Origin of the sequence: Nonomuraea sp. NPDC050310 (assembly GCF_040655795.1) — a bacterium.
Classification (GTDB): domain Bacteria; phylum Actinomycetota; class Actinomycetes; order Streptosporangiales; family Streptosporangiaceae; genus Nonomuraea.
Genome location: NZ_JBFAKP010000012.1, coordinates 108,455 through 164,254, shown reverse-complemented (window position 1 = coordinate 164,254; position 55,800 = coordinate 108,455). Strand labels below are relative to the sequence as shown.

The 55,800-nt window shown below is 72.5% G+C and carries 50 protein-coding genes, 6 tRNA genes and 1 riboswitch (2 of these 57 only partly in view); of the genes, 30 read left to right on the top strand and 26 right to left on the bottom strand.

What is annotated here, in order from left to right:
- A protein-coding gene (locus AB0I67_RS26365; protein ID WP_357928207.1) for an ABC transporter substrate-binding protein crosses the window boundary here: on the bottom strand, positions 1 to 656 show its 5' portion. 352 nt of this gene lie to the left of the window's left edge; the window shows 656 of its 1,008 coding nt (coding positions 1-656); its start codon is at positions 654 to 656; the stop codon falls past the left edge of the window.
- Between the two features lie 80 nt (positions 657 to 736).
- On the opposite strand from AB0I67_RS26365, the gene AB0I67_RS26360 reads away from it, so the two are divergent.
- The 5 genes from AB0I67_RS26360 (at position 737) to AB0I67_RS26340 (ending at position 6,142) form a co-directional block, all read left to right on the top strand.
- Positions 737 to 1,723 carry an iron chelate uptake ABC transporter family permease subunit gene (locus tag AB0I67_RS26360; protein ID WP_357928205.1) on the top strand — a complete coding sequence of 329 codons (987 nt, stop codon included), beginning with the start codon at positions 737 to 739 and terminating at the stop codon, positions 1,721 to 1,723.
- 1 nt (position 1,724) lies between these two features.
- Entirely contained in the window at positions 1,725 to 2,753 is a 1,029-nt protein-coding gene (locus AB0I67_RS26355; RefSeq protein ID WP_357928204.1) for an iron chelate uptake ABC transporter family permease subunit, read from the top strand.
- 127 nt (positions 2,754 to 2,880) lie between these two features.
- Positions 2,881 to 3,240 (top strand): DUF6596 domain-containing protein, encoded by a 360-nt coding sequence (locus AB0I67_RS26350; protein WP_357928369.1) that lies wholly within the window; start codon positions 2,881 to 2,883, stop codon positions 3,238 to 3,240.
- A 97-nt stretch (positions 3,241 to 3,337) separates the two neighbouring features.
- Complete coding sequence (locus AB0I67_RS26345) at positions 3,338 to 5,665, top strand: excinuclease ABC subunit UvrA (RefSeq protein WP_357928202.1); 2,328 nt, start codon at positions 3,338 to 3,340, stop codon at positions 5,663 to 5,665.
- Positions 5,666 to 5,722: 57 nt separating this feature from the next.
- Positions 5,723 to 6,142, top strand: coding sequence for an SgcJ/EcaC family oxidoreductase (locus AB0I67_RS26340; RefSeq protein WP_357928201.1), 420 nt, complete (start codon positions 5,723 to 5,725; stop codon positions 6,140 to 6,142).
- On the opposite strand, the gene AB0I67_RS26335 is transcribed toward AB0I67_RS26340, so the two are convergent.
- From AB0I67_RS26335 to AB0I67_RS26310, 6 genes are all read right to left on the bottom strand, one after another.
- Positions 6,123 to 7,154: a hypothetical protein gene (locus tag AB0I67_RS26335; protein ID WP_357928200.1), complete on the bottom strand. Its 1,032-nt coding sequence runs from the start codon at positions 7,152 to 7,154 to the stop codon at positions 6,123 to 6,125. The genes AB0I67_RS26340 and AB0I67_RS26335 overlap by 20 nt on opposite strands.
- A gap of 69 nt (positions 7,155 to 7,223) precedes the next feature.
- Positions 7,224 to 7,298: transfer RNA gene (locus AB0I67_RS26330), tRNA-Val, on the bottom strand.
- 39 nt (positions 7,299 to 7,337) lie between these two features.
- A tRNA-Gly gene (locus AB0I67_RS26325) sits at positions 7,338 to 7,409 on the bottom strand.
- Positions 7,410 to 7,460: 51 nt separating this feature from the next.
- Positions 7,461 to 7,531 (bottom strand) — tRNA-Cys (locus AB0I67_RS26320).
- A gap of 20 nt (positions 7,532 to 7,551) precedes the next feature.
- Positions 7,552 to 7,623: transfer RNA gene (locus AB0I67_RS26315), tRNA-Gly, on the bottom strand.
- A gap of 104 nt (positions 7,624 to 7,727) precedes the next feature.
- Positions 7,728 to 9,515 (bottom strand): N-acetylmuramoyl-L-alanine amidase, encoded by a 1,788-nt coding sequence (locus tag AB0I67_RS26310; protein WP_357928198.1) that lies wholly within the window; start codon positions 9,513 to 9,515, stop codon positions 7,728 to 7,730.
- Positions 9,516 to 9,699: 184 nt separating this feature from the next.
- On the opposite strand from AB0I67_RS26310, the gene AB0I67_RS26305 reads away from it, so the two are divergent.
- Positions 9,700 to 9,963 (top strand): hypothetical protein, encoded by a 264-nt coding sequence (locus AB0I67_RS26305; protein WP_357928197.1) that lies wholly within the window; start codon positions 9,700 to 9,702, stop codon positions 9,961 to 9,963.
- Positions 9,964 to 9,978: 15 nt separating this feature from the next.
- Positions 9,979 to 11,814 carry a glutamine--fructose-6-phosphate transaminase (isomerizing) gene (gene glmS / locus AB0I67_RS26300; protein ID WP_357928195.1) on the top strand — a complete coding sequence of 612 codons (1,836 nt, stop codon included), beginning with the start codon at positions 9,979 to 9,981 and terminating at the stop codon, positions 11,812 to 11,814.
- A gap of 33 nt (positions 11,815 to 11,847) precedes the next feature.
- On the opposite strand, the gene AB0I67_RS26295 is transcribed toward glmS, so the two are convergent.
- The gene (locus AB0I67_RS26295; RefSeq protein WP_357928193.1) at positions 11,848 to 12,999 is read right to left on the bottom strand and encodes an endonuclease/exonuclease/phosphatase family protein; all 1,152 of its coding nucleotides are present in this window, start codon (positions 12,997 to 12,999) and stop codon (positions 11,848 to 11,850) included.
- 70 nt (positions 13,000 to 13,069) lie between these two features.
- Positions 13,070 to 14,227, bottom strand: coding sequence for an ROK family transcriptional regulator (locus AB0I67_RS26290; RefSeq protein WP_357928192.1), 1,158 nt, complete (start codon positions 14,225 to 14,227; stop codon positions 13,070 to 13,072).
- A gap of 155 nt (positions 14,228 to 14,382) precedes the next feature.
- Between AB0I67_RS26290 and AB0I67_RS26285 the strand changes: the two genes are divergently transcribed.
- From AB0I67_RS26285 to AB0I67_RS26265, 5 genes are all read left to right on the top strand, one after another.
- Positions 14,383 to 15,774, top strand: coding sequence for an FG-GAP-like repeat-containing protein (locus AB0I67_RS26285; protein WP_357928190.1), 1,392 nt, complete (start codon positions 14,383 to 14,385; stop codon positions 15,772 to 15,774).
- An 84-nt stretch (positions 15,775 to 15,858) separates the two neighbouring features.
- Positions 15,859 to 16,821, top strand: a complete 963-nt coding sequence (locus AB0I67_RS26280) for a tripartite tricarboxylate transporter substrate-binding protein (RefSeq protein ID WP_357928188.1) — start codon at positions 15,859 to 15,861, stop codon at positions 16,819 to 16,821.
- Positions 16,822 to 16,844: 23 nt separating this feature from the next.
- Positions 16,845 to 17,046, top strand: a riboswitch (cobalamin riboswitch).
- Positions 17,047 to 17,134: 88 nt separating this feature from the next.
- Complete coding sequence (locus AB0I67_RS26275) at positions 17,135 to 19,285, top strand: ribonucleoside-diphosphate reductase subunit alpha (RefSeq protein ID WP_357928186.1); 2,151 nt, start codon at positions 17,135 to 17,137, stop codon at positions 19,283 to 19,285.
- Entirely contained in the window at positions 19,285 to 20,280 is a 996-nt protein-coding gene (locus tag AB0I67_RS26270) for a ribonucleotide-diphosphate reductase subunit beta (RefSeq protein WP_357928367.1), read from the top strand. The genes AB0I67_RS26275 and AB0I67_RS26270 overlap by 1 nt, the downstream gene beginning before the upstream one ends.
- A gap of 12 nt (positions 20,281 to 20,292) precedes the next feature.
- Positions 20,293 to 21,369 (top strand): mechanosensitive ion channel domain-containing protein, encoded by a 1,077-nt coding sequence (locus tag AB0I67_RS26265; protein WP_357928185.1) that lies wholly within the window; start codon positions 20,293 to 20,295, stop codon positions 21,367 to 21,369.
- Positions 21,370 to 21,372: 3 nt separating this feature from the next.
- Here AB0I67_RS26265 and AB0I67_RS26260 read toward each other — a convergent pair whose 3' ends face one another.
- The 4 genes from AB0I67_RS26260 to AB0I67_RS26245 form a co-directional block, all read right to left on the bottom strand.
- The gene (locus tag AB0I67_RS26260; protein ID WP_357928183.1) at positions 21,373 to 22,977 is read right to left on the bottom strand and encodes a hypothetical protein; all 1,605 of its coding nucleotides are present in this window, start codon (positions 22,975 to 22,977) and stop codon (positions 21,373 to 21,375) included.
- A 228-nt stretch (positions 22,978 to 23,205) separates the two neighbouring features.
- A complete protein-coding gene (locus AB0I67_RS26255) occupies positions 23,206 to 23,634 on the bottom strand; it encodes a protein-tyrosine phosphatase family protein (protein WP_357928181.1) in 429 nt (142 codons plus the stop codon).
- Between the two features lie 4 nt (positions 23,635 to 23,638).
- Entirely contained in the window at positions 23,639 to 24,706 is a 1,068-nt protein-coding gene (locus AB0I67_RS26250; RefSeq protein ID WP_357928180.1) for a GNAT family N-acetyltransferase, read from the bottom strand.
- Between the two features lie 53 nt (positions 24,707 to 24,759).
- Entirely contained in the window at positions 24,760 to 26,031 is a 1,272-nt protein-coding gene (locus AB0I67_RS26245; RefSeq protein ID WP_357928178.1) for a hypothetical protein, read from the bottom strand.
- A gap of 124 nt (positions 26,032 to 26,155) precedes the next feature.
- Here AB0I67_RS26245 and AB0I67_RS26240 point away from each other — a divergent pair, with 124 nt between their 5' ends.
- On the top strand, positions 26,156 to 27,100 hold the full coding sequence (locus AB0I67_RS26240) for a Gfo/Idh/MocA family oxidoreductase (protein WP_357928177.1): 945 nt from the start codon (positions 26,156 to 26,158) through the stop codon (positions 27,098 to 27,100).
- Positions 27,101 to 27,110: 10 nt separating this feature from the next.
- Here AB0I67_RS26240 and glgC read toward each other — a convergent pair whose 3' ends face one another.
- Positions 27,111 to 28,346, bottom strand: a complete 1,236-nt coding sequence (gene glgC / locus AB0I67_RS26235; RefSeq protein WP_357928176.1) for a glucose-1-phosphate adenylyltransferase — start codon at positions 28,344 to 28,346, stop codon at positions 27,111 to 27,113.
- 72 nt (positions 28,347 to 28,418) lie between these two features.
- Between glgC and glgA the strand changes: the two genes are divergently transcribed.
- The 6 genes from glgA (at position 28,419) to AB0I67_RS26205 (ending at position 34,614) form a co-directional block, all read left to right on the top strand.
- Complete coding sequence (gene glgA / locus AB0I67_RS26230) at positions 28,419 to 29,588, top strand: glycogen synthase (RefSeq protein ID WP_357928174.1); 1,170 nt, start codon at positions 28,419 to 28,421, stop codon at positions 29,586 to 29,588.
- Between the two features lie 58 nt (positions 29,589 to 29,646).
- Positions 29,647 to 31,125: an Nramp family divalent metal transporter gene (locus AB0I67_RS26225; RefSeq protein WP_357928172.1), complete on the top strand. Its 1,479-nt coding sequence runs from the start codon at positions 29,647 to 29,649 to the stop codon at positions 31,123 to 31,125.
- A 72-nt stretch (positions 31,126 to 31,197) separates the two neighbouring features.
- Positions 31,198 to 32,454, top strand: a complete 1,257-nt coding sequence (locus AB0I67_RS26220; RefSeq protein ID WP_357928171.1) for a sugar ABC transporter substrate-binding protein — start codon at positions 31,198 to 31,200, stop codon at positions 32,452 to 32,454.
- Positions 32,451 to 33,305: a sugar ABC transporter permease gene (locus AB0I67_RS26215; protein ID WP_357928169.1), complete on the top strand. Its 855-nt coding sequence runs from the start codon at positions 32,451 to 32,453 to the stop codon at positions 33,303 to 33,305. Before AB0I67_RS26220 ends, AB0I67_RS26215 begins: the two co-directional genes overlap by 4 nt.
- Entirely contained in the window at positions 33,302 to 34,117 is an 816-nt protein-coding gene (locus AB0I67_RS26210; protein ID WP_357928167.1) for a carbohydrate ABC transporter permease, read from the top strand. Before AB0I67_RS26215 ends, AB0I67_RS26210 begins: the two co-directional genes overlap by 4 nt.
- Positions 34,118 to 34,155: 38 nt before the next feature.
- Entirely contained in the window at positions 34,156 to 34,614 is a 459-nt protein-coding gene (locus AB0I67_RS26205) for a hypothetical protein (protein WP_357928165.1), read from the top strand.
- 632 nt (positions 34,615 to 35,246) lie between these two features.
- On the opposite strand, the gene AB0I67_RS26200 is transcribed toward AB0I67_RS26205, so the two are convergent.
- Together AB0I67_RS26200 and AB0I67_RS26195 are read right to left on the bottom strand one after the other, a co-directional pair.
- Positions 35,247 to 35,801, bottom strand: a complete 555-nt coding sequence (locus AB0I67_RS26200) for a GNAT family protein (RefSeq protein WP_357928163.1) — start codon at positions 35,799 to 35,801, stop codon at positions 35,247 to 35,249.
- 41 nt (positions 35,802 to 35,842) lie between these two features.
- Positions 35,843 to 36,610: a hypothetical protein gene (locus AB0I67_RS26195; protein ID WP_357928162.1), complete on the bottom strand. Its 768-nt coding sequence runs from the start codon at positions 36,608 to 36,610 to the stop codon at positions 35,843 to 35,845.
- A gap of 160 nt (positions 36,611 to 36,770) precedes the next feature.
- Here AB0I67_RS26195 and AB0I67_RS26190 point away from each other — a divergent pair, with 160 nt between their 5' ends.
- Positions 36,771 to 38,087 (top strand): MFS transporter, encoded by a 1,317-nt coding sequence (locus AB0I67_RS26190; RefSeq protein WP_357928161.1) that lies wholly within the window; start codon positions 36,771 to 36,773, stop codon positions 38,085 to 38,087.
- 63 nt (positions 38,088 to 38,150) lie between these two features.
- Here AB0I67_RS26190 and AB0I67_RS26185 read toward each other — a convergent pair whose 3' ends face one another.
- Positions 38,151 to 39,449: an MFS transporter gene (locus AB0I67_RS26185; protein WP_357928160.1), complete on the bottom strand. Its 1,299-nt coding sequence runs from the start codon at positions 39,447 to 39,449 to the stop codon at positions 38,151 to 38,153.
- A gap of 121 nt (positions 39,450 to 39,570) precedes the next feature.
- Between AB0I67_RS26185 and AB0I67_RS26180 the strand changes: the two genes are divergently transcribed.
- The 4 genes from AB0I67_RS26180 to AB0I67_RS26165 all read left to right on the top strand — a co-directional run bounded on the left by AB0I67_RS26180 (position 39,571) and on the right by AB0I67_RS26165 (position 42,778).
- Positions 39,571 to 40,230: a GntR family transcriptional regulator gene (locus AB0I67_RS26180; protein ID WP_357928158.1), complete on the top strand. Its 660-nt coding sequence runs from the start codon at positions 39,571 to 39,573 to the stop codon at positions 40,228 to 40,230.
- 77 nt (positions 40,231 to 40,307) lie between these two features.
- A complete protein-coding gene (locus AB0I67_RS26175; protein WP_357928156.1) occupies positions 40,308 to 41,294 on the top strand; it encodes a hypothetical protein in 987 nt (328 codons plus the stop codon).
- Positions 41,295 to 41,299: 5 nt separating this feature from the next.
- Complete coding sequence (locus AB0I67_RS26170) at positions 41,300 to 42,253, top strand: hypothetical protein (RefSeq protein ID WP_357928155.1); 954 nt, start codon at positions 41,300 to 41,302, stop codon at positions 42,251 to 42,253.
- Between the two features lie 9 nt (positions 42,254 to 42,262).
- On the top strand, positions 42,263 to 42,778 hold the full coding sequence (locus AB0I67_RS26165; RefSeq protein WP_357928153.1) for a CGNR zinc finger domain-containing protein: 516 nt from the start codon (positions 42,263 to 42,265) through the stop codon (positions 42,776 to 42,778).
- 7 nt (positions 42,779 to 42,785) lie between these two features.
- Here the strand turns inward: AB0I67_RS26165 and AB0I67_RS26160 are convergent, their stop codons facing one another.
- Positions 42,786 to 43,946 (bottom strand): MFS transporter, encoded by a 1,161-nt coding sequence (locus AB0I67_RS26160; protein ID WP_357928152.1) that lies wholly within the window; start codon positions 43,944 to 43,946, stop codon positions 42,786 to 42,788.
- Between the two features lie 56 nt (positions 43,947 to 44,002).
- On the opposite strand from AB0I67_RS26160, the gene AB0I67_RS26155 reads away from it, so the two are divergent.
- Positions 44,003 to 44,623, top strand: coding sequence for an alpha-ketoglutarate-dependent dioxygenase AlkB (locus AB0I67_RS26155; RefSeq protein WP_357928150.1), 621 nt, complete (start codon positions 44,003 to 44,005; stop codon positions 44,621 to 44,623).
- 52 nt (positions 44,624 to 44,675) lie between these two features.
- On the opposite strand, the gene AB0I67_RS26150 is transcribed toward AB0I67_RS26155, so the two are convergent.
- Positions 44,676 to 45,665 (bottom strand): hypothetical protein, encoded by a 990-nt coding sequence (locus AB0I67_RS26150; RefSeq protein WP_357928148.1) that lies wholly within the window; start codon positions 45,663 to 45,665, stop codon positions 44,676 to 44,678.
- A gap of 150 nt (positions 45,666 to 45,815) precedes the next feature.
- Here AB0I67_RS26150 and AB0I67_RS26145 point away from each other — a divergent pair, with 150 nt between their 5' ends.
- Positions 45,816 to 46,802, top strand: a complete 987-nt coding sequence (locus AB0I67_RS26145; protein WP_357928146.1) for an aldo/keto reductase — start codon at positions 45,816 to 45,818, stop codon at positions 46,800 to 46,802.
- 11 nt (positions 46,803 to 46,813) lie between these two features.
- Here AB0I67_RS26145 and AB0I67_RS26140 read toward each other — a convergent pair whose 3' ends face one another.
- Positions 46,814 to 49,600: a glycoside hydrolase family 2 TIM barrel-domain containing protein gene (locus AB0I67_RS26140; protein ID WP_357928144.1), complete on the bottom strand. Its 2,787-nt coding sequence runs from the start codon at positions 49,598 to 49,600 to the stop codon at positions 46,814 to 46,816.
- A gap of 203 nt (positions 49,601 to 49,803) precedes the next feature.
- On the opposite strand from AB0I67_RS26140, the gene AB0I67_RS26135 reads away from it, so the two are divergent.
- The gene (locus AB0I67_RS26135) at positions 49,804 to 50,802 is read left to right on the top strand and encodes an NADP-dependent oxidoreductase (RefSeq protein ID WP_357928142.1); all 999 of its coding nucleotides are present in this window, start codon (positions 49,804 to 49,806) and stop codon (positions 50,800 to 50,802) included.
- Between the two features lie 10 nt (positions 50,803 to 50,812).
- Here the strand turns inward: AB0I67_RS26135 and AB0I67_RS26130 are convergent, their stop codons facing one another.
- Positions 50,813 to 51,274, bottom strand: a complete 462-nt coding sequence (locus AB0I67_RS26130) for a pyridoxamine 5'-phosphate oxidase family protein (RefSeq protein WP_357928141.1) — start codon at positions 51,272 to 51,274, stop codon at positions 50,813 to 50,815.
- 48 nt (positions 51,275 to 51,322) lie between these two features.
- Positions 51,323 to 51,703 carry a hypothetical protein gene (locus tag AB0I67_RS26125; protein WP_357928139.1) on the bottom strand — a complete coding sequence of 127 codons (381 nt, stop codon included), beginning with the start codon at positions 51,701 to 51,703 and terminating at the stop codon, positions 51,323 to 51,325.
- Between the two features lie 117 nt (positions 51,704 to 51,820).
- Between AB0I67_RS26125 and AB0I67_RS26120 the strand changes: the two genes are divergently transcribed.
- On the top strand, positions 51,821 to 52,390 hold the full coding sequence (locus tag AB0I67_RS26120; RefSeq protein WP_357928137.1) for a GNAT family N-acetyltransferase: 570 nt from the start codon (positions 51,821 to 51,823) through the stop codon (positions 52,388 to 52,390).
- Positions 52,391 to 52,460: 70 nt separating this feature from the next.
- Here AB0I67_RS26120 and sigJ read toward each other — a convergent pair whose 3' ends face one another.
- The 4 genes from sigJ to AB0I67_RS26100 all read right to left on the bottom strand — a co-directional run bounded on the left by sigJ (position 52,461) and on the right by AB0I67_RS26100 (position 54,448).
- Positions 52,461 to 53,420 carry an RNA polymerase sigma factor SigJ gene (gene sigJ / locus AB0I67_RS26115; protein ID WP_357928136.1) on the bottom strand — a complete coding sequence of 320 codons (960 nt, stop codon included), beginning with the start codon at positions 53,418 to 53,420 and terminating at the stop codon, positions 52,461 to 52,463.
- Positions 53,421 to 53,569: 149 nt separating this feature from the next.
- Positions 53,570 to 53,641, bottom strand: a tRNA-Val gene (locus tag AB0I67_RS26110).
- Between the two features lie 37 nt (positions 53,642 to 53,678).
- A tRNA-Gly gene (locus tag AB0I67_RS26105) sits at positions 53,679 to 53,750 on the bottom strand.
- A gap of 65 nt (positions 53,751 to 53,815) precedes the next feature.
- Positions 53,816 to 54,448, bottom strand: a complete 633-nt coding sequence (locus tag AB0I67_RS26100; RefSeq protein ID WP_357928135.1) for an ACT domain-containing protein — start codon at positions 54,446 to 54,448, stop codon at positions 53,816 to 53,818.
- Between the two features lie 59 nt (positions 54,449 to 54,507).
- On the opposite strand from AB0I67_RS26100, the gene dusB reads away from it, so the two are divergent.
- Together dusB and AB0I67_RS26090 are read left to right on the top strand one after the other, a co-directional pair.
- Complete coding sequence (gene dusB, locus AB0I67_RS26095; protein WP_357928133.1) at positions 54,508 to 55,611, top strand: tRNA dihydrouridine synthase DusB; 1,104 nt, start codon at positions 54,508 to 54,510, stop codon at positions 55,609 to 55,611.
- 49 nt (positions 55,612 to 55,660) lie between these two features.
- Positions 55,661 to 55,800, top strand: partial view of a phytanoyl-CoA dioxygenase family protein gene (locus AB0I67_RS26090; RefSeq protein ID WP_357928132.1) — the 5' portion only. 679 nt of this gene lie beyond the right edge of the window; 140 of the gene's 819 nt are visible here — the first part of the coding sequence; the start codon lies at positions 55,661 to 55,663; the stop codon falls past the right edge of the window.

Below are 55,800 nucleotides of genomic sequence, written 5' to 3'. Positions count from 1 at the left end.
CCGGCCTTGAAGCTGTCGGCGGCCACCGCGCTCAGCCCCGCCCACTGCGGGTTGGCCTCGCGGGCGGCGGCGAACTTCGCGCCGATCCCGGCGATCAGCTCCTTGGCCTTGGCCTCCTCGCCGAGCGCGCGACCGGCCAGCAGCGTGTACTCCTGCCACGGCGCGGCGTAGGGGTCGAAGCCCTTCGGCTGGGCCACCACCGGCGCGATCTTGGAGAGCTGGTCGTAGGTCTCCTTCTGGACGCCGGAGTACATGGCGAAGATCAGGTCGGGCTTGAGCGCGACCACCTTCTCCATCTTCACGCCGTCCTCACGCAGGCCCAGCACCTCGGGCTGGGCGCCGCCCCAGGCGTCCTTGGCCCACGGCCAGTCGGTGAAGGGGCTGCGCTGGAACCAGTCCACCACGCCCACCGGCTTGTAACCGAGGGCCAGCACGGGCTCGTGGTCGCTGAGGCCGATCGTGACGATGCGCTCGGGCCGCTTCTTGATCTCGGTCGTGCCGTACAGGTGCTCGACCTTCGCCGAGAAGGCGGGTGCCGGGCTGCCCGAGGCGGATCCGGCGGAGGGGGCGGGGGCCGGGCCGCCCCCGCAGGCGGCGGCCGACAGCAGCGCCGGCACGACCAGGGCGGCGGTGAGCGCCGTCTTCAAGCGAACCATCGATCCTCATCAATTAGGTGAGCCTTACCTAAAGGGAGCATATAGGTAAGGCAAGGCTGACCTAAAGCTAGGATCTCCCCGTGCGAACCAAACTGGCCGCCGCCCTGGTGGTCCTGGCCGGGCTGTGCCTGCTCTCACTGGCCGTGGGCAGCCGCGCCATCCCGCTCGGCGAGGTGGTCGCCGCCCTGACCGACCCGTCGAGCGTGGACCCGCAGACCGCGGCCATCGTCGGCGGCACCCGGCTGATCCGCACCCTCGTCGCGGTGCTGACCGGCGCCGCGCTCGGCCTGGCCGGCGCGGTCATGCAGGGACTCACCCGCAACCCGCTGGCCGACCCCGGCCTGCTCGGCGTCAGCGCCGGAGCCGCCTTCGGCACCGTGCTCGCCGCCGGGGTGCTCGGGCTGACCGGGCTGCTCACCTCGATCTGGTTCGCCTTCGCCGGGGCCGCCCTGGCGGCGGTCGCGGTCTACCTGCTCGGCGGGCGCGGCCGCAACGCCTCGCCGGTGAAGCTGGCCGTCGCCGGCATCGCGCTCACCTTCCTGCTCGACTCGCTGACCAACGGGATCGCGCTCAGCGACCCCGAGGCCCTCGACCGCTACCGCTACTGGTCGGCCGGCACCCTCACCGGGCACTCCTTCGCCACCGTGCTCCAGGTCGCCCCGTTCCTGCTGATCGGCTTCGGCCTCGCGCTGGGCACCGCCTCCGCCCTCAACAGCCTGGCCCTCGGCGAGGACGTGGCCGTGGCGATCGGCCGCCGCCCCGGCCGGGTACGGCTGCGCGCCGCGCTGGCGATCACCCTGCTGACCGGGGCGGCCGTGGCGGTCACCGGGCCGATCGTCTTCGTCGGCCTGGTCGTGCCGCACGTCGTCAGGACGGTCACCGGGCCCGACCACCGGTGGCTGCTGCCCGGCTCCATGATCCTGGCGCCGATCGTGCTGCTGGCCGCCGACATCCTGGGCCGCGTCGTGCTCCGCCCGCAGGAACTCGACGTCAGCCTGGTCGCGGCCTTCCTGGGCGCGCCGTTCTTCATCGCGCTGGTGCGGCGCCGGCGTCTGGCGGAGGTGTGAGATGAAGAGCTCCGCTCTCGTGCTCCGACCGGGCCGGCGGGGGCTGTCGGCTCGCCTGCCGTACCGGCTGGTGCTCACCTGTCTGGCGGCGATGGCCCTGGCCGCCGCGGCCTTCGCCCTGACCGTGGCGGCCGGCTCCGGCGACTACGCCGCCCCGATCAGCGCCCTGTGGGGCGTCGGCGAGCCCGCCGACCTGTTCGTGGTCCAGGAGGTACGGCTGCCGCGCGCGGTGGCCGGCCTGCTGGCGGGCGCCGCCTTCGGCCTGTCCGGCGCGATCTTCCAGACCGCCACCCGCAACCCGCTGGCCAGCCCCGACATGCTCGGCATCACCCAGGGCGCGGGCACCGCCGTCGCCGCCGGGGTGGTGTTCGGCGCGGGCCTCGCCACCCAGTTCCTCGGCCTGGCCGGAGCGCTCGTCGCCGGCCTGCTCATCTACCTGCTGGCGTGGGACCGCGGCACCACCGGCTACCGCGTCGTCCTGGTCGGCATCGGGGTGAGCTGGATGTGCGTCAGCGCCACCGCCTACCTGGTCAGCCGGGCCGAGCAGTACCAGGCCGCCCGGGTGCTCGGCTGGCTGGTCGGCTCGCTCAACGAGCGCACCTGGAGCCACGCCTGGCCGCCCGGCCTCGCGCTGGCCGTCCTGCTGCCGGTCGTGCTCCTGCTCGCCCGCACCCAGCGCGCCCTGCACCTGGGCGACGACATCGCCCTCGGTCTCGGCGTGCGGGTGCAGCGCGCCCGGCTCGGCCTGCTCCTGTGCGGCTCGGCCCTGGCCGCCTTCGCCACCGCCGCCGCCGGGCCGGTGCTCTTCGTGTCCCTGGCGGCGCCGCTCATCGCCCGCCGCCTGGCCGGCTCGGCCGCCCCGCCCCTCACCGCCTCGGCCGCCGTCGGGGCCGCCGTCGTGCTGGCCGGCGACCTGATCAGCCAGCGGCTCCTGGAGGACTCCGTGCTGCCCGTCGGCGTCGTCACCGGCGTGCTCGGCGCGCCCTTCCTGCTGTGGCGGCTGGGCAGTTCCAGAACGTCCGGCCGATGATGTCGAAAGCCCGGCCGCTCGCGCGTCGAGCAGAGTGAGAGGTTGTCCCCGGAGCTGAAGGAGTACACCGTGCGCTCCATCCTCCTGGCCCACGTCGACCGGGCGGGCAAGAACCGGCTGGAGCCCGCTGCTGCCCGACGAGCCGGAGGTGCTCGGCCAGGCCGCGGCGCTGCTGCTCACCGACGCCCGCCGGCCGGGCAGGACCCGTGACGGCGAGCTGGTCCCGCTGGCGGACCAGGACCGGACCCGGTGGCGGTGGGACGACATCGACCACGGCCTGCGCCTGGCGGCCGAGGCGGTGCGGCGGGGGAGCGGGCCGTGGGTGCTGCAGACGTCGATCGCCGCCCTCCAGGTGGCGCCCGTCCCCGACCGGGAGGCGATCGTCACGCTCTACGACCGGCTCGCCGTCCTCAGCCCGTCGCCCGCCGTGCTGGCCAACCGGGGCGGCGGCCGTCGCGCTGGCCAGAGGACCCGCGGCCGCCCGTAACGAGGTCGAGCGCCGCCACCTGCTCCGCCGGCTCGCAACCCTGCGCTGAGACCACCCCTGCGTCCGGGGCCGGTCACTGCCCGTTACGCTCGAAGGCATGGATCATGACCAGTTCGTCCGCGTGCGGGGCAGCCGGGTGCACAACCTGCGCGCGGTGGACGTGGACGTGCCCAGGGACGCGCTGGTGGCCTTCACCGGTGTCTCCGGCTCCGGCAAGTCGTCGCTGGCGTTCGGCACGCTGTACGCCGAGTCGCAGCACCGCTTCCTCGAATCGGTCGCGCCCTACGCCAGGCGGCTGCTCCAGCAGGCGGGCACCCCCGACGTGGACGAGATCACCGGACTCCCGCCGGCCGTGGCGCTGGAGCAACGCCGCTCGGTGCCCTCGTCCAGGTCGTCGGTGGGCACGGTCACGACGGTCTCCAACTCGCTGCGCATGCTGATGTCCCGCGCCGGCGACTACCCGCCCGGCGCCGAGCACCTCGACTCCGACGCCTTCTCGCCCAACACCGCCGCCGGGGCCTGCCCGCAGTGCCACGGGCAGGGGGTCGTCTACGAGGTGAGCGAGCAGTCCCTGGTCCCGGACCCGTCGCTGTCCATCCGCGAGGGCGCGGTGGCCTCCTGGCCGGGGGCCTGGCAGGGCAAGAACCTGCGCGACATCCTCGGCGTCCTGGGCTACGACCTCGACGTGCCGTGGCGCGACCTGCCCGCCGAGCAGCGCGAGTGGATCCTGTTCACCGACGAGCAGCCGGTCGTCACCGTCCACCCCGAGCGCGAGCCCGGCCGGATCCAGCGCCCCTACCAGGGCACCTACTCCAGCGCCAAGCGCCTGGTCCTGCACGCCTTCGCCGACTCCAGGAGCGAGGCCTCCCGCACCCGCGCCGCCCGCTTCCTCCACGCCGCCACCTGCCCGCTGTGCGGGGGCCGCCGCCTGCGGCCCGAGGCGCTGGCGGTCACCTTCAGCGGGTACGGCATAGCCGACCTGGCCGGCATGCCGCTGAGCGACCTGGCCGAGGTCCTGCGCGCGCACACCGCCGATCCCGGCCCGGCCGGCGTGCTCGCCAAGGACCTGGTGGCCCGCCTCGACATCCTCGTCGAGCTGGGCCTCGGCTACCTGGCGGTCAACCGCACCGCGCCCTCGCTGTCCGGCGGCGAGCTGCAACGCCTGCGCCTGGGCACCCAGCTCCGCTCCGGCCTGTTCGGCGTGGTGTACGTGCTCGACGAGCCGTCCGCCGGGCTGCACCCCGCCGACGCCGAGGCGCTGCGCTCGGTGCTGGAGCGGCTGAAGCTGGCCGGCAACAGCGTCTACCTGGTCGAGCACGACATGGCGGTGGTACGGCACGCCGACTGGATCGTCGACGTCGGCCCCGGCGCCGGGGTGCACGGCGGCCGGGTCCTCTACAGCGGCCCCGTCGGCGGCCTGGCCGGGGTGCCCGAGTCGGTGACGCGCCGCTACCTGTTCGACCGGCCGGAACCGGCGGCCAGGGAGCCTCGGCAGCCGCGCGGCTGGCTCAAGATCCGCGACGCCCGCCGCAACAACCTCCAGGGTCTCGACGTGGACCTGCCGCTCGGCGTGCTGACCGCGATCACCGGCGTCTCCGGCGCGGGCAAGACCACCCTCCTGGACGTGCTGGGCCGGACCGAGGGCGAGCAGCGCCGCGTGGTGCGGGTGGACCAGCAGCCGATCGGCCGCACCCCCCGCTCCAACCTGGCCACCTACACCGGCCTGTTCGACGTGGTGCGCAAGCTCTTCGCCGCCGTCCCGCAGGCCCGCGAGCGCGGCTACGACGCCGGCCGCTTCTCCTTCAACGTGGCCGGCGGCCGGTGCGAGACCTGCAAGGGCGAGGGCTACGTCTCGGTCGAGCTGCTCTTCCTGCCCTCCACGTACGCGCCCTGCCCCGACTGCCACGGCGCCCGCTACAACCCGCGGACCCTGGAGATCCGCTACGAGGGCAGGACCATCGCCGAGGTGCTCGACCTGACCGTGGACGACGCCTCCGCCTTCCTGGCCGGCGTGCCGGCGGCGGCCCGCTCGTTGCGGGCGCTGCGCGAGGTCGGCCTGGGCTACCTGCGGCTCGGCCAGCCCGCCACCGAACTGTCCGGCGGCGAGGCGCAGCGCGTCAAGCTCGCCTCCGAGCTGCAGCGCACCAGCCACGGCAGCACGCTCTACCTGCTCGACGAGCCCACCGGCGGCCTGCACCCCTACGACGTCGAGGTGCTCATGCGCCAGCTCGAAGCGCTGGTCGAGGCGGGCAACACCGTGGTCGTCGCCGAGCACGACCTGGACGTGGTGGCCGCCGCCGACCACGTCATCGACCTCGGGCCGGGCGGTGGCGGCGCGGGCGGCCGCCTGGTCGCGCAGGGCAGCCCGGCCGACATCGCCGCCGCCCCGGCCAGCCGCACCGGCCATTACCTGCGCGAGCGATGACTTCCGCCGCCCGGCGCGGTCTGCCACGGCGACAGAGCTTTCCTGGAAGGGACCGCCATGAACGACGACCAGCAGATCCGCGACCTGATCGAGCGGTGGATCGCCGCCGTGGACGCCGGTGAGCTGTCCGGCCTGCTCGCCCACCGCACGGACGACGTGGTGATGTTCGACGTGCCTCCGCCCGCCGAGGGCTTCCGCGGCCTGGAGGCCTACCGGGCGGCGTGGGAGCCGTTCACGGTCTGGCAGCGCGTCGGCGGTGGCCGCTTCGAGCTGGTCACCCTGGAGGTCACCGCGGGCACGGACGTGGCCTTCGCGCACGCGCTGCTGCGCTGCGGCACCACCGAGGAGCTCGCCGCGAACCCGGCCAACCTGCTGCGGATCACCTTCGGGCTGCGCCGGGAGGGCCGGGAGGAGGGGCAATGGCGGGTCGCGCACGAGCACCACTCCTTCCCCGACTTCACCGCCGTGGAGGGGTAGCCAGCACGGCGTCGCGCACCTGCCGCAGCCGAGGCAGCGCCCCGGCCACCTCGGCGGCCCTGTCCCGCATGGCCTCCGGGGCGGCGACGCCCAGGTCGCCGAGGAGGTCGCGCAGGGCTTCCGTGCCGTGGGGATCGAAGGTCACGCAGCGGGCGAGCGTCACCAGGATCCACCACACCGCCTCCCGGTGCAGTCCCTGTTCGATGAGCTCGCGGGTGCCGTCGATCGACACCGGCCGCGCCTCCGGGGTCAGGTCGCTCCCGTACGGCTTCGCCACGTCGTACGGCACGCGGTCGTAGACCGAGGCCAGCCGGTCGAGGTGCTCGCCCACCCGGGCCGCGTCCAGCCCGGCGCACCCCAGCCACCCCAGCACCTCCTCGTGGAAGGCCCCTTGGCCGTGGGCGAGCAGCACCTCCCGGGACGCCACGTACCGCTTGCGCACGGTCGGGTTGGCCCGCGCCGCGGTCAGCACCACCAGCGTGGGCAGGCTCACCGGAAACGCCCAGGCCAGCACCCGCTCCGCCGGCGGCACCCCCTCGTCCGGCCGGGCCACCGCCACCCTCCGTCGCTCTCCGGCCGGTCCCGCGACCCCTGCTTCCCCGGCCGGTCCCGCGATCCGGTCCTCCATGGCCGCGCACCTGGCCAGCACCCACTCCGGCGCCCCGAACCGGGCCGCCACCTCCGCCTGCACCCGGCCCAGCCGCCCCCCGGAGTCGGCCAGCAGCACCCCTCTGCTCAACGCCGGCGCGAGCGCGGGCGAGCCCAGGACCGCCTCCGCGGAGGCCATCGGCGCGAAACTGACATCGAGCAGCACCCCGTCATACCGGAACTTGCCGAGTTTGGGCCGCTCACCGTCCACCACGACGATCACGTCCACATCGGAGGCGGGCGGCAACTCGGCCGTCTCCGGCAGCCACGCCGCCGACCCGCTGACGTAGGCGCCCACCCATCCGTCAGCGCGATGGTCCGCCACCCACCGGGCCGCGACCGCCCGAGCCTCACCGACCTTCACACAGAAGAAGATCCCCGACCCGAGCCCAAAAGAAAAATCCCAGGCCCGGAAGGACCTGGGATCAAGAACTGGTGGACGATACTGGGATTGAACCAGTGACCTCTTCCGTGTCAGGGAAGCGCTCTCCCGCTGAGCTAATCGTCCAGCACGTCATTCGGAGATCAGAGATCTCGACCGACGCAGAGCGGAAGACGGGATTCGAACCCGCGACCCTCACCTTGGCAAGGTGATGCTCTACCCCTGAGCCACTTCCGCATGATGCTCGCACTACTGTAGCGGATCCTCGCGGTTCCGCGACCTGCACCGAGGTGGAGACGGGATTTGAACCCGTGTGGACGGCTTTGCAGGCCGCTGCCTCGCCTCTCGGCCACTCCACCAGGAGTTGGTACACACTCCGAGCGGAAGACGGGATTCGAACCCGCGACCCTCACCTTGGCAAGGTGATGCTCTACCCCTGAGCCACTTCCGCGTGCGGTCCGCTTTCACGGCCACGAGGAAACCTTATCGTCTCTCGGGAGTGCGTGTGCGCATCGAGCGGGCCTCGCGGCGAAACCCGTACCAAATGTCCGAAATCTAGCGGACGACGCGGACGTCTTTCGCCTTCACGAAGACCACGCGATGGCCGAGCTGGATCTGGTGGTAGCGGGTGCGCCCGCGCACCAGGACGTGCCGGGCGGGGTTGAAGGAGCCGGCGGCGAAGTAGCTGCCGGGCACGGTGAGGCCGAGCGAGTAGGCCTGGCCCGTGCGCAGCACGTACGGCAGCGCGATGTGCCGCTGGTAGCCGACCCCCGAGGGGAAGGCCGACCTCTCCGGGTAGGCCCTGCCGTACACCGGGACGCGGTCGCGGCGCGGGACGACCAGCGGCCCGCCGGTCCGGACGGCGGTGGGCTTGGCGGCCGGGTTGTAGAACCACGCCTTCCGGCCGAGGTACCAGATGGCCGTCCAGTCGCCGCGCGTCTCGGCCACCGCGAAGCGCTGCCCGGCCGAGGCCCGCGCGCTGTGGTCGTAGACGCTGTAGGTCGAGGTCGGCCCGCCCTTGCCGATGTCGTCGACGAGCGGGGCGTCGCCGCGCGGCTCGGTGCGCAGCCAGACGGTGGAGTAGCCGCGGGCCGGGCAGGGCTTCTTCTTGGCGCAGCCGGTGAAGGTCTGGGCGTGCCGGGGGTAGTCGGGCTTGATCAGCACCGAGCCGCCGCCGGAGGCGGCCTTGAGCGGGCTGCGCAGCAGGGCGAAGTAGCGCTCCCAGTCCCAGAACGGGCCGGGGTCCTCGTGCATGCCGGCCAGGGTCTTGGCGTTGGTGCCCGGCACGTTGTCGTGGCCGAGGATGTGCGCCCGGTCGAGCGGGATGTCGTAGCGGTCGGCCAGGTAGCGCACCAGGCGGGCCGAGGAGCGGTACATCGCCTCGGTGAACCAGGTGGGGCCCTTGGCCAGGTAGGCCTCGTGCTCGATGCCGATGGAGCGGCTGTTGACGTCCCAGTTGCCGGCGTGCCAGGCGATGTCGCGGGTGGCGACGTGCTGGGCGACGTGGCCGTCGCGCGAGCGGATGGAGTAGTGCCAGCTCACGTACTTCGGATCGCCGACCATCGACGGGATGCCCCGGTAGGAGCCCTCGGTGTCGTGGATGACGATGTAGTCGATGCGCCGCTCCCGGCCGCGGACCCGGTCGTGGTTGCCGTAGTTCTTCTTGCCGAAGCGGGCGTAGGCGGCGGGCATCCACTCGCAGGCCAGCGTCGAGGGGCACTCGGTGGGTGCGGCGGCGGCCTCGGTGCGCATCGGCAGCTCCGGCGGGGGCGGCGCCAGCTTCGGGTTGGGCGCCAGCCGTACCGGATGGCCGTCGTCGGTGACGCGCTCGGCGCCGGTGCGGAGCACCTCGAAGACCTCGTCGGCGAAGGCGCGCGAGCCGCCGTAGCGGGCCGCCGCCTCGTACCAGCCCCCGGCGGCGGCGCGGTAGGCGGCCAGGACGGCCGCGCCGCCCCGGATGTTGGCGACCGGGTCCTCACGCAGCCGCTCGGGCGGCAGCCCGGTGAGCCGGGCCGCCTCGGCCAGCGTCGCGCCGGCCACCCCGGCGGGCGCAGGGGCTAGCGGCCGGGCGTCGTCGCCGCGCCGGTCCTCCTGCTCGCCGGCCGGCACCGGCCCGAGCAGGTGCATCGGGCCGTAGCCGCCCGAGGCGCTGGGCAGCCCGGCGTTGGCGTCCCAGCGCGATTCCAGGTAGGAGACGGCCAGCAGCAGGCTCGGCGGCACCTCGTAGCGGGCCGCGGCCCGGACGAAGTCGTCCTGCCGTCCGGGGTCGTGAGTGGGGTGGAGGGGAGGGTGGGTGGGGTGGAGGAGAGAACTGACAAGCGCGACGACCAGGACCGACGACACTACTACCCCCGATACACAGACGCTTACAGGGAGTAATGATGCCCGTGATGGGCACGGTTAATGCGGGCTCCGTGGGTCAAATGAGACGAGTGGGTCCTAAGGGAACCTGCAAAGAATCGTGATTCCTGCCCGATTCCGGGCAGGATGTTGGCGTAAAGCGCGCCACGTGGGTACGGTCCTCGACGTGCATCCTTACGAGGACCTCATCGCGCACCTCACCCGGACCAGTCCCCTGGGGCCCGGCGAGGCCGCGCGGGTCGTCGCCGACGTGCTGGCGTACTTCTCCGAACCGGTCGAGGAGTTCGTGCGCCGCCGGCACCGCGAGCTGAAGGCGCGCGGCCTGACCAACGAGGAGATCTTCCCGAGGATCGCCGCCGAACTGCCGGCCCGCCGGGTCTCTGCCCCGGAGCTGTCGCTGCGCCAGCTACGCCGGATCGTCTACGGATAGAGGAGATTGCCGGACATGTGCGGAATCGTCGCGTATGTGGGGCCGAAGGACGCCGCCCCGATCCTGCTCGAAGGCCTCCAGCGCCTGGAGTACCGGGGGTACGACTCGGCGGGCGTCGTCGTCTCGAACCGCGGCCTGAAGGTCCGCAAGGTCAAGGGCCGCGTCGCCGACCTGGCCCAGGTGGTCCCCAACAGCTTCAAGGGCAAGCTGGGCATCGGCCACACCCGCTGGGCCACCCACGGCGTGCCGAGCGACGTCAACGCCCACCCGCACCTGTCCGGCGACGAGCGCATCGCGGTCGTGCACAACGGCATCATCGAGAACGCCAACGAGCTGCGCACCAAGCTCCAGGCCGACGGCGTCGTCTTCGTGTCCGAGACCGACACCGAGGTGCTCGCCCACCTCATCGCCGCCACCGTGGACGAGACCTCCACCCTGCAGGAGGCGGTCCGGATGGCGCTCAAGCGCGTCGTCGGCACCTACGGCATCGCGGTGATCGACGCCCAGCGCCCCGGCGAGATCGTGGTCGCCCGCAACGGCAGCCCCATCGTGCTCGGCATCGGCGAGAAGGAGATGTTCGCCGCCTCCGACGTCGCCGCCCTGGTCCGCTACACCCGCCAGGTGGTGCACCTGGAGGACGGCGAGCTGGCCGTGATCAAGGCCGACGGCTTCCACACCTTCGCCGGCGACACCTCCGCGGGCGACATGGTGGAGACCGCCAAGGAGCCGCTGACCGTCGACTGGGACGCCGGCCACTACGACACCGGCGGTTACGAGCACTACCTGCTCAAGGAGATCTCCGAGCAGCCCGAGACGGTCGCCCGCACCCTGTCCGGCCGCATCGACGAGCGCTTCCACGTCTCCCACCTGGGCGGGCTCAACATGGACCCGCGCGAGACCCGCTCCTTCCGCCGGGTGAAGATCATCGGCTGCGGCAGCGCCTACTACTCCGGCCAGATCGGCGCCCAGCTCATCGAGGAACTCGCCCGCATCCCGGCCGACGCCGAGCCCGCCTCGGAGTTCCGCTACCGCAACCCGGTCGTCGACCCCGACACCCTCTACATCGCGATCAGCCAGTCGGGCGAGACCTACGACACGCTGGCCGCCGTCCAGGAGCTCAAGCGCAAGGGCGGGCGCGTCATCGGCATCGTCAACGCGGTCGGCAGCGCCATCGCCCGGGAGGTCGACGGCGGCGTCTACCTGCACGCCGGGCCCGAGGTCTCGGTCGCCTCCACCAAGGCCTTCATCTCGACGGCCGCCGCCTTCGCGCTGATCGCGCTGCACTTCGGCCGGGTGCACGACCTGTCGCCCGCCGACGGCCGCCGCATCTGCGCCGGCCTGCGCAAGCTGCCCGAGCAGATCGAGGAGATCCTCAAGCAGGGCGAGCGCATCGCCGCCCTCGCCCAGAAGTACGCCGGCCACCCGTCGATCATGTTCGTCGGCCGGGTGCGCGGCTACCCGGTCGCCCGCGAGGGCGCGCAGAAGCTCAAGGAGATCTCCTACATCCACGCCGAGGCCTACCCGGCCAGCGAGCTCAAGCACGGCCCGCTCGCGCTGATCGGCCCCGAGCTGCCCACCGTCGCGATCGTCCCCGACGACGAGCTGCTGGACAAGAACCTCACCACCCTGGGCGAGATCCGCGCCCGGGGCGGCAAGGTGCTCATGGTCGGCCACCGCGAGCCCGACGCCGGCCTGGCCGACGACGTCATCGTGGTGCCCAAGAACGAGATCGAGCTCGACCCGATCCTGCTCACCATCCCGCTGCAGTTGCTGGCCTACCACGCGGCCGTCGCCCTGGAGCGGGACGTGGACAAGCCGCGCAACCTGGCCAAGAGCGTGACCGTCGAGTAAGGCGAGCCAAGGGGTACGGCGGAGCCGTACCCCTCAGGGCAGCGGGTTCCAGGCCAGCGTGCTGTCCAGGCGGAAGTGGTCGCTGAGCATCCCGGTCTCGCCGGGGGCGCGCTGCTGGAGCGTGACCGTGGTGGCCGGGGAGTGCCAGTACTCCCGCTGGTAGAGCACGTGGTCGAGCTTGACCCGCTGGTACCCGGCGTCGCAGGCCGTGCTCGCCGTCGGCGGGGTGGCGTAGGTGACGCTGGACACCCGGCAGAAGGTCGGCTCGTCGGCCGGCGCCCCCGCCTCGGCGAAGTGGAACTTCAGCGGCGTCGTGCCGGCCGGCTGGTAGTCGGCGAACCCGAAGTAGGGGCGCCAGGCCTGCACCTGCGCGGCCCGGTTCTTGATCGCGTCGTAGGAGGTGAAGGCGGGCTCGTCGGGCCGGTTGTTCATGTCGCCGGTCAGGATCAGCGGGGCGTAGCGCCCGTTGGCGTCGGCGACCATGAGGTTCTCCTCGACGCGGGCTCGGATGACGCTGGCCTGGCAGTGCCGGAGGTCCTCGCCGGCGAAGGCGGCCGACTTGGGCAGGCAGAACGAGACCCAGCCGCCGGCCATGGTGGGGGTGTCGACCACGCCGCCGACCGGGTCGAGGTGCGTGGTGCAGACCCGCGAGTGCTGCAGCCGCAGCGGCCCGGTCTCGACCGGCAGCCAGGTGCGCACGCAGTACAGCTTGTAGAGCGCGCCGTCGGCGCGGGTCCTGCTGGGCAGGTCCCAGGTGGTGCCGGTGTGGGCGTCGTGGCGGGTCAGGATGGCCGAGCCGATCGACAGGCGGCAGGTCCCGGCGGCGTAGCACGGCTCGTCGACGCCGTGGGGTCCCAGGCAGCGGGTGTAGCGAGTGCTGTCGGCCTCGGCGACGTAGCCCCAGCCCTTGACCTGCCAGCCGTTGCCGTCCAGCGGCTTGAGCGCGTCCCGCAGCTCGATGTACTGGTCGTAGCAGATCTCGTTGAGGGTGATCACGTCGGGGCGCTGGGCGCGGGCGGTGGCCGCGACGGCCCTGACCGGGGTGTCGCCCCCGGCCCACCACTCGCCGCCGGCGATGTTGAGGTGCATGATCTTCGGGGTGGCCGGCGTCGCCGCGGCGGCGGGCGCGGGAGCCAGGGCCAGGGCGAGCGGGAGCAGGCATAACGCCAGGAGGAGTCGGCGCACGGGGGGATCCTTCGCTGCGGGCAGACTTTCGAGGGTTTCCCTCGTAAGTATGCGCCCGCTGCCCAGATAGTCAACGGGTGCGATCCAGCCGCGAGCCCAGCGGGTCCGCCTCGGTGAGCAGGAGCTCGTTGATGTGGTCGATGGCGATGCAGGCCGCGCCCAGCACCACGCAGTTCTCGCCCAGCGCCGAGGACCGCACCTCCGGCATGCGCAGCACCAGCGGCGCGAGCGCCCGGCGCAGCGGCTCCAGCAGCACGTCACCCGAGCGGGAGAAGCCGCCGCCCAGCACGACGACCTCCGGATCGAGGGTGAGCACCAGCGCGGCCGTGCCCACCGCGAGGTCGGCCGCGAACCGCTCCACCGCGGCGGCCGCCTCCCGGTCGCCCTCCCGCGCGGCGGCGAACACCAGCCCGGCCACCTGCTCCTCCGGCGCCCCGGCGAAGCGCGGCACGCTCTCCAGGTGCCGGCCCATGTCCATCCAGCGGACCGCCGGCAGCAGGCCGACCTCGCCCGCCGCGCCGCCGAAGCCCTGCAGCAGCCGCCCCTCGATGATCGAGGCGGCGCCGGGCCTGCGGCCCACGTGCAGGTAGACCAGGTCGGCCACGTCCTGCGCCACCCCGAGCCGCTGCTCGGCCAGCGCGGCCGCCCGGCTGTCGTTGGCGACGCGCACCGGGGCGTCGAAGGAGGCGGCGAAATGGCTCACCAGGTCCACGCCCGCCCAGTCGGGGATCGAGTGCACCCGGGCCACCCGGCCGGAACGGTCCACCACGCCGACCGTGCCGGCCGCCACCGCCCAGATGTCGTCCTGGCCCAGGCCCGCCATGCTCAGGCAGGCCGCCACCGCCCGGTCGGCCGCCTCCAGCCGCTCGCCGCGCGGCAGGTCGGCGCTCACCGCCGTGCGCGCGCTGGCGACCATCGCGCCGTCGAGGTCGGTGATGGTGGCCAGCACCTTGTGCACGCCGATGTCGAGCCCCACCACGTGGCCGGCGTTCGACCTGAACCGGTAGCGGCGGGCCGGCCGGCCCATCGCCCCCTGCACCGGCGGCACCTCCTCGACCCAGCCGCGCTCCTCCAGCTCCGTGACCACTTCCACGGTGGAGGCGCGGGACAGCCCGGTCCGCCTGGACAACTCGGCCAGGGTCAGCGGGACGTCGCCGCGCAGGGCGCCCAGGCAGGCCAGGGAGTTGAGCCGGCGAAGCCGTTGCAGGTCGCCGCCGCCGACATCCATTCGTCCCCCTCGTGGCCGGGTCGTGGCTCTACTAATGATGGTATCCATTGTTAGTGATGGCTCGCTCGGGTGGCGAAGACACAAAGAGATCTTCGTTTCCGGGGGTGGCCGACGTTACAGGCCCCGGCGCGGCGGGAGCTGTCTAGGGTGGGGTCATGATCGCGCCCCGACCGGTCACCGGCCTGTTGCTCGCGCTCGGCTTACTCGCGGGGTGCGCCCCCGCCACCCCCGCGACCGCCCCACTCGCAGGCCCGCGCACAGGTCCGCGCACGGGCCCCCCGGGCACGGAAGCCGCCACCCCCGCGCCCGCCGCGAGCCGGACGGCCGAGCCCCCGCGGCGTCCGGTCCTGGACCGGGGGCACGACTACGACGGCGACGGGTACCCGGACCTGGCCATCGGCGCCCCCGGCAGGAAGGCGGAGTCCGGGGACGCGGGCACGCCGGGCGCGGTCGCGATCCTCTGGGGCACCGCCGCCGGCCTCGCCCTCCCCGGCGGGGACCGGGCGCCCACGGTGCTACGGAGTCCGGCGGGAGGCCGGGGCGACGGGTTCGGGTCCGCGCTGGCGGCGGGCGACTTCGACGGTGACGGCACCAGCGACCTGGCTGTGGGCACCCCGAAACACGGGCCGGGCCGGGGCGGGGTGACCCTCCTGTTCGGCGGCCCCAAGCCGTTCGCCAGGACCCGCGAGGTCCGCCTGCCCGCGCAGCGGCTGGCCGCCGGGGACTTCGACGGCGACGGCCGGGACGACCTGGCCATCGCCGGGCACGCCACCGTGCACGTGCTCATCGACGGCCGCCTCGACCTGGTCAAGAAGACCGCGAGCGCCGGCCCGATCGCCGCCGGGGACGTCACCGGCGACGGCCGGGCGGACCTGGCGGTGGTCTACTCCGACGACGACCCCGCCGACGAGGGCACGGGCGTGGTCTATCCGGGCACCGCGCAGGGCCTCGGCAAGCCGCCGCCCGGCCGCGGCTTCGACGGCTGGGGCGTGTCCGGGCTCGACATCGGCGACCTGGACGGCGACGGCCACGGCGACGTCGTCGCCGGCAACGGCTGGGCCGACGCGAGCGACCCGGGCGGCCAGATCACCGTCCTGCCCGGTTCACCCGAGGGCCTCGGCCGGCCGGTCCTGTGGTCCCAGGCCTCACCCGGCGTGCCGGGCGAGTCGGTCGACGGCGACGGTTTCGGGACGCTCCTGTCGGTCGGCGACGCCAACGGCGACGGCTACGCCGACGTGCTCGCAGGCGCCCCCGCCAAGGACCTCGAAGGCGCGGTGTTCCTGCTGTACGGCGGGCCGGACGGGGTGAGCGGCGCCGGCGCCCGGATGCTGCTCCCGCCCAGGTCCCCGGGCGGCGGCACGGTCCGGGCCTTCGGGTTCCCGCCCGCGCTGCGGCAGCTCGATCGGGACCCGGAGGCCGAGATCCTGGTGACCGCCTTCAGTTCCCACGAGGTGACCGTTCTGGACGGCGGCTCGGAGGTCACCTTCGGCGCGGAACAGGTGCCGATCCGGACCGGAGACGCCCGCTTCGGCGTGGTGATCGAGTAGTCCGCTATGCCTTCCATGTGTAACACGCTGTGATCTGTCAATAACTTCAGGTATTGGGGGATAGGTCGCTGGGGGTGGGGTGCGATGCGCCGTCGGCAGTTCTTCGCGCTCGGGCTGGGCATGGCCGCGAGCCTGGCGGGGTGCGCCACGGCCACGCAACCGGCCCACGGACCGGGCCGCCTGACGGTCGTCCCGGCGGGTGAGTCGCTGAGCCGGATCGCCCAGGCGTACGGCCGGGCGCTGAGCCGGCGCGGCCACGCGGTCACCGGCCTGGCCGGCTCGACCGCCGCCGACATCGGGGCGTCCGGGGCGACGGTCACGCGGATCACCGTCACCAGCCTGCCCCGGCTGGCCGCCGCCGAGATCAACGGCGCGCCCCCGATCCTGGAGGTCGCCACCCCGCTGGCCCGCCTGGCCGGGGAGCCGGTGGCCGTGGTGATCCCGGCCAACTCCCGCTTCGCCGACTTCGACGCCCTCGCCGCCCAGCTCGTGGCCGACCCGGCGCGCACCTATCTGGCCGGCGGGCCGCAGGGCGAGACCGGGCACGTGCTGTTCGGGCTGATCGCCCAGGGCCTCGGCGCCGACACCCGGCTGGTCGACTACGCCGGCTACACCGGTGAGAGCGAGGCGGCCGCCTCGCTGATGGCCGGGCACGCCTGCGCCGCCGCCGGCACGCTGGCCGCCTGGCGTCCCCGGATCGACCGGGGCCGGGTGAAGGTCATCGCGGTCTCCACCGACGAGCGGGTGCCGGGCATCGACGCCCCCACGCTCAAGGAGTGCGGGGTCCGGGTGGACTTCGCCGAATGGTGCGCCGCCTTCGGCCCGCGCAAGCTCGCCGGCCGTACCCGCGAGGCCATGGCCGCCGCCTGCGACGAGGCCGCCTACTCCGACGACTGGCTGGAGGCCTGCCGCAGCGGCGGGTGGACGCCGATGCCGCTCAGCGGCGACGACTTCACCGTGTGGCTCACCTCGGAGCTCGACCGCACCCGCAAGGTGTTGCGCGACCTCGGCCTGCTCGACACGCGCGGCACAACATACCGGGGCTAGTTGCGGCGACCGCCACTAGATGTAGGATCCTGGTCGTCGCTGGTTCGCCCCCGCCGGGGCGGAGCAAAAGGGAATCCGGTGCGAATCCGGAACTGCCCCGCAGCGGTGAGCGGGAACGACCGCCGTCATTGAGCACTGGGCTTGCCAGGCCCGGGAAGCGACGGCCAGTAGGCGATCTTTTCATGCCCGCGAGTCCGAAGACCTGCCGGTGACTTTGTCCTTTCTGGGCCTCGAGGGAGGGTCCGGGAGTCTCGCGCTGCCCGCGCGTGCTCTCGCCTGCCCTCCGTGGGGGAAGAGCTCGCGAGGAGAGAGCGTGACACAGATCGTCGAGAAAGACCGCAGGCTCGCCATCGAGGAGGCGGCGGCCCGCGTGATCGCGGACCCGGCCAACTCCCGGGTGGCCGCGCGCCTGCTGGCCGAGGAGATCGCCGAGGAGGCCGCCTCGCACGGGGTGCGCACCTTCTCCGACTCCATCGCCGCCACCCACGCCGAGGGGCTGATCCAGGACGGCCTGGCCGCCTTCGTCGCCGCCCACCGCGCCGAGCTGGACGCGCTGGTCGACGAGGACGGCGACGAGCGGTTCGAGTACTTCGGCCTGCGCACCGTCTACGACCGCTACCTGCTGCGCCACCCCAGCACCCGCGCGGTGCTGGAGCGCCCGCAGCACTTCTTCCTGCGGGTGGCCTGCGGCCTGGCCGAGAGCGTCGCCGAGGCGGCCGAGCTGTACGCGCTGATGACGACGCTGTCCTACCTGCCCTCCTCGCCCACGCTGTTCAACTCCGGCGCCCGCCGCCCGCAGCTCTCCTCGTGCTTCCTGCTCGACTCGCCGCGCGACGAGCTGGAGAGCATCTACGACCGCTACGGCCAGGTCGCGCGGCTGTCGAAGTACGCCGGGGGCATCGGCATCGCGTGGAGCCGGGTCCGCTCGCGCGGGTCGCTCATCCGCGGCACCAACGGCCACTCCAACGGCATCGTGCCGTGGCTGCGCACCCTCGACTCCAGCGTCGCCGCGGTCAACCAGGGCGGCCGCCGCAAGGGCGCGGCCTGCGTCTACCTGGAGACCTGGCACGCCGACATCGAGGAGTTCCTGGAACTGCGCGACAACACCGGCGAGGAGGCCCGCCGTACGCACAACCTCAACCTGGCCAACTGGGTGCCGGACGAGTTCATGCGCCGCGTCGAGGCCGACGCCGACTGGTCGCTGTTCGACCCCAAGACCGTGCCGCACCTCACCGACCTGTACGGCGAGGCCTTCGACGAGGCCTACCGCACCGCCGAGCGCGAGGGCCTGGCCACCCGCACCATCCCGGCCCGCACCCTGTACGGCCGGATGATGCGCACCCTCGCCCAGACCGGCAACGGCTGGATGACCTTCAAGGACGCCAGCAACCGCACCTCCAACCAGACCGCCCGGCCCGGCAACGTCATCCACCTGTCCAACCTCTGCACCGAGATCCTGGAGGTCACCAGCGACGGGGAGACCGCCGTCTGCAACCTCGGCTCGGTCAACCTGGCCGCCCACCTGAGCGGCGCCGAGGTCGACTTCACGAAGCTGCGCCGTACCGTCCGGACCGCCGTGCGCTTCCTCGACCGCACCATCGACCTGGGCTTCTACCCGACGCCCGAGGCGGAGGCGGCCAACAGGAAGTGGCGGCCGATCGGGCTCGGCGTGATGGGCCTGGCAGACGTCTTCTTCGCGCTGCGGCTGCCGTTCGACTCGCCCGAGGCGCTCGCGCTCTCCACAAGGATCGCCGAGGAGATCGCCTTCGCCGCCTACGACACCTCCGCCGACCTGGCCGTCGAGCGGGGCGTCCACCCCGCCTACGACCAGACCCGTGCGTACGACGGGGTGCTGCACCCCGACCACTTCGGCGTCCCCGTGCCCGGGGAACTGCGCGCGAAGATCGCCGCGAACGGGCTGCGCAACTCGCTGATGATCGCCATCGCGCCCACCGCGACGATCGCCTCGATCGCCGGCTGCTACGAGTGCATCGAGCCGCAGGTGTCCAACATCTTCAAGCGCGAGACGCTGTCGGGCGAGTTCCTGCAGGTCAACCGCTACCTCGTGGCCGACCTCCAGGCCCGGGGGCTCTGGACGCAGCAGCTCCGCGACGCGATCAAGCGGGCCGACGGCTCGATCCAGGACATCCCCGGCATCCCCGACGACCTCAAGGTGCTCTACCGCACCGCCTGGGAGCTGCCGCAGAAGGCGCTCATCGACCTGGCGGCGGCCCGCCTGCCGTACATCGACCAGAGCCAGTCCCTCAACCTCTTCCTCGCCACCCCGACCATCGGCAAGCTCTCCTCGATGTACGCCTACGCCTGGAAGCAGGGCCTCAAGACCACCTACTACCTGCGCTCGCGACCGGCCACCCGGATCGCGCAGACGACCGTGACCCCCACCGCCCAGGAAGCCGTGGCCTGCTCCCTGGAGAACCCCGAGTACTGCGAGGCGTGCCAGTGATGTTGCTCGACCCCGGCATGGACCTGACCCTGCGCCCGATGCGCTACCCCGACTTCTACGAGCGCTACCGGGCCGCCATCCGCAACACGTGGACCGTCGAGGAGGTGGACCTGCACACCGACCTGGCCGACCTGCCCAGGATGAGCGCCCAGGAGCGGCACCTGATCAACCGGCTGGTCGCCTTCTTCGCCACCGGCGACTCCATCGTCGCCAACAACCTCGTGCTCAACCTCTACCAGCACGTCAACGCCCCCGAAGCGCGGCTGTACCTCAGCCGGCAGCTCTTCGAGGAAGCCGTGCACGTGCAGTTCTACCTGACGCTCCTGGACACCTACCTGCCCGACCCCGACGAGCGGGTCAAGGCGTTCGCCGCGGTGGACAACATCCCCTCCATCCGCGACAAGGCCGAGTTCTGCTTCAAGTGGATCGACTCGCTCGGCGGCCTGGACCGGCTGGAGAGCGCCGCCGACCGGCGGGCGTTCCTGCTCAACCTGATCTGCTTCGCCGCCTGCATCGAGGGGCTGTTCTTCTACGGCGCCTTCGCCTACGTCTACTGGTTCCGCTCCCGCGGCCTGCTCCAGGGGCTGGCCACCGGGACCAACTGGGTCTTCCGCGACGAGTCCATGCACATGGAGTTCGCCTTCAGCGTGGTCGACACCGTGCGCGCCGAGGAGCCCGAACTCTTCGACGACAAGCTGGAGTCGCAGGTCGTGGAGATGCTGGAGGAGGCGGTCGCCGCCGAACTCGCCTTCGCCGGCGACCTGTGCGGCGAGGGCATGCCGGGCATGAGCGCCGGGCAGATGCGGCAGTACCTGGAGTACGTCGCCGACCAGCGGCTCGCCCGGCTCGGCTTCAAGCCGCGGTACGGCACGGCGAACCCGTTCGGGTTCATGGAGCTGCAGGACGTGCAGGAGCTGGCCAACTTCTTCGAACGCCGGGTCTCGGCCTACCAGGTCGCGGTCGAGGGGAACGTGACCTTCGACGAGGCTTTCTGAGAGATTAGGGGCATGAGCGCCTCGTCGAATTGGCTCGTCCTCATCGTCTCCGTCGTGGGGGCTGTGATCATCGTCGAACTGATCCGACGGGCGCTCATGAAGGCCACCCGCCGCTGGCCGGGGGCCGAACCGTTCCTGCGCCGCTGTGTGTGGCCGGGCTTCGCGGTGGCCGCGCTGGTGGCCTTCAACACGGTCTACTTTCCGGCCATGTTCGGCTACGGCCCGGAGGAGCGCGAGGTCGGCGACACCGTCGACCGCGTGCTCGGGCTGCTGACCATCGTGGCGGTCACGTGGCTGGTGATCCAGGCCGCCTACGCGGTGACCGACGTGGTGCTCGTGCGGCTCGAACAGATCAACGGCGACAGCGTCACCAGTGCCGCCGACCGGCGGGCGCGGCGGATTCGGACGCAGATCGCGCTGGTCCGCCGGGTCGCCGCGGCCGTGATCGTGGTGATCGCGCTCGGCGCGATCCTGTTCTCCTTCCCCCAGGTGCGCGCGCTCGGCACCGGTCTGCTCGCCTCGGCCGGCATCGCGGGCGCGATCGTCGGCATCGCCGCCCAGTCCACCATCGGCAACCTGCTGGCCGGCCTGCAGCTCGCCTTCAGCGACGCGTTGCGCCTGGACGACGTGGTGGTGGTGAACAACGAGTGGGGCCGCATCGAGGAGCTGACCCTGACCTACGTCGTGGTCCGATCGTGGGACGAGCGGCGGCTGGTGTTCCCGGTCTCCTACTTCACCCAGAACCCGTTCGAGAACTGGACCCGGCACGGCAGCCGCGTCATCGGCCACGTCTACCTGCGGGTGGACTGGTCGGTCCCGGTCAAGGAACTGCGCGAGGAACTGCACCGCTTCATCCAGGACCACCCGCTGTGGGATCAGACGGACTGGACGCTGCAGGTCACCGACATCCTGCCCAACGGCCTGGTCGAGCTGCGGGCGCTGATGAGCGCCGCGGACTCGGCCTCGGTCTGGGACCTCAAGGCCGACGCCCGCGAGCACCTCGTCGACTTCGTCCGCCGGAGCTACCCGGAGGCGCTGCCGCGCTTCCGGGTCGAGATGGACCCGCCCGCCCGCGCGGGAGGAGCCTGACCGTCAGGGGCCCGAGGCCGGCCTGAGCACCCGCGCAGCGCCGGCGATCAGCGCGGTCGCCAGCACCCAGCCGGACACGATCAGCCCCCAGGCCACCCACTGCGTCCAGCCGACCGGCTCCCACGCCCCGCGCACCTCGAAGACGCTGACCGGCACCAGCAGGTCGAGGGTGTAGACGAAGGCGTGGAAGGTGCGCTGCTCGTCCGGGTCCACCTTGACCGGCGGGACGCGCGCGAAGACCGCGGTGCCGAAGCCGAGCAGGACCACCGCCCAGAGCCCGGCCAGCCAGGAGCGGTAGCCGTACCCGACGACCAGGTCCAGCAGCCGCCCGACGCCCCGGCCCATCGGGCGCAGGGTCTCCCGGCGGCGGCGTTGCTTGGCCAGCAGCACCCGGCGCGCGTCCGGCTCGTGGCCGATGCGGCGGTACCAGCCGGCGAGCTGCTCGTAGGGTTGCGGCCGGTAGCCGGTGGGGTCGCGGGCCAGCCACGAGACGCGCTCGGCGACGCTCCACAGCCCGCGCACCGACTCGTAGGTCAGCCCGTTGAGCTGGACCCGGTCGGTGTAGGCGGCCGGGTGGTCGAGGAGCACGCCGATCCGCGAGTAGCGCAGGTTGACCTCGCCCTCGATCGCGGCCGGCAGCCAGATCAGCTCGTCGACGGTGCTGTGGCTCAGGTGCAGCGCCCGGTCCACCGGCTGGTCGTCGCGCTCGCGGGAGGTGTGGCGGTGCTCGCCGGGCCTGAGGTCGGCGCCGTCGAAGGAGAGCACCCCGGCCACCGTCGCGCTGCGCAGCCGTACCGTGCCCTCGGCGCGGAACCCGGCGCTCATCTCGATGGTCCCGGCGGTGATGAAGTCGGCGTGCACGGCGTAGACGCCGGTCGCCTCGACGGTCGCGCCCTGGAGGTAGAGGCCGCCCGGCAGGACCGCGCCGATCAGCCGCAGCCCGCCCCGGGCGCGCAGCGAGCGCAGGAACACCCCGCCGCCCACGCTCAGGCCGCCCGCCCACAGCGCCCACTCCTGCTGCACCCAGGCGAACGGGCTGGCCAGCGCGGGCACCGACGGGTCCAGGACGTCCTCGACGCCCGACTCCGACATCCGCTCGCGGCGCGGCGGGGCGTGGACCGTGCTGCGGTTCATCCGGAACTGCCCCTCGATGCGGGCGTTGTCCAGCCGCACGCCCTCGCGCACGGTCGAGGCGTCCAGTTCCAGCAGGCCGTCGATCTTCGCCCGCGAGCCGCGCAGCCGCAGCAGGTCGCAGCCGCGTAACCGGATGCTGCGCGTGCCGGCGTCGGTGAGGTCGAGCGCCTCCGGCAGGTGGCAGTTGAGCAGGTGCAGCGTGCTGGACACCGAACCTTCCGACAGGTCGAGCGTCCCGGTGATCCGCGCGCCGGCCAGCCGTACCGCCGGGACCTGGCCGGGCTGGCGCTCCACCGCGCCCAGCAGCAGAGCCCTCAGGATCTCGGCGCGGACCTCGCGTTCGCGCGGCCATTCGGCGCTTTTCGCCGGGTCGTCGAGTTCGGGGTCCCCGGTCCGCAGATCCACCCATTCCCCGGCCGGGAAAGCGTCCCAGATCCGCCGTTCCGCCGCCGTCAGCCGCCTCGGTCGTCGCACAGTTCGCACCTTAATCGGTGGCGTACGGCAAGCCGTACTTATTACCGTGTAACCGTGAAGAAGGCATATTCCCGATTAATCCAAATCGGCGAATAAGCGTTCTCCGGCTTTCCCCGAAAGGGGCGAGGGCTCGATCTGGGCGGCGGGAACGGCGAACCCCCGGCTGGACCACGGAGCTCACCGCCCGGGGCGCGGCCCACGCCAGCCGCGACCCCGGGCATGAACCGCTCAGCCCGTGAAGCGCCTGACGTACCGGCGCTGCCACGGCGTCTCGACCGCGTGCGGCGAGTAGTGCGCCCGCACGTACGCCACCGCCTCGGCCGCCGGCACCCCGTCGAGGACCGCCAGGCAGGCCAGCGCGGTGCCGGTCCTGCCCCGCCCGCCGGCGCAGGCCACCTCGACCCGTTCGGCCGCGGCCCGCTCCCAGGCCTGGCGGAAGGCCTCGACAGCCTCGGCCCGGTCGGCGGGCAGCCGGAAGTCCGGCCAGCGCAGCCAGCGATGCTCCCAGTCCACCGGCTCGGGCCTGCGCCCCAGCAGGTAGAGCCCGAAGTCCGGGGGCGGCCCGCCGGGCCGGGGCCGGCTCAGCCCCCGCCCGCGCACCAGCCGCCCGGACGGCAGCCGCAACACGCCCGCGTCGGCGGGGTCCCACGTCGTCACGGCGTCAGCGCCGGCGGAGCTCGGCGCTCTTGCGCATCGCCCGGTCGGCCAGGTTGTACAGCGCCGGCGTCTCCAGGATGAAGCGCCGGGCCCGCCGTACCGGAGCGGTGCGGGCCCAGTGCAGGGCCGCGCCGGCGGTGCGGCGGCGGACGATGCCCTCACCCACCGGGATGCCGTGGCTGCGCAACGAGGCCTTGTACTGCCAGCCGGTGCCGACGCTGAGGTCGAAGCTGGTGATGCCCAGCTCGGCGGCGCCCTCGGCCATGCGCAGGTGCTGGATCAGCCCGGGGGAGTAGCGCGAGTACTCGGGGTCGTAGGCGGGGAACCAGTCCACCAGCACCGAGCCCGAGCGCACGCCGAAGTGCCCGGCGATCGGCTTGCCGTCCACGTAGAGCATCGACAGCGGCGCCCCGAACAGCGGGGTGTCGATCGCGTACAGCCGCTCGACCAGCTCGACCACCCAGCGCCGCGAGAACCGGTCGGTCCGGCCCATCGCGAGGTACTGGCCGGTCTTCCACTCCCGCAGCAGCTTGAACTGGGCCTCGTCGCGGACGTTGAACTCGTGGCTGACCTCGCCCACCTCGCGCCCGAGCTTGCGCTCCTTGCGGAAGGTGTTGTTGACGAACTGCTTGCTGAGCCCGCTCAGGTAGGTCTGGAAGCCGCCGGTCAGATCGACGATCACGCTCTCCTGCGACAGCGTCTCGTACGGCTGGAACCAGGGCTGCTGGGGGACCAGCGTGCCGAACTCGAAGACGTCGAGCCCGGCCCCCCGCAGCAGCGCCTCGGCGGAGATCTCCAGGCCGGGCCGGTGGATCATGCCCTGGGCGAGGGAGACCCACATGCCGAGCGCCGAGGCGACGCCGCGGCTCTGCAGCTCGAAGGGGAGGAACCCGGCCGGTGAGCCGTCGTCCAGGACGGCGACCCGGGCCCGCGGGGTGACCTCGCCCATGGCGATGGTGAACTCGGGGCTGAAGAAGGGGTTGGCGAGGTGCGGCTGCGCAGCCTGCATCGCCCGCCACGCCGTGATCTCGGTGTCCCCCAGCTCGCGGGGGTGGATGACATAAATGTTCATGGTTGGACGTCCCAACCTATGTGGTGCGGGAGGGTGCTCTGTCAGCGGACTTCTCATTCACAGCAATCCTTCAGTATGTGGGGCAAGACCAGCGCGGCCACGACCACCTGGCTGCCCAGGAGCGCGAGACCGACGCCGGTGATGCCCCAGAGGGGGAAGGCCACCGTGACCGAGCCCAGCACCAGCAGAGCCAGGCCGATCTGGGTCACCGCCAGCCTCCGTGCCGCGCTGCGGGCGCGGAGAGTGGCGAGGTGGACCTCGATCAGCATGCCGGGGATCACGGCGAGCGCCATCAACCTGAGCAACGGCGTGCCGTACTCTGCCAGTTCCCCGCCGAAGACGCCGAGCAGGAGCGGGGCGGCCAGGACGGTGAGTCCGACGATCGGGCCCAGGACCAGGAAGGCGCGGCGGAGCGTGGCGCGCAGATTGCGGGCGAGCGAGCCGGCGTCCAGCGAGCTCTCCACGGTGAGCGAGAGCGCCAGGTTGTTGGCCAGCAGCGCGACCATGCAGCCGAGGCTGTGCGCGACGGTGAAGTAGCCGAAGTGCGCCACGTCCTCGACCCAGCCGGCCACCAGCACCGGCACGAGGAAGATGACCAGCAGCGCCGAGAGCGCGCCCGGGAAGTCGCCGGCCAGGAAGCGGCCGATCCGCCGGGCGGAGAGCGGGACGGCGGGCTGGGCGGCTGGGTCGGCGGCGCGGGGCGCCAGCACCCGGAAGATGTACCAGTTGACGGGGATCAGGGCGAGCGCGGTCGGGATGATCCAGGAGACGAAGATGCCGCCCAGCACGCCACCGGAGGGCAGCGCGACCGCGAGCACGCCGAGCAGGGCCATCTTGACCAGCCCGAAGGCCAGGCTCCCGGCCGGTACCCACACCGCCCGGCGCAGCCCGGTCAGCACCACGTCCTGGAGCGTGAAGACCGTCCAGACCAGCACGGCCAGCAGGAAGAGCAGCCCGGGCAGCAGCCCGGCGAGCGAGGCGTAGGCCGTACCCCACATCGGCAGGGTGAGCAGGAAGACGAGCGCGGCCAGCACGCCGATCGCGCCGGCCACCGCGTAGGCGCGGCCCACCAGCTCGCCGGTGCGCCGGCCGGCGACCGGGATGAACCGGGCCAGCATGCCGGCGAAGGCGAGACCGGTGAGCGAGGCGAACAGCCGCATCGCGCTGATCATCGCCTGGCCCTCGCCGAAGGCGTCGGGGGAGTACAGGCGGGTGGCCAGCATCCAGTAGCCGAGCCCGAGCACCGCGGTGATCGCGGTGTTGGCCATGAGCGCGTATCCCTGCAGGAACAGGGGGTTGCGCAGCTCGGTGCGGAGTCTGGACATGATCGCATCCTGGCACACCGGCCTTGCACCGGGCTTTCAGCTCGCCATGCCCGTGGCCTACATCACCCTTTTTCATGACCCCTGCGGATTCCCGGCCGCTGCCGGTGTGCCAGACTCCGTCGTCATGACTGATCTCGGCTGGGGCATCGCCGCGACCGGCGGCATCGCGCGCACGGTGGGAGCGGTGCTGGCCGCCGAGCCGGGGATGCGGGTGGCCGCGGTCGGCTCGCGCGACCTGGGCCGGGCCCGCGCGCTGGCCGACGACCTCGGCGCGCCGGGCGCCTACGCCTCCTACGCCGAGCTCTGCGCCGACCCGGCGGTCGACGCGGTCTACATCGCCACCCCGCACGCCCAGCACCTGACGGTCGCCGAGGCGGCCATCGCCGCGGGCAAGGCGGTGCTGTGCGAGAAGCCGCTGGCCGCCACCCTCGCCGACGCCGAGCGCATGGTCGCCCTGGCCCGCGAGGCCGGGGTCTTCCTCATGGAAGCCATGTGGATGCGCTTCAACCCGCTCATCCGGCGGCTGGCCGGCGACGAGCGGCTGGGCGAGATCCGCTCGGTGCAGGCCACCTTCGGCTTCCCGCTGCCCTTCGACCCCGCGCACCGGCTCTGGGACCCGGCGCTCGGCGGCGGGGCCGTGCTCGACCTGGGCGTCTACCCGCTGGCGCTGGCCTACCTGCTGCTCGGCGAGCCCGAGGAGATCCACGTCACCGGCACCCTGGCGCCCTCCGGCGTGGACGCCGAGGCCGGGATCCTGCTCAGCTACGCCGGGGGCGCGCGGGCGCTGCTGGACACCTCGCTGCGCAGCCCGATGGCCAACAGCGCCACCGTGGTAGGCACCGAGGGGCGGGCCGACATCCCGGCGCCGTTCTGGGCGCCCGGCCGGATCGTCGTCGGCGAGCAGGAGCACGTGCTCGACCCGGCCGAGGGCGGCTACCAGGCGCAGGCGCGCGAGGTCGCCCTGGCACTGGCCGAGGGACGCACGGAGAGCGCGATCATGCCGCTGGAGGCCACCCTGGGCGTCATGCGGCTGATGGAGACGGTCAGAGAGCGCCTGGGCGCCCTCTGAGCCACCCGGCCTAGCGCTCGACGATCTCGTTCTTGCCGATCACCACGATGCCGCCGCGGGTCACCGCGAAGCGGGAGCGGTCGTGCTCCAGGTCGAAGCCGATCCGCGCGCCGTCCGGGATGACCACGTTCTTGTCGATGATCGCCCGCCGCACGATCGCGCCCCGGCCGACCTTGACGTTGTCCATCAGCACGGAGTCCTCCACCAGCGAGTGCGAGTGCAGGACGGTGCGCGGCGACAGGATGGACCGCTCCGCCGTACCGCCGGAGATGATCACGCCGGGGGAGACCAGCGAGTCGATCGCGTGCCCGACCCGGTCGCCCTCGTTGTGCACGAACTTGGCCGGCGGCAGCGGGTCGTGGCCGGTGTAGATGGGCCAGCGGTCGTTGTAGAGGTTGAAGACCGGGTGCGCCGAGATGAGGTCCATGTGCGCCTCGTAGTAGGCGTCGAGCGTCCCGACGTCGCGCCAGTAGCCGCGGTCGCGCTCGGTGGAGCCGGGCACCAGGTTGTCGGCGAAGTCGTAGACCTCCGCGCCGCCTGACTTGACGAGCATCGGGATGATGTTGCCGCCCAGGTCGTGCTTGCTGGTGGGGTCGAGGGAATCCTCGCGCAGGGCCTCGATCATGGCCTGGGTCTTGAAGACGTAGTTGCCCATCGAGGCGAAGACCTCGTCGGGGGCGTCGGGCAGGCCGACGGCGTCCTTCGGCTTCTCGCGGAAGGCGACGATCTTGTTGCCCGCCGGGTCGGTCTCGATCACGCCGAACTGGTCGGCCAGCGACAGCGGCTGCCGGATCGCCGCGACGGTGACGTCAGCCCCGGAGTCGACGTGCTGGGCCACCATCTGCCGGGGGTCCATGCGGTAGATGTGGTCGGCGCCGAAGACGATGACGTGCTCCGGCTCCTCGTCGTAGATCAGGTTGAGGTTCTGGTAGAGCGCGTCGGCGCTGCCGGAGAACCAGCGCGGCCCCAGGCGCTGCTGCGCCGGGACGGGCGTCACGTAGTTGCCCAGCATCGCCGACAGCCGCCACGTCTGCGAGACGTGCCGGTCGAGGCTGTGGTTCTTGTACTGCGTCAGCACGACGATCTTCAGGTAGTGCCCGTTGGCCAGGTTGGACAGCACGAAGTCGATCAACCGGTACATGCCGCCGAAAGGCACCGCGGGTTTCGCCCGGTCCGCCGTCAGCGGCATGAGCCGCTTGCCTTCTCCACCTGCGAGCACGACTGCGAGGACCCTGGGCGACGTCATGGTCAGAAGCTACCCCGAAACGCCGTGCCTATCGAAGTGCGGCGGCTCGCCCGCCTGGCTAGGGTCTGTGTCATGCGTGTGGATCTGCTGAGCCGCGAGTACCCGCCCGAGGTGTACGGCGGAGCCGGGGTGCATCTCGAATACCTCTCCCGCGAGTTGCGCCGCCTGGCCGACGTCCGGGTGCACTGCTTCGGCGCCGACCGGGAGCAACCGGGCGTCTCGGCCTACCGGATCCCGGGCGGCCTGGAGACGGCCAACGCCGCGCTGCAGGTGCTCGGCGTCGACCTGGAGATGGCCGCGGCCTGCGAGGGCGCCGACGTGGTGCACAGCCACACCTGGTACGCCAACTTCGCCGGGCATATGGCCAAGCTCCTGTACGGCACGCCGCACGTGGTCACCACGCACAGCCTCGAACCGCTGCGCCCCTGGAAGGCCGAGCAGCTCGGCGGCGGCTACACCGTCTCCTCCTGGGCCGAGCGCACCGCCCTGGCCTCGGCCGACGCGGTGATCGCGGTGTCCGAGGGCATGCGCGCCGACGTGCTGGCCGCCTATCCGGAGATCTCCCCGGGCAAGGTCAGCGTCGTGCACAACGGCATCGACACCGTCGAGTACCGCCCCGACCCCGGCGTCGAGGTGCTGCGGAAGCACGGCATCGACCCACACCGGCCCTACGTCGTCTTCGTCGGCCGGATCACCCGGCAGAAGGGCCTGGCGCACCTGCTGCGCGCCGCCCGCGACCTCGACCCGGGCGCCCAGCTCGTGCTGTGCGCGGGCGCGCCGGACACCCCCGAGATCGCCGCCGAGATCCGCGGCCTGGTCGACGGGCTGCGCCGCGACGGGGTGGTGTGGATCTCCGAGATGCTGCCCAAGCCGGAGGTCATCCAGCTCCTCACGCACGCCACCGTCTTCGTCTGCCCGTCGGTCTACGAGCCCATGGGCATCGTCAACCTGGAGGCGATGGCCTGCGAGACGGCCGTGGTCGCCACCGCGACCGGGGGCATCCCGGAGGTGGTCGCCGACGGGAAGACCGGGCTGCTGGTGCCGATCGACCAGGGCGGGGACGGCGAGCCGTACGATCCGGAGCGGTTCGCGGCCGACCTGGCCGAGCGGATCAACGCGCTGCTCGGCGACCCGGGCCGGGCCGCTGCGCTCGGCGCGGCGGGGCGGGCGCGGGCGGTCGAGCACTTCTCCTGGGAGCGGATCGCGGAGCGGACTCTGGCGCTCTATGCCTCGATAGCCTGACAAATAGGTCTTGTCGGCTCCTCGGTACGGGATCACCCTGGCACCGAGGAGGCGTGCCATGCCGTACCGACTCGGAGTCAGCCGCCCGGATCTCGACGTCGCCGACCTGCCCACCCCGGAAGAGGTGTTCAAGGTCGGCAGGATCGGCCCGAAGGAGCTGGTCAAGTACGCCGTCGGGCCCAGCCTGATCGCGCTGGGCATCTCGATCGGCAGCGGTGAGTGGCTGATCGGGCCGCGCACCGTCGGGGAGTACGGCTTCGTCGGGGTCGGCTGGGTGATCGTCGTCTCGGCGGTGCTGCAGACCTTCTACAACGTGGAGTGCTCGCGCTACGTGCTGGCCACCGGCGAGACGCCGGTGGTCGGCTGGGGGCGGGTGCCGCCCGGCTGGAAGCTGTGGGTGCCGCTGTCGGTCTTCATCGTGCTGTTCGCCTTCATCGCGGGCGGCTGGGCGGCCTCGGCGGGGCAGGGCCTGTACGCGCTGGTGCACGGCGTGGTGCCGCCGCGCGGCGCGGAGGAGCCGCGCCTGTGGGCGATCGCGCTGCTCCTGCTGGTCTTCGCGATCACGGCCGCGGCCCGCCGGGTCAGCCGGGCGCTGGAGCTGGCCAACTGGGGCATGATCGGCGCGATCCTGGCCGGGCTGCTGCTCATCGACCTGTTCGTGGTGCCCTTCGAGCTGTGGTGGGAGGGCATCAGGGGCTTCTTCACCCCGGCCGCGCCGCCGCCGGGCATCACCGCGACGCAGCTCGGCGCGCTGGCCGGCTTCACCGCGCTGGCCTCGGGGCTCAACTGGTACGTGATGGGCCACTACCGCGACAAGGGGTACGGCATGGGCCACCGGGCCGGCTACCTCTCCGGCCTGCGCGGCGAGAAGCGGGAGATCCTGGCCAGCGGCGTGACCTTCGACGACTCCCCGGAGAACACCGCCCGCTGGCGGCGCTGGTACCGGCTGCTGCTGGTGGACATGTGGGGCGTCTTCTTCGTCGGCGCGATGCTCGGCATGCTGCTGCCGGCCATCCTGATGGCGCAGGCCGTGCGGCTGTCGGGGGACAAGCCCACCGACGCCGACGTCTCGACCTTCGTGGCCGCCGCGCTCGACGAGGAGTACGGCAGGGGCATGTTCTACCTGTCGCTGGTGCTGGGCGTGCTGATCCTGTTCTCCACCCAGCTCGGCATCTTCGAGGCGATGGTGCGGGTGACCACCGACGCCGCGCACGCCACCAGCCCCCGGCTGCGCCGGCTCATCGAGGGCGACCCGCGGCGCTTCTACTACCCCTTCATGCTGGTGCTGCTGGTCGCCATCTCGGTGATTATCCACTTCACGCTGCCGCAGAACCTGGTCAACTGGTCGGCGAACATGTCCAACCTGGGCGCGCTGATCTACCCGTTCCTGCTGATCTACCTCAACAGCCGGCTGCCGAAGGCGGCGCGGCCCCGGCCGTGGCACTACGTGATCCTCGTGCTCAACTTCCTGTTCTTCGGCTTCTTCTTCGTCAACTTCGTCGCCGACCTCGTGGGCGACCCGTTGGTCACGTTCTGATATCCGCAGGCATGAATCCGCCTGCCGGGGCAGGGAGTAAGCGCTTACAGAACCACCCCCCGGGAGGAACCCATGCCGAACACCCGTGCCGCCGCGGGCGTGCTGCTGCTCGCCCTGGCCGCCGCCTGCGGACGCGGCGCCGAGCAGACCCCCGAGCAGGCCAAGGACGTCGCCACCGACAAGGCGGCCGGCCGCGTGACGGTCTGGGCCATGGGGGAGGAGGGCAAGGCCCTGGGCGAGTTCGTCAAGGGGTTCGAGGCCGCCAACCCCGGCATCAAGGTCGAGGTCACCCCCATGGGGTGGGACGTCGCGCACGACAAGATCACCTCGGCCATCGCCGGGAACGCCACCCCGGACGTCAGCATGATCGGCTCCACCTGGTCCGGCGAACTGGCCAAGACCGGGGCGCTCGACCCCACGCCCGGCAACCTCTTCGACAAGGCCGCCTTCTTCCCCGGCGCCTGGCAGACCGTCGACGTGGGCGGCACCGCGTACGGCGTGCCGTGGTACGTCGAGACGCGCGTCCTCTACTACCGCAAGGACCAGGCCGAGAAGGCCGGCGTGAGCGCGCCGAAGACCTGGGCGGAGCTGACCGCCTTCGCCCGCGCGCTCAAGGAGAAGGGCGGCGCGGCCAAGGGCTTCAACCAGGCCTTCACCGAGGGCGCCGCCTGGCAGGAGGCGCTCCCGCTCATCTGGTCGGCCGGCGGCGAGATCGTCAAGGACGGCGCCTACACCTTCGACACCCCCGAGGCGGTCACCGGCCTCAAGCAGTACGCCTCGCTCTTCCAGCAGAAGCTCGCCCCCAACGACACCCCGCGCGGAGCCTTCCCGCAGAACTTCATCAAGGGCGAGGTCGGCGGCTTCTTCTCCGGCCCCTGGATGGTCGGCGTGCTGGAGAACGACGGCGGCGCCGGCTTCGGCGACAAGATCGAGCTCGCGCCCTACCCCAAGGGCCCGGTCAGCGCCACGAGCTTCGTCGGCGGCTCCGACCTGGCCGTCTTCAAGAAGGCACAGAACCGCGACGCCGCCTGGAAGCTGATCTCCTGGCTGACCGAGCCGAAGGTCCAGGCCGACTGGTACACCAAGGTCAAGGCCCTGCCCGCGGTGCAGGCCGCCTGGGAGGAGAGCGCCCTGGCCGGCGACGCCCGGCTGAAGGTCTTCGGCGAGCAGCTCAAGGACGCCAAGACCCCGCCGCCCTTCCCCACCTGGGAGCAGGTGGCCAAGGTCCTGGAGACCGAGCTGGAGAAGCTCGCCCTGGGCAAGTCCACGCCGGAACAGACCGCCAAGGCCATCCAGCAGCAGGCCGAGACGATCGGGACCGGCCTGTGAGACGCACCCTGGGCTGGGTGTTCGTCCTGCCCTTCGTGCTCATGTTCGCCGTGTTCTACCTGGGCCCGCTGCTGGCCGGCCTGGGCATGAGCTTCACCGACATGCGCAGCACCGACGTGGCCGACCCGTTGGCCGTCGACCCCGTAGGGCTGGACAACTACCTGCGCCTCGCCGACGACGAGGCGATGCGCAAGGCCGCAGTCAACACCGCGATCTTCGTCGTCGCGGCGCTGCCGCTGACCATCGGGCTCGGCCTGCTGGCGGCGGTGGCGCTCAACTCCGGCATCGGGCGGCTGCCGGCCGCCTTCTTCCGGCTCGGCTACTACCTGCCGCACGTGACCAGCATCATCGGCATTGCGGTGGCCTGGAAGTTCCTGCTCGAACCCGACGCCGGGCTGGTCAACACCCTGCTCGGCGGCGGGCCGCGCTGGCTGCAGGACACCTCGACCGCGCTGCCGTCCATCATCGTCATGACCGCCTGGCGCAGCTTCGGCTTCGACATGGTCGTCTTCCTCGCCGCGCTGCAGGGCATCCCGCGCGAGCTCTACGAAGCGGCCTCCGTCGACGGGGCCGGGCGCTGGCGGCGCTTCCGCGACATCACCGTGCCGCAACTGCGGCCGGTGATCCTCTTCTGCACCGTCTACAGCACCACCGGGTTCCTGCAGTTTTTGGAGGAGCCGCTGGTGATGACCGGGGGCGGGCCGCTCAACTCCACGCTGTCGGCCTCGCTGGCGATCTTCAAGCAGTTCGGGGTGGGCAACTACGGCTACGCCTCGGCCGCGGCCACGGTGCTGTTCACCGTGATCGTGGCGCTGGCCGTTCTCCAGCTTCGGATCGGGAGGCGACGATGACCCGCGCGCAACGGCTGATCACCTACCTCGGGCTGAGCCTCGGCCTGCTCCTGGTCGTCGGGCCCTTCCTGTGGGCCGGGCTCAGCTCGGTCAAGCCCGAGGCCGAGATCCGCCGCGACCCGCCGACCCTCTGGCCGGAGACCTTCACCCTGGACAACTACGCCGAACTGCTCGACCGCGTGCAGATCGGGCAGGCGTTCCTCAACAGCGTGCTGGTCGCGGCCGTGATCGTCGCGGGCAACCTGCTGTTCTGCTCCATGGTCGGGTACGGCTTCGCCAAGCTGCCCTTCCGCGGCAGGAACGTGCTGTTCGGGCTGGTGCTGGTGCAGATGGCCATCCCGGCGATCGTGCTGATGACGCCGCAGTTCGTGCTCATCGCCAAGCTGGGGCTGGTCAACACCTTCCTCGGCATCATCCTGCCGGGACTGATCACGCCGCTCGGCGTCTTCATGATGCGGCAGTTCATCGCCGAGATCCCCGACGAACTGCTGCACGCGGCCCGGGTGGACGGGGCCGGAGAATTCCGGATCTTCTTCACCATCGTCCTGCCGCTGTGCCGGCCCGCCATGGCCACCCTGGGGCTGATCACCTTCCTCGGGGCGTGGAACAACTTCCTGTGGCCGGCCATCGTCGCCCAGTCGGAGGACATCTACACCCTGCCGGTGGCCCTGAACATCCTCAACGGCCAGGAAGGCACCCACTACAACCTCCTCGTGGCGGGAGCCATGATCGTCGTGGCGCCGATCCTGGTGCTCTTCCTCTTCCTGCAGCGTTTCTTCGTCCAAGGCATCGCCACCTCCGGACTCAAGTAGGCCGCGGTTTGTCGGTGGCCGCCTCTACGATGTGCGCCATGCTCGACTCGCTCATCGTGCCGCTGCTGGTGACCACCGACCTGCCGCCCGAGGCGGACCTCGCCGACTTCGGCGCCGTGGTCACCGGCGCCGTCCGTGCGCTCTCGCGCGAGGGGCGGCCCTACGACGCCCTCCTGGCGGGCAAGGTCTTCTGGCTCGACCGCCCCGTCGTGCCCGGCCAGCGGCCCGCCTCCGAGGGCGAACTGCGCTTCGCCGCCCTGCTGGGGCACCTGGCGGTGTCCGGCGGCGACCACACCGCGCGTGAGGTCGTCGCCGACGTTCGCCGGGTCGTTGGCGTGGCGGTCTCCGACCGCTTCGGCGCCACCGGCGCCCCGGCCCCGGCCGTCCTCGCCATCCGCGACCGCGACGTCCGCGAGCGGACCCCCGACGACGCCCTCCCGGTCTCCACCCCCGACCCCACCGCCGACCTGGCCACCGCCACCCGCGCCTACCTCTAACCCCTCTCCACGCGACCTCGCCGACCCCCCACCCCACCGCCCAGGATCACGCCCCACCGCCGGACTCCCCGCCGCACACCTCCGCAGCGCCCCAGCCTCGGGGACGGTCCGGCACGAGTCGGGCCGAGCACAGCGGCCAGGCAACGGAGCGAACCGGGCATAACAAGGCGCGCCAGGCAACAAAGCCGGACGCGAGGCGCACCGGACAACGCACCCGAGCGCGGGGTGCGCCGGGAACGCAGCTGAGCGCGAGGTGGGTGGGGCAACGGAGCTGAGCGCGGCGTGGGCGGGGCAACGGAGCTGAGCGCGGGGTGTGCCGGGCACAGGGGCCGGGCACCGGAGCGGGGCAAGGGGAGGATCGGGTGGGGGCCGGGGGCAGGGGTAGGCGGCCGCAGACACCGGCCCCGTCCACCAATGCGGCGAGCAGCCCAGCCAGTGGGTGATGATCCTGTGCGGTGGTCAGCGGGGGTCGGTGGGTGGTGCTGTGGTTGGGCGTCGGCCTGGTATCGGCTGAGTCGAGCTGGCGTCGGCTGCTGAGCTGGCCCCGTTCACCGATGCGGCGAGTAGTGCAGGCGGTGGGTGGTGATCCTGGGCGGCGGGCAGGGGAGGTCGGTGACCGCCTCCGAAAAAGGTCACGCAGGGGAGTCACGCCATTCGCTGGCGATGGCCGAGTGGACGATCGAGTCCCGATACCCCTCGGGCGTCAAGACATGGTGGCGGACGCGCCCCTCCTCCACCATCCCGGCCATGAGCATCGCCAACTGCGCCGGCACGTTAAGGGGCGACCGCGCCCCCCAGATCCGATGCAGCCCAAGCCGCTTGAACCCGAAGAAGAGGGTCAGCCGGATGAGGTCCGTCCCCAGCCCCCGCCCCCAGAGGTCCGAGCGGAGGCCGAGGCCGATCTCCGCGCTGTGCGGGTGGTCGGCCTCGATGTGCAGCCGGGAGACGCCGATGACCTTGCCGTCGTGGACGTCGGTGACGGCGAGCAGGTAGAGGCGGCGCGGCTCGGTGAGGGCCGCGCCCAGCGCCTCGTCGACCATCCCGGCGACCTCGTCGCGGCTGCGGGGGTTGAAGGGCAGGTGCTCGGTCGCGGCCGGGTCACCGTAGACGGCGTGTAAGGCGTCCACATCGGCGGGCGTGACCTCTCTGAGGCCCAGCCGCGGCCCGGTGACCTGGACGCAACGCATGGGGAGAACCTAACGCGCCCAAGCCGATCTTTACAAGCCTGTCAAGTAGCCAGCTGACTACCGTAAGCTCGCGCGACAAGGTCGGCCAGGAGGCTGTGCGCGCCGAGCGGTTCGGCGTGCCCGGCGTCGACGCCGGCGGCGGCCTCGGCGATGACGGCGGCGGGCAGTTCGTGGCCGATGAGGCACGGGGCCAGGGCCAGCCGCTGGGCGCCGGCTTCGCGCAGGCGGGTGGCGGCGGCGTCCAGGCTGGGCTCGCCGTCGATGCAGGCGGCCACGACCGGCAGGGTGAGCCGGGAGGCCAGCAGTACGGCGGTGGGCTGGGCGGCCTGGACGGCGGCGGGCCCGCCGGCGACGCCGAGGATGACGGCGTCGACCGGGCTGGAGACGTTGATCAGCCGCACCCGGTCGGCCCGGGCCAGGCCGCGCTCGGCCAGCCGGATGTGCAGGGCCTCGGCCAGCAGCGGGTGCGGCCCGAGGGGCTCGGTGACGACGGCGTCGGCGCCGCCGGCGGCGACCTGCTTGCCGATCTCGGCGAGGGGGGCTGGGTCGGGCCAGGTGATCAGCGGCACGATGACCGAGGGGCGGTCGGCGGGCAGGGCGTCGGCCAGGTGGTCGACGGCGCTGAGGCGCACGTCGATCTGCGGGTTGTCCACCCGGACGACGGCGGCGATGTCGGCCGGCACGCCTTCGGTCTCACCGGCCACCGCCAGGACCAGCACGGGAGCGTCCGAGGGCAGGCTGGTGGGGACGGGCGCCCGGTGGCGGCCGCCGCCCGGTCTCGGAGCTCGCTGGCGAACGGGGAGGCTCATGGATGCGCATTTTATGGCTATTCGCCGGTAACGGTGGCCAAAACCGGTCCCACCTGCCCCGGGCGTGTGTGATCGACATCACATCGTGATCGGCCGCCTCGTTGACTTCCGTGCCTTCCCTCCGAATCGTGTACTAGAAATACGTTCTGCTGGAGGACGGATGGCACGACCGTTCTATGTCCGTGAGCTGACCGTCTACCCCGTCGGCGCCCGGCGCGTGCGCCTGCTGGCGGTGGCCGTGCTGGCCAGCCTGGTGGCCAACTTCGAGACCACGCTGGGCACCATCCTTCCGCTGCTGATGAGCGACCTGAAGATGAGCCTCAGCACCTACGGCCTGATCGCCGCCGCCTCGGTGCTGGTGGCCGGCATCTCGGCCGGCTTCGGCGGGATCCTGTCCGACCGCTGGGGCCGGGTGACCATCCTGGTGCCCACCCTCACCGTCACCGCCGCCTGCAACTTCCTGCTGGCCATGGTCGAGACGACCGGCCAGCTCTTCGCGGTGCGCTGCCTGATGCTCTTCATCGAGGGCGCGGGCATCACCATCACCGCCAGCCTGGTGCGCGACTTCTCCCCGCGGATGGGCCGCGCCCAGTCCTTCGGCTTCTGGACCTGGGGGCCGGTCGGCGCCGGCTTCCTGGCCTCGGGGCTGGCGGGGCTGACCCTGCCGATGTTCGGCTACGCCTGGCAGTCGCAGGCGATCATCATGGGCGTGGTCTCGCTGATCCTGTGCGCGATCATCATCTGGCAGATCGCCGAGCCGTGCGCGGCCCTGCGCGCCCAGGTGCTCACCGCCGAGAGCGCGGTCAGCGCCGAGGAGAAGGTCGACCCCGGCAAGGTCCGCGAGCTGCTGCGCCACCCGCACCTGTGGGCGCACGTCTTCGGCAACACCGGCTGGCAGGTCCTCTACTGGACCTTCGCCATCTTCGGGCCGACCATCCTGTTCGGCGCGTTCGGCCTGGACACCGCCACCGCCAACGGGGTGGTCGCGCTCGGGCTGGTGCTCAACGCCGTCGTGGTCATCGGCGTCGGGCGGCTGTCGGACCGTCAGCAGGTGCGCAAGCCGTACATCCTGGGCGGCACGGTGCTGACCATCGCGACCCTGGCCTACTTCATCTCGCTGGTCGGCGAGCGGCCGGGGGCGGCGCACATCGCCGTGGTCTACGCGCTGCTCTTCGTCTTCCTCGGGGTGGCGTACGTGCCGTGGATGGCCGCCTTCTCCGAGGACGCCGAGGACGTCGACTCCCGGCTGCAGGGCGCGGCGCTCGGGTTGTGGGGCATGGTGGTCCGGATCATGGTGGTGGTGCTCCTGGTGACCGCCACGGCGGTGGCCGAAGGCTCCGGCTGGGGCACCTGGCTGCTGATCGCGCTGGCCGGTCAGGTGCTCTTCCTGGCCTCGTTGCCGTTCTTCAGAGGCTCCTGGCGTACGGCCCGCATACCCGCCCCCGCACCGGCCCCCGTGGCACGGCACGACGACTGACCCGGCGCCGGCGGGCGGCGGTGGCAGCCGCCGCCCGCCCTCTCGCGGCGATCACCAGGGTGGTCAGACGGCGCTCGGCCGCTTGGAGCCGGCCGCCGCGGGCTCCTCGAAGTCGTCGGCCTTCGGGGCGATCGCCAGGCCGACGGCGGTGATCGCGAGCGCGGCCAGTACGTAGAGCGAGACCGCCAGCGTCGTGCCGTACGCCTTCAGCAGCGCGATGGCGATGATCGGCGCGAGCGCCCCGCCGAAGATCCCGGCCACCTGGTAGCCCATCGAGGCGCCGCTGTAGCGCAGCCGGGTGCTGAACAGCTCGGCGATGAAGGAGGCCTGCGGGCCGTACATCGCGGCGTGCGTGGCCAGGGCGACCACCGTGGCCAGGGCCATGAGCGGGAAGGAGCGGGTGGCCAGCAGCGGGAAGAAGGCGAACACCCAGGCCGCCGCGGCGACCACGCCGCCCAGGTAGACCAGCCGCCTGCCGTACCGGTCGGACAGGGCCCCGAACAGCGGGATCAGCGCGAGCTGGCAGGCCGAGCCGATGAAGACCGCGTTGAGGCCGGTCTGCCGGTCCATGCCGAGGGTCTCGGTGACGTAGACGAGGATGTAGGCGGTGAAGGTGTAGAAGGCCACGTCCACGCCGATGCGCGCGGTGAAGGCGGAGAACAGCGCCCGCGGGTGGCGGCGGATCACCTCGGCCAGCGGCATCTTGGCCTTGACGCCCTGCTGCTCGACCCGCTCGAACAGCGGCGACTCGGTGATCTTCAGCCGGATCCAGAGCCCGACCAGGACGACGACCGCCGACAGCAGGAACGGCACCCGCCAGCCCCACGACAGGAACGCCTCCTCCGACAGGGTGGCGCTCATCAGCGCGAGCAGGCCGGCCGCCATGAGATTGCCGGCCGGCACGCCGACCTGCGGCCAGCTCGCGTTGAAGCCGCGCCGCTCCTTCGTGCCGTGCTCCATCGACATGATCACCGCGCCGCCCCACTCGCCGCCGAGGCCGAGCCCCTGGACGAAGCGCAGGACGGCCAGCAGGATCGGCGCGGCGACGCCGATGCTGGCGTAGGTGGGCAGGACGCCGATCAGGACGGTCGCGATGCCCATCATGAGCAGCGTGACGACCAGCACGGTCTTGCGGCCGGCGCGGTCGCCGAAGTGGCCGAAGACGATGCCGCCGATGGGGCGGGCGGCGAAGGCGACGGCGTTGGTGGCGAAGGCGGCCAGGGTGCCCGCCACCGGGTCGAGGCTGGGGAAGAAGAGCTTGTTGAAGACCACGGCCGCCGCGGTGGAGTAGAGGAAGAAGTCGTACCACTCCAGGGACGTGCCGATCAGGCTGGCGGTGATCACGCGCCGCGTCTGGTGCATGTGATCGCTCCTTGGGATCGGGGGGCTGACCTCACCATAAAAATTGTTCAACAATTCGACAAGGGGTTTGTTCGCTGATTTCATGGTGACCGTGCGCAACGCGGTAGCCGGCCTCGAAGGTGTGCGATCCAGAATCGGCCGGGCCAGCGTGGCCGAGGAGGTCGCCGACGTGCTGCGCGAGCGCATCATCGAAGGCGTGCTCCCGCCCGGCACCCAGTTGCTCGAAGGCGAGATCTCCGAGGCGCTCCAGGTCTCCCGCAACACCCTGCGCGAGGCCTTCCGGCTGCTCGGCCACGAGCGGCTGCTCGAACACCGGCGCAACAAGGGGGTGTTTGTCCGGATCCTGTCCGCCGCCGACGTGGCCGACCTCTACCGCGTGCGCCGCGTCATCGAGGGCGCCGGAGTGCGGCGGACCCCCTCCCCGGCCGCCCTGGCCGCCATCCGCGAGGCGGTGACCGACGCGCTGCGCGCCGCCGAGCAGGACGACTGGACCGCGGTCGGCACCGCCAACAGCCGCTTCCACCAGGCGATCGTCACCCTCAACCAGAGCCCGCGGCTGGACGAGTCGATGCGGCACCTGCTGGCCGAGCTGCGCCTGGTCTTCCACGTGATGAAGAACCAGCGCTCGCTGCACGAGCCCTTCGTCGAGCGCAACCGCGAGCTGCTCGACCTGATCGAGGCCGGCCGGGCGGAGGAGGCGGGCCGCTACCTCGAGTCCTACCTCGACGACGCCGAGAAGCTCCTGCTCCAGGACTACGAGCCGGAGCGCTTCCGCGACTGAGCTTTCGTGACGGACCTGTGATCAACCGCCCGGTTCGGCGGGCGGTCCAACGGGGTGAACGGAAGGAGTTCACCACGATGAGGATCACCTCAGCGGCACTCGCGGCGGCGCTCGCGACCGCCGTCACGGCGGCCGGCGCCGCGCCCGCCGCCGCCCAGGGGCCACCGGTCGCCCGGCTGGCCTGGATCAAGTCCTGTCCCGACCGGGACGCCGTCGAGCAGGCCTGCGGACGCTGGCGGCTCGTCCTGTCCGACGGCCGCACGCTCACCGTCAAGGACTCGGCCACCAACCGGATCGGCGGCGACGGCGCCAAAGCGCTGTTCGAGTCGGCTCTCACACTGAGCGCCGACGGCCGGTGGCTGGCCTACGAGCGGGCCGGCGACCACCGCCTGGTGGTGCGCCGGGTCGGTGGAGCGGCCAAGGTCTTACCCGCGTCGCTGGTGCCGAAGCGGACCGGCACCGACCCGGTCGAACTGCGTCTGTCGCCGCGCGGGGAGCGGCTCGTGGTCGCCTTCCCGGACGCCGACCCGCCGGTCCCCGCCCGCATCGTGGACCTGCGCGGCGGCGGCATCACCAAGCTGCCGGTCGAGGACGAGGTCGAGGCGCTCAGCGGCGACGGCGACGAGGTGCTGGTCCGGCGCCACCTGCCGGACAACACCACCAAGCTGGTCGCGCGCCGGCTCGACGGCACCGGCCTGGAGCGGACGCCGCCGCAGGTCGTCATGGGCGCCACCGTCCTGGCGCTGGCGCGCGACGGGCGTACGGTCGCCGCCTTCGTGCCCGGCCACGAGGACAGGCGCAAGCCTCCCGGCCTGCGGCTGTACGACCTGGCGACCGGCGAGCTGTCGGCGGCCCGGCCGCTGCCGCTCAAGCCGGCCGACGGCCCCGACCGGGCCCGCTGGCTCGACGACGACCGGCTGGCGATCTACCAGGTCCACGCCTCCGACCGCGGCTCGACGGTGATACGGGTGCTCACCGTGGACGCGGCCACCGGCGCCACGCGCCCCTCCTGGCGGGTGCGCGTGCCCGAGGACAGCTACTCCTACACCATCGCGGGGGAATGACGGCCATGAAGATCCTCCTCACCGCCGCGCTGGCACTGGGCCTGCTGGCCGTGCCGGCCCAGGCCTCGCCCGCGCACGACGCGGTCCGCTACGCCTCGGTCAAGGGCTGCGGCGACGACGACGCCTACCACCCCTGCGGCTTCTGGCGGCTGACCACGCACGACGGGCGGACGCGCCTGCTCAAGGACGCCGCGGTCGTCGCCCGCGAGGCCGACGGCAAGTCCTCGGTGTACCAGGCCGCGCCGCTGGCGGTGAGCGGCGACGGCCTGAAGATCGCCTACCTCACCCGGCAGGGCCGGCTGGCGGTCCGCACGGTCGGCGGCGGCGTCCGGCTCCTGCCCGGGGACGCCCTGCCGCGGATCGCCCAGTACTCCATCACCCTGCACCTGTCCGGCGACGGCTCCCGGCTCGCGGCCGTCTTCGGCGACGAGAAGCCGCGGGCCACCCGCCTCTTCGACACCGCCACCGGCCGCCGGCTCGGCACCGTGCCCGGCGCCGAGACCTTCGTCGACTTCAGCGGCGACGGCGACGAGGTGCTGACCTCCTACGACGGCGACGAGGGCACCTACGACCTGCGCGTCTACACCGACACCGGCCAGCGGCTGGCCGACGTCTCCCCGCCGCAGCTCGTCGCCGCCAACAGCCCCGAGGCCCTGGCCGCCGACGGGCGCACCACTGCCAGCCTCGTCACGGGCGACCGGCCCGAACTGGTCCTGTACGACACCAGGACCGACGTGGTCACCTCCCGCGTGCCGGTCAAGCTGCCCGCCGGGCACGACCTGCACGCCCTCGACTGGACCGGGGTGAACGAGGTCACCGTCCACCTCGTCCGCGCCAGGGACGACCGGCCGTCGATCATGTCGGTCCACCGGCTCGACGTGCTCACCGGCAAGCTCAAGCTCCGCGACCGCTACCGGCTCCGCACCGACAGCTACACCTTCGCCGCCTGCGGCGGCTAGCTTGGCCGGGTGGAGGTTCACTCGACCCGGGTCATGGCCGCCCGCGCCGCCGATCTGTCGTGGGCGTTGCTGCGCGAGCCGGAGCGCGTCCCGGAGATCCTGCGCAGGTACGGCGAGGCGGACCCGGTCTCCGTCGCCGACCTGGCGGCGCTCCGGCAGGTGGCCGAGCGGATCGTGGAGGTCTTCGCCGCGCCCGGCGTGCCCGAGGCGGCCCGGCTGCTCAACGGCCTGTTCGCCGAGCACGCCCGGCCGCCCCGGCTGACCGACCACGACGGGTCCGCCGCGTGGCACCTGCACGTGGACACGCCCTCGGCGGGGTGGGCGCAGTGGTTCGCCTCCGCCTCGGCGATGGCGCTGGCGGTGCTCCTGGCCGACCTGCAGCGGCTGCCGGGCGGGCTCTGCTCGGCCCGCTCGTGCGGCCGGCCGTACCTCGACCTCGGGGGCGGGAGCGCGCGGCGCTACTGCAGCAGCCGCTGCGCCACCCGCGAACGGGTCGCCGCCCACCGGGCCGCGCGCGGCGGCTAGCCGGGCGTCAGGGGCGGGGGGACAGCAGGGCGTAGGCGAGGGCCGCCAGGAGCATGATCCCGGCCCCGGCCAGCAGGGCGGCCTCGACCGACCGGTCCACCAGCGGCCCGGCCGCGGCCGAGCCCAGCGCGAACGAGGTGATCTTCAAGCTGGCTCCGGTGGTGAAGATCTGGCTGCGCAGGTGCGCCGGGGCCTCGCGGTGCCGTACCGCGAACAGGGCGGTCAGTTGCGGGCCCTCGCCCACCCCGGCCAGCACCGCGGCCAGGATCGCCACCGGCATCGACTGCGCCACCGCGGCCAGCCCCAGCGCGGCGGCGATCACCAGCGTGGACAGCAGGAGCACCCGGTCGGGGTCGAAGGTCCGCCTGGCGAGCACCCCGTTGGCGGCCAGGCCCGCCACCGCGACCACCGCGAGCAGCAGCGCCCCGTGCCCGGTCTGGCCGGTCAGCCGCTGGCCCAGCAGCGGCGCGGCGACCACGAGCATGGCGACGCCGCCCATCGAGATCATCGAGACCACCGTGGCGCGCCTCAGCGAGCCGGGCCGGGCGATGGCCACGAAACCGGCGGCCAGCTCCCGCAGCACGCCCTTCGAGGCGGGCGCCGCCTCGTGGGCGTCCGGCGGGCGGCGTTTCGGGAGGGACCAGGCGCCGCCTACGGCCGCCAGCACGAGCGCGAGGGCGCTCAGGGCGGCCACCTGCGGCCCGGCCACCGAGGCCAGCGCGCCCACGACGGCCGGACCGGCGAGCCCGGCCACGTTGTAGGTCATCGCGTCCAGCGCGTTGGCCCTGGGCAGCCGGGCGGGCTCGGCGACCAGCGGAAGTTGCGCCGTCCACCCGCCGGCCAGTGCGGGACCGAGCAGCCCGGCCAGCACCGCCACCCCGACCAGGACGCCGTGCGGCAGCCGTCCCACGCCCGCGACGATGATCGCGAGCCCGGCGGCGTACCCGCCCATGCTCGCCGCGAGCACCAGACCGGGCCGCCGCACCCGGTCGAGGAAGACCCCGAGGAGCGGCCCGCCCACCGCCGCCGAGACGGTCAGCCCGGCCAGCAGCGACGCCCCGGCCGAGGCCGATCCGGTCACCGCCAGCCCGAGCAGCAATAACGCGGGTCCGGCCATCTCGTTCCCGGTCCGGGCGGCGACGGCTCCGGCCATGTAACGTCCTAGCACGCCCGAGACGTTACCGGATTGACCGCCACCGCCGTTTCGAACGTATACTCGATTGCATGTTCCAGGCTTCGCTGCTCGACCTCGACACGCCGACCGCGCCGGGGGAGCTCGGCCCGGCCGTGCGCAGGATCACCCTCGACCACGGCGCCTGGATCGACCTGCGCCCGGCCTGGATGTCGGGCGCCGACGCGCTCTACGAGCGGCTGGCCGCCGACGTGCCCTGGCAGGCCGAGCGCCGCCGCATGTACGACCGCGTGGTCGACGTCCCGCGCCTGCTGAAGTTCTACCGCGAGGGCGAGGCGCTGCCCGACCCCGCGCTCGACGAGGCCCGCCAGGCGCTCAACGCGCACTACGAGCACGAGCTCGGCGAGCCGTTCGTCACCGCCGGCCTGTGCTTCTACCGCGACGGCCGCGACAGCGTCGCCTGGCACGGCGACACCATCGGCCGGGGCGGCACCGAGGACACCATGGTCGCCATCGTCTCCGTCGGCGCCCCGCGCGCCCTGCACCTGCGTCCCCGCGGCGGCGGGGCCTCGCTGCGCTACGACCTCGGGCACGGCGACCTCATCGTCATGGGCGGCAGTTGCCAGCGCACCTGGGAACACGCCATCCCCAAGTCCTCGGCCGCGGTCGGCCCCCGGATCAGCATCCAGTTCCGTCCCCGCGGCGTCCGCTGACCGGCCGGACCACCTGGCCCCGTTTTCAGGTGGTCCGGCCGGAAGCCGGGGATCAGATCATCCGGCCGCTGGCGGTGTTGCGGGCCGCCTGGTAGGCCTCGACCGCCGCGGCGCCGAAGTAGGCCGCCACCGCGGTGTCGGGGATACCGTCACCGTCGAGGTCGGCGACGCCGGAGGTGACGCCGTCGAGGTGGCCGAGGCGGCTGCCGGGCGAGTACCGCGCCAGCCACGAGGAGCCGGGGAAACCGGCGTCCGGCGTGCCGATGCCGACCATCCGCTCCTCGGGCCGGCCCGGCCTGCTCACGGTGAACGTCGAGCCGTCCGCCCGCCCGCCGGAGTGGTCGAAGACGTCCCGCCGCTCGCCGAGCGGCTGGTTCCAGGCGAAGCCCTGGGCACCGGCGTTGTCGCCCAGCCGTCCGCCGCTGACCAGCACGTCGCCCGGCGCGAGGCTGACCCGGTCGAACACGGTGACGAAGGCGAAGTCCAGGGCCGGTGTCCTGGAACTCTCGTAGGCGGCCGGCACGCTCGCCTGCTTGCCGACGTACACGCCGAGCGGCGCCGTGTCGTCGGCCTGGTCCGGGACGAAGACCCACTTGCCGAGCGAGCCCATCGGGGCCTCGACGTCGAGCAGGCAGTGCCCGGCGGTGGCCACGAGGTTGCGGTAGTTGGCCTGCAGCGAGGTGCCGGCGCACCAGTGCGGCCGCAGGTCGCTGCCGAGGAAGTACACCTTCCCCGTGGTGGTCGGGGTCTTGCCCTTGGGCGGGTCGAGCGCCTCCGTGGCGGGGACGGTCCCGGGCTTGCCGTCCGGGACGATCTCGGCCGCCGCGCGTTCCGCGCCGACCGCGCTCCGGACGGTGTACGGCGTGGCCGCCGCCAGGTTGGCCCCGCCGTCGCCGAGCCAGAACCTCGCGACCGCCTGCGCTTCGGCCGGCATGGGGGCCAGCGGCTCGATCCACACGCCCGTGGCCTGGGCCGGTGTGGCGGTGAGGGCCGAAGCCGCCAGGCTCAAGCCGGTTCCCAGCGCGATCACTGCACGCCTCATAGGCGATCTCTCTTCCCTTGGACGAACCCCGGGGGGCGGGTAGCAAGATCGTAGTAAGGCGAGGTGTCAGACCGCTAGAGGAATTAGAGCACTAGTTCGATTAGTTCGCCGCTTGACCTGGAGTGCACTCCAGGATCCACACTCCCAGCCATGAAATATCGCAGCATCGGCACCACCCCGGAGACCCGTCGCGACGTCAGCGTCCTGGCGCTCGGGGCGATGCTCTTCGGCAGCTTCACCGACGAGCAGACCTCCTTCGCCATCCTCGACCGCTACGTCGAGGCGGGCGGCACCTTCATCGACACCTCCGACAACTACGCCTTCTGGCACGACGGCGGGCAGGGCGGGCAGAGCGAGGAACTGCTGGGCCGCTGGCGGCGCAGCCGGGGGATCGGCGACGAGGTGGTCATCGCGACCAAGCTCGGCGCCCGCCCGCTCGCGCCGGGGACGAGCTACACCGACAACGCCGAAGGCCTGTCCGCGGCGATGATCAGGGAGTCGGCCGAGCGCAGCCGCGAGCGGCTGGGCGTGGAGCGCATCGACCTGCTGTACGCGCACATCGAGGACCGCGCGGTCGACCTCGAGGAGACGGTGGCCGGGTTCGGCGCGCTGGTCGAGGAGGGCACGGTGGGGCTGCTCGGGGTGAGCAACCACGCCATCTGGCGGGTCGAGCGGGCCCGGGCGCTGGCCAAGGCGGCGGGGGTGGCGGGCTACGAGGTGCTGCAGTACCAGCACAGCCTGCTGCGGCCGCGGTTCGACGTGCCTGAGACGATCTTCGAGGACGGCAGCCTCGGGCACGCGGGCGCCGAACTGCTGAGCTACCTGCGCGCCGAGCCGGAGCTGACCCTGGTCGCGTACTCGCCGCTGCTCGGCGGGGTCTACGCCCGCGAGGACAAGGCTCTGCCGTACGACTACGAGCACCCGGGTACGGCGGCGCGGCTGGCGGTGCTGCGGGAGGTCGCCAAGGAGACCGGCGCGACGCCGGGGCAGGTCGTGCTGGCCTGGCAGATCGGCGGGCCGTTCCCGATCATTCCGCTGGCCGGGGCCTCCTCGGTGGCGCAACTGGAGGAGAACCTCGCGGCGGTGGACCTGGAGCTGACCGCCGACCAGCGGGCCCGCCTCGACGCGACCCGCTGACCGGGAGCCCCTCAGGGGCGGAGCGGCTCGAACAGCAGGCGGAGGACGGCTGGACGGGCGCTCAGCCGGTGCCGCGGCAGGACGCCCGGCCCGCACGAGGCCGACCCCAGACCGTGCTGGGCCAGATCGAGGTTGACGTGCACCCGGTCGTCCGGCACCAGGTCGGTGCGGTGCCTCGCCCGGTCGAGCGCCTCGGTGCTCCACCGCCGCACGGTGAGCGCGAACCGGTCGACACCCCGCACCCGCAGGCCGGTGCCGCCGGGGGTGCGCAGTTCGGCCCAGCGGACGTCGGCCCGGCTGCCGTTCTCCTGGGGCAGGACGTACGGGGTTTGGAGCTCCTCGACGGTGGCGCGGAACCTGCCCACGCGGGCGGCGCGGCAGGAGTCGGCGTACGCCTCGCCGGGGCCGCGGCCGAACCACTCGACGGTGGAGACGTCCCCGGGCAGGGTGAGCCGGAGGCCCAGGCGGGGGAGGGGGAAGGTCTCCCAGTCGCCGGTGGGCGTGATCTCGACGGTCAGGTGGAGGCCGTGCTCGGCGGCTGTCCAGTGGTAGGCGGCGAGCATGGCGCGGTCGTGGGCGGCCGCGGCCGTCCGGGTTCGTACGGTGAGGCCGGTGTCGGTGCGGGTCTGCTCCAGGACGCGTTCGTGCAGGCGGTCGAGCCCGGCGGCTCGCCAGTTCCAGGCGTCGGGGGACAGGCGGTCGTTGTCCGTGGGCGCCCGCCACAGCTCCAGCCGCGGCCCGTCGAGGTCGAGCTCTCCAAGCCGCGCCAACCGTCCCGTGGCCGGCTCGAACACCGCCCCACCGGGCCACTCCCGAGGTCCGGCACCGGGCGGGGCGGCCGGGTCGGGGCCCGGGTCGAGCTGGGCCTGGCCCCAGGGCTCGTCCCGGGCGAGCTCGGCCCGCACGGTCACCCAGCTTTCTCGTGAAATATCGGGAAAGTCCGGCAGGGGGACCTCGGCCGTCGCCCCGGCGGCCACCACCCCCGGCAGGTCGAGCACCCCCGAGGCGACCTCCACCCCCTCCTCCTCGACCCTCCACCGAAAGACCAGGTGCGACAGGTCGGCGAAGTCGTACCGGTTCGAGATCACCGCCACCCCGTCCCGCACCTCGATCCGCACCGGCTCGACGACCTTCTTGAACTCCACCAACCCCGGCGAAGGCCTGCGATCGGGAAACACCAGTCCGTCGGTGACGAAGTTCCCGTCATGCAGCTCCTCCCCGAAGTCCCCGCCGTAGGCGAAGCCGTACACCGGATGAGCCAGCCCATGATCGATCCACTCCCAGACGAACCCGCCGGCCAGCCGCGGATACCGCTCGAAGAGCTCCTGGTACTCGCCGAGCCCGCCGGGCCCGTTCCCCATCGCGTGCGCGTACTCGCACAACACGAACGGCAACCCCCGCCGCCGCGCGTCGGCCGCCGGGTCGTCGAGCGGCGCCTCCTCCCGCCGCCCGATCAGCTCGACCTCCGCCACCGAGGCGTACATCCGGCTGTAGATATCGACATATCCGGATTCGAGGTCGTGCTCGTAGTGGATCGGCCGCGACGGATCCCGCTCCCGCGCCCACTCCGCCATCGCCCGCAGGTTGTCCCCGGTCCCCGACTCGTTGCCGAGCGACCACATGATCACCGACGGCCGGTTCTTATCCCGCTCGACCATCCGCGCCATCCGGTCGAGATACGCCTCCCGCCAGCGCGGATCCGCGCTCGGATTGTCCCGCCAGCCCACGACCGCGAACCCGTGCGTCTCCAGGTCGCACTCGTCGATCACCCACATCCCGTACTCGTCGCACAGCTCCAGGAAGCGCGGGTGCGGCGGGTAGTGGCTGGTCCGCACCGCGTTGACGTTGTGCTGCTTCATCAGCTCGAGGTCGGCCCGCATGGTCGCCTCGTCGAGCGTGCGGCCGGTGCGCGGGTGGAACTCGTGCCGGTTGACGCCCCGCAGCAGCACCGGCCGCCCGTTCACCATCAGCACCCCGCCCTCGACCGAGACCCGCCGGAACCCGATGCGCAGCCGTACCGTCTCGCCGCCGCCCGCCAGCGTCGCGTCGTAGAGCCGCGGCCGCTCCGCCGACCACGGCTCGACCGCCGCCGTGCGTTCCTCCCCGGCCGGTACGGCATGCAGCCCCAGCTCCGGCACGGACACCACGGCCCCCGGCGTCGCGCACTCCACCCGCAACGCCCCCAGCCCGGTCGCCGGGTCGAAGCCGGCCTGCACGAAGAAGTCGTCCAGCACCGGCCGGGCCAGCAGCGTCACCTCGCGGAAGATGCCCGACAGCCACCACATGTCCTGGTCCTCCAGGTAGCTGCCCGGCGACCACTGGTGCACCCGGACCGCCAGCATGTTGCGGCCCTCGCGCGGGGCGACCTCGAACTCGACCGGCAACCGGCTGCCCGTCGAGAAGCCGAGCTCCACGCCGTTCAGCCAGGCGGTGAAGCACGAGTCGACCCCCTCGAAGCGCAGCACCGCCGCCCGCCCCGCCCAGCCGGCCGGCAGGTCGAACTCGCGCCGGTAGTCGCCGGTCGGGTTCGCGTCCGGGACGTGCGGCGGCTCGATGGGGAAGGGGTAGTTCACGTTGGTGTAGGCGGGCTTGCCGTACCCGTGGAGCTGCCACATCGACGGCACCGGCAGCTCGTCCCAGCCGGAGAAGTCGGCGGTCAGGGGCTCGCCCTCGGCGGTCGGCGACAGCCGGAAGCGCCACGGCCCGCCGAGGTCGAGGCGCGGGGCGTCGGAGCTGAAGGCCGCGCGCGGGTTGCGGCGGCCCGTGCCGGGGAGGAAGGCGGACAGGTGATCGCGCATGGGATCCGATCCTTCGGCCAGGGGTCTTCGCCGCAGCGTAACCCAGGACGATCTTCGCACAACCTGCTCAACCCTCGGTGAGAGGCCGGGCGCGCCGCAAACGGCTGGTAAGCGACCGCCGCGTCGCGTTGCCAGCGCGCCCGCGCCGGAGCACCGTGGAGGGGCGCCGTGGAGGGGCGCCACGCAACCGAAGGAGCCGCGCCATGCCCGTGTCCAGCCGGGAGATCCTGCTCGTCGCCCGTCCCGTGGGCGAGCCGACGCCCGCCGACTTCTCGCTGGTCGAGACCAAGCTGCCCGATCCCGGCCACGGTCAGATCCTGGTGCGCAACGACTGGATGTCGGTCGATCCGTACATGCGCGGCCGGATGGACGACGTGCCCTCCTACGTGCCGCCGTTCCAGCTCGGCCAGCCGATGGAGGGCGGCGCGGTCGGCACCGTCGTGCGCTCGGAGGCGGCCAACGTGCCGGTCGGCGCGACCGTCCTGCACGGGTACGGCTGGCGCAGCCACGCCCTGCTCGACGCCGGGGCCGCCCGCGTCCTCGACACCAGCCTCGCGCCGCCGCAGGCCTACCTGGGCGTGCTCGGCATGACCGGACTGACGGCCTATGCCGGGCTCACCCAGGTCGCCCCGGTGCATGACGGTGACGTGGTGTTCGTCTCCGGCGCCGCGGGCGCTGTCGGCTCGCTGGCCGGCCAGATCGCCCGCCGCCTGGGCGCCTCGCGCGTCGTCGGCTCGGCTGGCGGGCCGGAGAAGGCCAAGAAGCTGCTGAACGAGTTCGGCTACGACGCGGCGATCGACTACCGCGCGGGCGACCTGCCCGGGCAACTGCGCGCCGCCGCGCCGGAGGGCATCGACGTCTACTTCGACAACGTCGGCGGCGACCACCTCCAGGCCGCGCTCTCGGCCCTGCGGGTGCACGGCCGGGTCGCGTTGTGCGGGGCGATCTCCGTCTACAACGCCACCGAGCCGGTGCCCGGGCCGAACAACCTCGGCCTGGCCGTCGGCAAGCGGCTCACGCTGCGCGGCTTCCTGGTCGGCGACTTCCGCCACCTGGCCGGCGAATACGCCCAGCGGGCCGCCGGCTGGAACCTGCACGCCGAGGAGACCGTGGTCCACGGCCTCGACCACGCGGTGGACGCCTTCCTCGGCATGTTGCGCGGGGCCAACACCGGCAAGATGCTCGTCCGCCTGGGCGGGTGAGCGGCCGGGCCTAGTCCACGAGCCAGCGCCCGTCGCGCATCAGCACGCGGCCGGCCAGCTCGTTGACCTCCCGCCAGGCCTGGATCGTCTCGGGCCGGACGCGGAAGTAGGTGTAGGGGCTGCTCAGCTCGCGGGGGTCGAACCCGGTCTTGACCGCGAACGCGTCCCCCTCCTCGGCGGAGATCTCGGTGGCCGGGAAGGCCTCGGCCACGCCCTCGACCAGGATCACGTCCCGCGTCAGGCCGAGGCCGATCCGGACCTTCCCGCCCGCCAGCAGGTTGCGCGAGGTCGGCGCGGCGGCCGCCGTCGAGATCAGCAGCTCGCGGCCGTCCCACAGGAACGACAGCGGCACCAGGTACGGCTCGCCGCCCTCCGCTCCGGCCGTCGCGATCCACGCGTCCACGTCGTGCTCCAGCCGGTGCAGCGTGTCGGCCTTGCGCCGGGCGGCGCTGCGGGCGGGGGGAAGGCTCATGCGGGGCTCCTCGGCGGGACGGATGGACGCGTTACGCGGCGATGCTACTCAGCCCCGCGCGGTGGCCGTGACCTGGTCCCCCGCGCCGCGGCGCTCGGCCAGGACCCGGCTGAGGTGCAGCAGGCTGAAGGCGAACATCAGCACGCCCAGCGGCACGTGCACGACGGTGACGTGCGCGAGACCCAGCGCCACCTGCGCCAGCGTGAAGGCCAGGAACACGGCGGCGAACCGGATCGGCTTCGGCGAGCCGCCGCCCGGCCGCCAAGCCAGGACCGCGGTGACCAGGTGCACCACGGCGATCACGAAGACGGTGTAGGACGCGCCGCTGTGCCAGTAGTGCCCGTAGGACGTGGACAACATCAGCCCGGCGGTGACCGGCGCCGCGAACAGCGCGACGGTCTGCAGGATGATCACAATGCGCAAGAACACGGGGGCTCCTCATGCGGTCGGGTGCTTCATCCCCTTTGACGACGCAGCGCCCGGAATCGTGATGTCACGCGGCTCCCTCTAGAGTGTCGGGGCAACCGCACCGAGGGGGAGAGCACGATGGAACTGGGCACCGAGCGGCTGATCCTGCGCCGCTGGCGGGAGAGCGACCTCGACGCGCTGGCCGCGATCGACGCCGACCCCGAGGTGATGCGGTTCATCGGCGACGGCTCGGTCCGCACCCGCGAGCAGACCGCGGAGACCATCGCGCGCATGGAGCAGGGCTGGGACGAACGCGGCTTCGGCCTGTTCGCCGTCGAGCACCGCGACAGCGGGGAACTGGCCGGGTGGACCGGCCTGTCCGTCCCGCTCTTCCTGCCGGAGATCCTGCCCGCGGTCGAGATCGGCTGGCGCTTCGGGCGCGCGTTCTGGGGTCAGGGCCTGGCCACCGAGGCCGCGCGTGCGGCGTTGCGCTTCGGCTTCACCGAGGCGGGGCTGGACCGCGTGGTCAGCATCTGCCACGTCGACAACCACGCCTCGGCCCGCATCATGACCAAGCTCGGGATGCGCGAGGACCGCGTCACCGTCGTCCCGGCCTACGACATCCGGGCCCGCGTCTTCGCGGTCACCCGGCCCGACTACCTGGCCGGTACGGCGCAGCCGATCCAGAGCGACACAGCCGGCCGGTGAACGGTGGTCATGCTCGCCCGCCCGGCCGGTGAGCCGCGGTCGGGCCGTTCGCCGGGCCGGTGCACCGCGGTCAGGCCGGCTCGCTCGTCCACGACCGCAACTTCTCCGGGTTGCGCACCGCCCAGAGCCGCGTGATGCGGTCGCCGGCCAGCTCGAAGGCCATGACCGCCACGGTCACCCCTTCCCGCCGCAGCACCAGCCCGGGCCGCCCGTTGACCACGCGCTCCAGCAGCTCCAGCCCCGGCGCCAGCTCGGTGAGCCCGACCGCGTAGCGGGCGATCCGCTCGCCGCCCTCGATCGGCTTGAGCACCGCGCTGACCACGCCGCCGCCGTCGGCGACCGCCAGGGCGCGGGGATCGAGCAGCCCGACCAGCGCCCCGATGTCCTTGGCCTCCCACGCCTGCTTGAACTCCCGCACGACCTCGGCCTGCCGGGCCACCGGCACCCCCGGCGCGTGCTCCTGCCGTACCCGGCGCCGCGCCGAGGAGGCCAGCCGGCGGCAGGCCTGCTCGCTCCGCCCGACGATCTCCCCGATCTCGGCGAAGGAGTAGCGGAACACGTCGTGCAGGACGAACGCCACCCGCTCTGCCGGGGTCATCGCCTCCAGCACGACGAGGAAGGCCATGGTGAGCGACTCGTCCAGCGTCACCGAGTCGGCCGGGTCCACCGCCGCGCCGCCCAGCCGCCCGCTCACCCACTCCGTGCCGTCCGGCAGCGGCTCGGGCACCCACTCGCCGACATACCGCTCCCGCCGTACTCGGGCCGAGCCCAGCACGTCGAGACAGATCCGCCCCGCCACCTTCGTCAGCCACGCGGCCGGCACCTGGATGGCCGCCTGCTCCTGCGGGGTCATGGCGTACCAGCGGGCGTAGGTCTCCTGCACCACGTCCTCGGCGTCGGCCAGCGACCCCAGCAGCCGGTAGGCCAGGTTCGTCAGATGCCGCCGCTCACCCGCGATCGCAGCCGGCTCAGGCGCCGTCGGTGCACCGGACGTCTCGGGTGGCCGCCCGCCGGTGGATCCGCTGGTCATGATCTCGGCAACTCCCTCTGTCGGCCGCGGCTGTCCCATGGGACGAGCCATCCTGCCGAACTGTGACAACGCCCCCGAACGCGGGGGTGCCACGCGCACAGCGAAAAGCCCCAGCCTCGGGGGTCCAATCCCGATGCTGGGGCTTGCCGTGGACGATACTGGGATTGAACCAGTGACCTCTTCCGTGTCAGGGAAGCGCTCTCCCGCTGAGCTAATCGTCCCAACGTCACCGGAGACCAGAGGTCTCACCTGACGCAGAGCGGAAGACGGGATTCGAACCCGCGACCCTCACCTTGGCAAGGTGATGCTCTACCCCTGAGCCACTTCCGCGCGTTGCCGCAGTGAATACTTTACCCGACTCCGGAGGGTCCTCGTGTCCGCTCCTCGTGCCGGGGTCAGGTCCGGGGCTGGCGGGTCAGGGCGCGTTCGGTGGCCGGGAGGGACAGGAAGATCTCCAGGATCCGGGTGAGCCGGTGCACCTCGATCCGGTGGAAGGCCGGTCCCTCGGTGCGGGCCAGCAGGAGGGTGAGGGCCAGCGGCGGCAGCGGGGCGGTGACCGCGTGCAGGCCGCCGTCCAGGGTGGCGGCCACCGGCCGGGGCGGGACCTCGGCGGGGATGGGCACCTCGCGCGGGGCCCGCCAGCTCGAGTAGACGGCGCGGTCGGTGACGACGGCCGCCCAGTCGGCGCTGAACAGCACGGGCAGCGAGTCGATCAGGGTGGTCAGGCCGCGCTCGCCCGCCGTGGTGATGTACTTCAGGATCTCCAGCTCGGGATAGGTGCCCGGCGCCTCTCGGGTGGGCCAGACGCCGTCGACGCTCACCCCGTCGACGCTCTCCAGCGACTTGGCCAGCGACTCGCGGGAGGTGCCGTCCGGGCAGAAGACGGTGAGGTCGTCGATCGCGCGCCCGGCGCCGCGCTCCAGGACGGTGAGCTGCGTGATGTCTGCTCCGGCGCCGCCCAGGGCGCGGGCCACGTGCCCGAGCGAGCCTGGCCGGTCGGGGAGGGTGAGCCGCAGTCGTAGAAGCATCACGACCAAGAGTAGCCGCGAATAACGCTCACGACCGGAGCTGCGCTACAACTGTGGGAGTGAAGATTGGGCCGATTGAGGTGTGGCCGCCGGTGGTGCTGGCGCCGATGGCGGGCATCACGAACGCGGCGTTCCGGGTGATCTGCCGCGAGCAGGGCGCCGGGCTCTACGTGTGCGAGATGATCACCACCCGCGCGCTGGTGGAGCGGAACCCGAAGACGATGCGGATGATCCGGTTCCGGCCGGAGGAGTCGCCGCGCAGCATCCAGCTCTACGGCGTCGACCCGGACACGGTCGGCCGCGCGGTGCGCATGATCGTCGAGGAGGACCTCGCCGACCACGTCGACCTCAACTTCGGCTGCCCGGTGCCCAAGGTGACGCGGCGCGGGGGCGGGTCCGCCCTGCCGTACAAGAGGAATTTGCTGCGCCGGATCCTGCGCAGCGCGGTGGCGAACGCCGGGCCGCTGCCGGTGACGATCAAGATGCGCACCGGCATCGACGAGGACCACCTGACCTACCTCGACGCCGGCCGGATCGCGCAGGAGGAGGGCGTGGCCGCGGTCGCGCTCCACGCCCGTACGGCGAGGCAGCACTACGGCGGCACCGCCGACTGGAGCCGCATCGCCCGGCTGAAGGAAGTGGTCACCGAGATCCCGGTGCTCGGCAACGGGGACATCTGGTGCGCCGACGACGCCCTGCGCATGGTGGCCGAGACCGGCTGCGACGGCGTGGTGGTGGGACGCGGCTGCCTCGGCCGGCCGTGGCTCTTCCGCGACCTGGAGAACGCCTTCAACGGCAGCGCCGAGCGGGCCCGGCCGACGCTCGGCGAGGTGGCCGAGGTGATGGTCCGGCACGCCGAGGCGCTGGTGTGGTCGCTGGGCGGCGAGCGCGCGGCGGTCGTGGACTTCCGCAAGCACGTGGGCTGGTACCTGAAGGGCTTCACCGTCGGGGGCGACCTGCGCCGGGAGCTGACCGCGGCGGAGTCGATCGAGCGGATGCGCGAGATCCTCGCCCGGGTCGACGGCGACCAGCCGTGGCCGCCGAACACCGACACCCCGCGCGGCAAGTCGGGGGAGCGGTCGAAGGTGCTGCTGCCCGAGGGCTGGCTGGACGACCAGGACGACGCCGTGGTGAGCGAGGAGTCGGACGTCTCGGGCGGCTGACCCCGCTCCCGCCCTTGCCGCCGCCCGCCGGCCGGGCGACAGTGCGACAGTGACCACAGAACCCCACCCGAGCGGCCCTGCACTCGACGGGCCGCTGGCGGACTTCCTGTTCGACCTGACCGGCTACCTGGTCCTGCGCCGCGCGGTGGAGCCCGGGCTGCTGGCCCGGCTGAACGCCGAGTTCGACGC

Excerpts from the sequence above, each read along its gene's own strand:
- glmS (WP_357928195.1), top strand. The coding sequence starts at position 9,979 with ATGTGCGGAATCGTCGCGTATGTGGGGCCGAAGGACGCCGCCCCGATC.
- AB0I67_RS26190 (WP_357928161.1), top strand. The coding sequence starts at position 36,771 with ATGGCACGACCGTTCTATGTCCGTGAGCTGACCGTCTACCCCGTCGGC.
- AB0I67_RS26290 (WP_357928192.1), bottom strand. The coding sequence starts at position 14,227 with ATGGATGTCGGCGGCGGCGACCTGCAACGGCTTCGCCGGCTCAACTCC.
- AB0I67_RS26280 (WP_357928188.1), top strand. The coding sequence starts at position 15,859 with ATGCGCCGTCGGCAGTTCTTCGCGCTCGGGCTGGGCATGGCCGCGAGC.
- AB0I67_RS26285 (WP_357928190.1), top strand. The coding sequence starts at position 14,383 with ATGATCGCGCCCCGACCGGTCACCGGCCTGTTGCTCGCGCTCGGCTTA.
- AB0I67_RS26210 (WP_357928167.1), top strand. The coding sequence starts at position 33,302 with ATGACCCGCGCGCAACGGCTGATCACCTACCTCGGGCTGAGCCTCGGC.
- AB0I67_RS26345 (WP_357928202.1), top strand. The coding sequence starts at position 3,338 with ATGGATCATGACCAGTTCGTCCGCGTGCGGGGCAGCCGGGTGCACAAC.
- AB0I67_RS26270 (WP_357928367.1), top strand. The coding sequence starts at position 19,285 with ATGTTGCTCGACCCCGGCATGGACCTGACCCTGCGCCCGATGCGCTAC.
- AB0I67_RS26135 (WP_357928142.1), top strand. The coding sequence starts at position 49,804 with ATGCCCGTGTCCAGCCGGGAGATCCTGCTCGTCGCCCGTCCCGTGGGC.
- AB0I67_RS26120 (WP_357928137.1), top strand. The coding sequence starts at position 51,821 with ATGGAACTGGGCACCGAGCGGCTGATCCTGCGCCGCTGGCGGGAGAGC.
- AB0I67_RS26170 (WP_357928155.1), top strand. The coding sequence starts at position 41,300 with ATGAAGATCCTCCTCACCGCCGCGCTGGCACTGGGCCTGCTGGCCGTG.
- AB0I67_RS26220 (WP_357928171.1), top strand. The coding sequence starts at position 31,198 with ATGCCGAACACCCGTGCCGCCGCGGGCGTGCTGCTGCTCGCCCTGGCC.
- AB0I67_RS26150 (WP_357928148.1), bottom strand. The coding sequence starts at position 45,665 with ATGAGGCGTGCAGTGATCGCGCTGGGAACCGGCTTGAGCCTGGCGGCT.
- AB0I67_RS26205 (WP_357928165.1), top strand. The coding sequence starts at position 34,156 with ATGCTCGACTCGCTCATCGTGCCGCTGCTGGTGACCACCGACCTGCCG.
- glgC (WP_357928176.1), bottom strand. The coding sequence starts at position 28,346 with ATGACGTCGCCCAGGGTCCTCGCAGTCGTGCTCGCAGGTGGAGAAGGC.
- AB0I67_RS26240 (WP_357928177.1), top strand. The coding sequence starts at position 26,156 with ATGACTGATCTCGGCTGGGGCATCGCCGCGACCGGCGGCATCGCGCGC.
- AB0I67_RS26100 (WP_357928135.1), bottom strand. The coding sequence starts at position 54,448 with ATGCTTCTACGACTGCGGCTCACCCTCCCCGACCGGCCAGGCTCGCTC.
- sigJ (WP_357928136.1), bottom strand. The coding sequence starts at position 53,420 with ATGACCAGCGGATCCACCGGCGGGCGGCCACCCGAGACGTCCGGTGCA.
- AB0I67_RS26250 (WP_357928180.1), bottom strand. The coding sequence starts at position 24,706 with ATGAACATTTATGTCATCCACCCCCGCGAGCTGGGGGACACCGAGATC.
- AB0I67_RS26145 (WP_357928146.1), top strand. The coding sequence starts at position 45,816 with ATGAAATATCGCAGCATCGGCACCACCCCGGAGACCCGTCGCGACGTC.
- AB0I67_RS26155 (WP_357928150.1), top strand. The coding sequence starts at position 44,003 with ATGTTCCAGGCTTCGCTGCTCGACCTCGACACGCCGACCGCGCCGGGG.
- AB0I67_RS26340 (WP_357928201.1), top strand. The coding sequence starts at position 5,723 with ATGAACGACGACCAGCAGATCCGCGACCTGATCGAGCGGTGGATCGCC.
- AB0I67_RS26140 (WP_357928144.1), bottom strand. The coding sequence starts at position 49,600 with ATGCGCGATCACCTGTCCGCCTTCCTCCCCGGCACGGGCCGCCGCAAC.
- AB0I67_RS26355 (WP_357928204.1), top strand. The coding sequence starts at position 1,725 with ATGAAGAGCTCCGCTCTCGTGCTCCGACCGGGCCGGCGGGGGCTGTCG.
- glgA (WP_357928174.1), top strand. The coding sequence starts at position 28,419 with ATGCGTGTGGATCTGCTGAGCCGCGAGTACCCGCCCGAGGTGTACGGC.
- AB0I67_RS26175 (WP_357928156.1), top strand. The coding sequence starts at position 40,308 with ATGAGGATCACCTCAGCGGCACTCGCGGCGGCGCTCGCGACCGCCGTC.
- AB0I67_RS26185 (WP_357928160.1), bottom strand. The coding sequence starts at position 39,449 with ATGCACCAGACGCGGCGCGTGATCACCGCCAGCCTGATCGGCACGTCC.
- AB0I67_RS26225 (WP_357928172.1), top strand. The coding sequence starts at position 29,647 with ATGCCGTACCGACTCGGAGTCAGCCGCCCGGATCTCGACGTCGCCGAC.
- AB0I67_RS26245 (WP_357928178.1), bottom strand. The coding sequence starts at position 26,031 with ATGTCCAGACTCCGCACCGAGCTGCGCAACCCCCTGTTCCTGCAGGGA.
- AB0I67_RS26265 (WP_357928185.1), top strand. The coding sequence starts at position 20,293 with ATGAGCGCCTCGTCGAATTGGCTCGTCCTCATCGTCTCCGTCGTGGGG.
- AB0I67_RS26195 (WP_357928162.1), bottom strand. The coding sequence starts at position 36,610 with ATGAGCCTCCCCGTTCGCCAGCGAGCTCCGAGACCGGGCGGCGGCCGC.
- AB0I67_RS26200 (WP_357928163.1), bottom strand. The coding sequence starts at position 35,801 with ATGCGTTGCGTCCAGGTCACCGGGCCGCGGCTGGGCCTCAGAGAGGTC.
- AB0I67_RS26130 (WP_357928141.1), bottom strand. The coding sequence starts at position 51,274 with ATGAGCCTTCCCCCCGCCCGCAGCGCCGCCCGGCGCAAGGCCGACACG.